This window comes from Priestia endophytica (genome assembly GCF_026790145.1).
GTDB classification, from domain to species: domain Bacteria; phylum Bacillota; class Bacilli; order Bacillales; family Bacillaceae_H; genus Bacillus_I; species Bacillus_I endophytica_A.
The window spans coordinates 76,397-133,570 of the sequence record NZ_JALAMS010000018.1 but is presented as its reverse complement, the minus strand read 5'-3'; the positions used below and the strand labels follow the sequence as shown (position 1 = coordinate 133,570).

At 35.8% G+C, this 57,174-nt stretch carries 62 protein-coding genes and 1 pseudogene (2 of these 63 only partly in view); 21 read left to right on the top strand and 42 right to left on the bottom strand.

What is annotated here, in order from left to right; translation table 11 throughout:
• Positions 1-161, bottom strand: the start of a protein-coding gene (locus MOC86_RS14470) for an LLM class flavin-dependent oxidoreductase (RefSeq protein WP_268584790.1). It extends 1,165 nt beyond the left edge of the window; 161 of the gene's 1,326 nt are visible here — the first part of the coding sequence; it begins with the start codon at positions 159-161; its stop codon lies off the left edge, out of view.
• Positions 162-554: 393 nt separating this feature from the next.
• Entirely contained in the window at positions 555-1,433 is an 879-nt protein-coding gene (locus MOC86_RS14465; RefSeq protein ID WP_268584789.1) for a LysR family transcriptional regulator, read from the bottom strand.
• A 44-nt stretch (positions 1,434-1,477) separates the two neighbouring features.
• Between MOC86_RS14465 and MOC86_RS14460 the strand changes: the two genes are divergently transcribed.
• The 4 genes from MOC86_RS14460 (at position 1,478) to MOC86_RS14445 (ending at position 3,609) form a co-directional block, all read left to right on the top strand.
• Positions 1,478-1,744, top strand: coding sequence for a putative sulfate exporter family transporter (locus MOC86_RS14460; RefSeq protein WP_326847732.1), 267 nt, complete (start codon positions 1,478-1,480; stop codon positions 1,742-1,744).
• A 6-nt stretch (positions 1,745-1,750) separates the two neighbouring features.
• On the top strand, positions 1,751-2,197 hold the full coding sequence (locus MOC86_RS14455; protein WP_268584788.1) for a putative sulfate exporter family transporter: 447 nt from the start codon (positions 1,751-1,753) through the stop codon (positions 2,195-2,197).
• A 437-nt stretch (positions 2,198-2,634) separates the two neighbouring features.
• Positions 2,635-3,318 (top strand): YIP1 family protein, encoded by a 684-nt coding sequence (locus MOC86_RS14450; RefSeq protein ID WP_268584787.1) that lies wholly within the window; start codon positions 2,635-2,637, stop codon positions 3,316-3,318.
• Positions 3,319-3,351: 33 nt separating this feature from the next.
• Positions 3,352-3,609 (top strand): hypothetical protein, encoded by a 258-nt coding sequence (locus MOC86_RS14445; RefSeq protein WP_268584786.1) that lies wholly within the window; start codon positions 3,352-3,354, stop codon positions 3,607-3,609.
• 386 nt (positions 3,610-3,995) lie between these two features.
• Here MOC86_RS14445 and MOC86_RS14440 read toward each other — a convergent pair whose 3' ends face one another.
• The 3 genes from MOC86_RS14440 to pruA form a co-directional block, all read right to left on the bottom strand.
• Positions 3,996-5,675, bottom strand: coding sequence for a sigma 54-interacting transcriptional regulator (locus MOC86_RS14440; RefSeq protein WP_268584785.1), 1,680 nt, complete (start codon positions 5,673-5,675; stop codon positions 3,996-3,998).
• A 371-nt stretch (positions 5,676-6,046) separates the two neighbouring features.
• The gene (locus MOC86_RS14435) at positions 6,047-6,961 is read right to left on the bottom strand and encodes a proline dehydrogenase (RefSeq protein WP_268584784.1); all 915 of its coding nucleotides are present in this window, start codon (positions 6,959-6,961) and stop codon (positions 6,047-6,049) included.
• A gap of 73 nt (positions 6,962-7,034) precedes the next feature.
• Positions 7,035-8,597: an L-glutamate gamma-semialdehyde dehydrogenase gene (gene pruA / locus MOC86_RS14430; RefSeq protein WP_268584783.1), complete on the bottom strand. Its 1,563-nt coding sequence runs from the start codon at positions 8,595-8,597 to the stop codon at positions 7,035-7,037.
• Between the two features lie 603 nt (positions 8,598-9,200).
• On the opposite strand from pruA, the gene MOC86_RS14425 reads away from it, so the two are divergent.
• The gene (locus MOC86_RS14425) at positions 9,201-10,592 is read left to right on the top strand and encodes an amino acid permease (protein ID WP_268584782.1); all 1,392 of its coding nucleotides are present in this window, start codon (positions 9,201-9,203) and stop codon (positions 10,590-10,592) included.
• 108 nt (positions 10,593-10,700) lie between these two features.
• Here the strand turns inward: MOC86_RS14425 and MOC86_RS14420 are convergent.
• The 3 genes and pseudogenes from MOC86_RS14420 to MOC86_RS14410 all read right to left on the bottom strand — a co-directional run bounded on the left by MOC86_RS14420 (position 10,701) and on the right by MOC86_RS14410 (position 12,030).
• Positions 10,701-11,179, bottom strand: a pseudogene (locus MOC86_RS14420) (site-2 protease family protein).
• Positions 11,180-11,315: 136 nt separating this feature from the next.
• Entirely contained in the window at positions 11,316-11,714 is a 399-nt protein-coding gene (locus MOC86_RS14415; RefSeq protein WP_268584781.1) for a hypothetical protein, read from the bottom strand.
• A 169-nt stretch (positions 11,715-11,883) separates the two neighbouring features.
• Positions 11,884-12,030, bottom strand: a complete 147-nt coding sequence (locus MOC86_RS14410; RefSeq protein ID WP_268584780.1) for a CsbD family protein — start codon at positions 12,028-12,030, stop codon at positions 11,884-11,886.
• A 146-nt stretch (positions 12,031-12,176) separates the two neighbouring features.
• Here MOC86_RS14410 and MOC86_RS14405 point away from each other — a divergent pair, with 146 nt between their 5' ends.
• Complete coding sequence (locus tag MOC86_RS14405) at positions 12,177-13,127, top strand: D-2-hydroxyacid dehydrogenase (protein WP_268584779.1); 951 nt, start codon at positions 12,177-12,179, stop codon at positions 13,125-13,127.
• A gap of 61 nt (positions 13,128-13,188) precedes the next feature.
• Here the strand turns inward: MOC86_RS14405 and MOC86_RS14400 are convergent, their stop codons facing one another.
• A complete protein-coding gene (locus MOC86_RS14400; RefSeq protein ID WP_268584778.1) occupies positions 13,189-13,413 on the bottom strand; it encodes a DUF3951 domain-containing protein in 225 nt (74 codons plus the stop codon).
• Positions 13,414-13,628: 215 nt separating this feature from the next.
• On the opposite strand from MOC86_RS14400, the gene coaA reads away from it, so the two are divergent.
• On the top strand, positions 13,629-14,564 hold the full coding sequence (gene coaA / locus MOC86_RS14395) for a type I pantothenate kinase (protein ID WP_268584777.1): 936 nt from the start codon (positions 13,629-13,631) through the stop codon (positions 14,562-14,564).
• Between the two features lie 30 nt (positions 14,565-14,594).
• Here coaA and MOC86_RS14390 read toward each other — a convergent pair whose 3' ends face one another.
• Positions 14,595-15,938: an MATE family efflux transporter gene (locus tag MOC86_RS14390; RefSeq protein ID WP_268584776.1), complete on the bottom strand. Its 1,344-nt coding sequence runs from the start codon at positions 15,936-15,938 to the stop codon at positions 14,595-14,597.
• A 108-nt stretch (positions 15,939-16,046) separates the two neighbouring features.
• Between MOC86_RS14390 and MOC86_RS14385 the strand changes: the two genes are divergently transcribed.
• Positions 16,047-16,709 carry an MBL fold metallo-hydrolase gene (locus MOC86_RS14385; RefSeq protein WP_268584775.1) on the top strand — a complete coding sequence of 221 codons (663 nt, stop codon included), beginning with the start codon at positions 16,047-16,049 and terminating at the stop codon, positions 16,707-16,709.
• Here MOC86_RS14385 and MOC86_RS14380 read toward each other — a convergent pair.
• From MOC86_RS14380 to MOC86_RS14370, 3 genes are read right to left on the bottom strand one after another with little or no spacing between them, the layout of a single operon-like run.
• Positions 16,706-17,098 carry a YvaD family protein gene (locus MOC86_RS14380; protein WP_268584774.1) on the bottom strand — a complete coding sequence of 131 codons (393 nt, stop codon included), beginning with the start codon at positions 17,096-17,098 and terminating at the stop codon, positions 16,706-16,708. The genes MOC86_RS14385 and MOC86_RS14380 overlap by 4 nt on opposite strands.
• Positions 17,095-17,454: a DMT family transporter gene (locus MOC86_RS14375; protein WP_268585080.1), complete on the bottom strand. Its 360-nt coding sequence runs from the start codon at positions 17,452-17,454 to the stop codon at positions 17,095-17,097. The genes MOC86_RS14380 and MOC86_RS14375 overlap by 4 nt, the downstream gene beginning before the upstream one ends.
• 12 nt (positions 17,455-17,466) lie before the next feature.
• On the bottom strand, positions 17,467-18,012 hold the full coding sequence (locus MOC86_RS14370) for a TetR/AcrR family transcriptional regulator (RefSeq protein WP_268584773.1): 546 nt from the start codon (positions 18,010-18,012) through the stop codon (positions 17,467-17,469).
• A 169-nt stretch (positions 18,013-18,181) separates the two neighbouring features.
• On the opposite strand from MOC86_RS14370, the gene MOC86_RS14365 reads away from it, so the two are divergent.
• The gene (locus tag MOC86_RS14365; RefSeq protein ID WP_019395326.1) at positions 18,182-18,586 is read left to right on the top strand and encodes a hypothetical protein; all 405 of its coding nucleotides are present in this window, start codon (positions 18,182-18,184) and stop codon (positions 18,584-18,586) included.
• Between the two features lie 141 nt (positions 18,587-18,727).
• Positions 18,728-19,180, top strand: coding sequence for a DUF523 domain-containing protein (locus tag MOC86_RS14360; protein ID WP_268585079.1), 453 nt, complete (start codon positions 18,728-18,730; stop codon positions 19,178-19,180).
• Here MOC86_RS14360 and MOC86_RS14355 read toward each other — a convergent pair.
• Entirely contained in the window at positions 19,175-19,567 is a 393-nt protein-coding gene (locus MOC86_RS14355) for a VOC family protein (protein ID WP_268584772.1), read from the bottom strand. The two genes, MOC86_RS14360 and MOC86_RS14355, sit on opposite strands and share 6 nt — an antisense overlap.
• Positions 19,568-19,711: 144 nt before the next feature.
• On the opposite strand from MOC86_RS14355, the gene MOC86_RS14350 reads away from it, so the two are divergent.
• The gene (locus MOC86_RS14350) at positions 19,712-19,915 is read left to right on the top strand and encodes an alpha/beta-type small acid-soluble spore protein (protein WP_268584771.1); all 204 of its coding nucleotides are present in this window, start codon (positions 19,712-19,714) and stop codon (positions 19,913-19,915) included.
• Positions 19,916-20,062: 147 nt separating this feature from the next.
• Positions 20,063-20,581, top strand: coding sequence for a GNAT family N-acetyltransferase (locus MOC86_RS14345; protein ID WP_268584770.1), 519 nt, complete (start codon positions 20,063-20,065; stop codon positions 20,579-20,581).
• Positions 20,582-20,625: 44 nt separating this feature from the next.
• Here MOC86_RS14345 and MOC86_RS14340 read toward each other — a convergent pair whose 3' ends face one another.
• From MOC86_RS14340 to MOC86_RS14330, 3 genes are all read right to left on the bottom strand, one after another.
• Entirely contained in the window at positions 20,626-21,519 is an 894-nt protein-coding gene (locus tag MOC86_RS14340; protein ID WP_268584769.1) for an NAD(P)/FAD-dependent oxidoreductase, read from the bottom strand.
• Positions 21,520-21,614: 95 nt separating this feature from the next.
• Positions 21,615-22,628 (bottom strand): FecCD family ABC transporter permease, encoded by a 1,014-nt coding sequence (locus tag MOC86_RS14335; protein WP_268584768.1) that lies wholly within the window; start codon positions 22,626-22,628, stop codon positions 21,615-21,617.
• The gene (locus MOC86_RS14330) at positions 22,625-23,632 is read right to left on the bottom strand and encodes a FecCD family ABC transporter permease (RefSeq protein WP_268584767.1); all 1,008 of its coding nucleotides are present in this window, start codon (positions 23,630-23,632) and stop codon (positions 22,625-22,627) included. Before MOC86_RS14330 ends, MOC86_RS14335 begins: the two co-directional genes overlap by 4 nt.
• A gap of 200 nt (positions 23,633-23,832) precedes the next feature.
• Here MOC86_RS14330 and MOC86_RS14325 point away from each other — a divergent pair, with 200 nt between their 5' ends.
• Positions 23,833-24,882 carry an NAD(P)/FAD-dependent oxidoreductase gene (locus tag MOC86_RS14325; protein ID WP_268584766.1) on the top strand — a complete coding sequence of 350 codons (1,050 nt, stop codon included), beginning with the start codon at positions 23,833-23,835 and terminating at the stop codon, positions 24,880-24,882.
• A gap of 55 nt (positions 24,883-24,937) precedes the next feature.
• Here MOC86_RS14325 and MOC86_RS14320 read toward each other — a convergent pair whose 3' ends face one another.
• The 3 genes from MOC86_RS14320 to MOC86_RS14310 all read right to left on the bottom strand — a co-directional run bounded on the left by MOC86_RS14320 (position 24,938) and on the right by MOC86_RS14310 (position 28,849).
• Positions 24,938-26,737 carry a right-handed parallel beta-helix repeat-containing protein gene (locus MOC86_RS14320; RefSeq protein ID WP_268584765.1) on the bottom strand — a complete coding sequence of 600 codons (1,800 nt, stop codon included), beginning with the start codon at positions 26,735-26,737 and terminating at the stop codon, positions 24,938-24,940.
• 65 nt (positions 26,738-26,802) lie between these two features.
• Positions 26,803-27,315: a YfiT family bacillithiol transferase gene (locus tag MOC86_RS14315; protein ID WP_268584764.1), complete on the bottom strand. Its 513-nt coding sequence runs from the start codon at positions 27,313-27,315 to the stop codon at positions 26,803-26,805.
• A gap of 70 nt (positions 27,316-27,385) precedes the next feature.
• Complete coding sequence (locus MOC86_RS14310) at positions 27,386-28,849, bottom strand: PLP-dependent aminotransferase family protein (protein WP_268584763.1); 1,464 nt, start codon at positions 28,847-28,849, stop codon at positions 27,386-27,388.
• Positions 28,850-28,974: 125 nt separating this feature from the next.
• On the opposite strand from MOC86_RS14310, the gene MOC86_RS14305 reads away from it, so the two are divergent.
• Together MOC86_RS14305 and MOC86_RS14300 are read left to right on the top strand one after the other, a co-directional pair.
• Positions 28,975-29,580 carry a LysE/ArgO family amino acid transporter gene (locus tag MOC86_RS14305; protein ID WP_268584762.1) on the top strand — a complete coding sequence of 202 codons (606 nt, stop codon included), beginning with the start codon at positions 28,975-28,977 and terminating at the stop codon, positions 29,578-29,580.
• Between the two features lie 69 nt (positions 29,581-29,649).
• The gene (locus tag MOC86_RS14300; RefSeq protein ID WP_268584761.1) at positions 29,650-30,048 is read left to right on the top strand and encodes a hypothetical protein; all 399 of its coding nucleotides are present in this window, start codon (positions 29,650-29,652) and stop codon (positions 30,046-30,048) included.
• 27 nt (positions 30,049-30,075) lie between these two features.
• Here MOC86_RS14300 and MOC86_RS14295 read toward each other — a convergent pair whose 3' ends face one another.
• From MOC86_RS14295 to MOC86_RS14285, 3 genes are all read right to left on the bottom strand, one after another.
• The gene (locus MOC86_RS14295) at positions 30,076-30,444 is read right to left on the bottom strand and encodes a VOC family protein (RefSeq protein WP_268584760.1); all 369 of its coding nucleotides are present in this window, start codon (positions 30,442-30,444) and stop codon (positions 30,076-30,078) included.
• Between the two features lie 75 nt (positions 30,445-30,519).
• On the bottom strand, positions 30,520-30,768 hold the full coding sequence (locus MOC86_RS14290) for a hypothetical protein (protein WP_268584759.1): 249 nt from the start codon (positions 30,766-30,768) through the stop codon (positions 30,520-30,522).
• Between the two features lie 112 nt (positions 30,769-30,880).
• Positions 30,881-31,471 carry a TetR/AcrR family transcriptional regulator gene (locus tag MOC86_RS14285; protein WP_268584758.1) on the bottom strand — a complete coding sequence of 197 codons (591 nt, stop codon included), beginning with the start codon at positions 31,469-31,471 and terminating at the stop codon, positions 30,881-30,883.
• 86 nt (positions 31,472-31,557) lie between these two features.
• Between MOC86_RS14285 and MOC86_RS14280 the strand changes: the two genes are divergently transcribed.
• Both MOC86_RS14280 and MOC86_RS14275 read left to right on the top strand, forming a co-directional pair.
• A complete protein-coding gene (locus tag MOC86_RS14280) occupies positions 31,558-32,112 on the top strand; it encodes a hypothetical protein (RefSeq protein ID WP_268584757.1) in 555 nt (184 codons plus the stop codon).
• Positions 32,109-33,224 carry a DUF418 domain-containing protein gene (locus MOC86_RS14275; protein ID WP_268584756.1) on the top strand — a complete coding sequence of 372 codons (1,116 nt, stop codon included), beginning with the start codon at positions 32,109-32,111 and terminating at the stop codon, positions 33,222-33,224. The genes MOC86_RS14280 and MOC86_RS14275 overlap by 4 nt, the downstream gene beginning before the upstream one ends.
• Positions 33,225-33,228: 4 nt before the next feature.
• On the opposite strand, the gene MOC86_RS14270 is transcribed toward MOC86_RS14275, so the two are convergent.
• A complete protein-coding gene (locus MOC86_RS14270) occupies positions 33,229-34,005 on the bottom strand; it encodes a class I SAM-dependent methyltransferase (protein ID WP_268584755.1) in 777 nt (258 codons plus the stop codon).
• A 197-nt stretch (positions 34,006-34,202) separates the two neighbouring features.
• On the opposite strand from MOC86_RS14270, the gene MOC86_RS14265 reads away from it, so the two are divergent.
• Positions 34,203-34,835, top strand: coding sequence for a DUF1796 family putative cysteine peptidase (locus MOC86_RS14265; RefSeq protein WP_268584754.1), 633 nt, complete (start codon positions 34,203-34,205; stop codon positions 34,833-34,835).
• A 439-nt stretch (positions 34,836-35,274) separates the two neighbouring features.
• Positions 35,275-35,442 carry a hypothetical protein gene (locus tag MOC86_RS14260; RefSeq protein ID WP_243511745.1) on the top strand — a complete coding sequence of 56 codons (168 nt, stop codon included), beginning with the start codon at positions 35,275-35,277 and terminating at the stop codon, positions 35,440-35,442.
• Positions 35,443-35,496: 54 nt separating this feature from the next.
• On the opposite strand, the gene MOC86_RS14255 is transcribed toward MOC86_RS14260, so the two are convergent.
• From MOC86_RS14255 to MOC86_RS14230, 6 genes are all read right to left on the bottom strand, one after another.
• Positions 35,497-36,114 (bottom strand): cell wall hydrolase, encoded by a 618-nt coding sequence (locus MOC86_RS14255; RefSeq protein ID WP_419146642.1) that lies wholly within the window; start codon positions 36,112-36,114, stop codon positions 35,497-35,499.
• 198 nt (positions 36,115-36,312) lie between these two features.
• Positions 36,313-36,837, bottom strand: a complete 525-nt coding sequence (locus MOC86_RS14250; protein WP_019395303.1) for a type 1 glutamine amidotransferase domain-containing protein — start codon at positions 36,835-36,837, stop codon at positions 36,313-36,315.
• A 99-nt stretch (positions 36,838-36,936) separates the two neighbouring features.
• On the bottom strand, positions 36,937-38,190 hold the full coding sequence (locus MOC86_RS14245; protein ID WP_268585078.1) for a M20 family metallo-hydrolase: 1,254 nt from the start codon (positions 38,188-38,190) through the stop codon (positions 36,937-36,939).
• Between the two features lie 217 nt (positions 38,191-38,407).
• Positions 38,408-38,581, bottom strand: a complete 174-nt coding sequence (locus MOC86_RS14240; RefSeq protein WP_268584752.1) for a hypothetical protein — start codon at positions 38,579-38,581, stop codon at positions 38,408-38,410.
• 444 nt (positions 38,582-39,025) lie between these two features.
• Positions 39,026-40,249, bottom strand: coding sequence for a DUF1343 domain-containing protein (locus MOC86_RS14235; protein ID WP_268584751.1), 1,224 nt, complete (start codon positions 40,247-40,249; stop codon positions 39,026-39,028).
• Positions 40,250-40,263: 14 nt separating this feature from the next.
• Positions 40,264-42,141 (bottom strand): glycoside hydrolase family 3 protein, encoded by a 1,878-nt coding sequence (locus tag MOC86_RS14230; RefSeq protein WP_268585077.1) that lies wholly within the window; start codon positions 42,139-42,141, stop codon positions 40,264-40,266.
• Between the two features lie 344 nt (positions 42,142-42,485).
• Here MOC86_RS14230 and MOC86_RS14225 point away from each other — a divergent pair, with 344 nt between their 5' ends.
• Entirely contained in the window at positions 42,486-42,980 is a 495-nt protein-coding gene (locus tag MOC86_RS14225) for a hypothetical protein (RefSeq protein WP_268584750.1), read from the top strand.
• A 216-nt stretch (positions 42,981-43,196) separates the two neighbouring features.
• On the opposite strand, the gene MOC86_RS14220 is transcribed toward MOC86_RS14225, so the two are convergent.
• The 7 genes from MOC86_RS14220 to MOC86_RS14190 form a co-directional block, all read right to left on the bottom strand.
• Positions 43,197-43,853, bottom strand: a complete 657-nt coding sequence (locus MOC86_RS14220; protein ID WP_268584749.1) for a CPBP family intramembrane glutamic endopeptidase — start codon at positions 43,851-43,853, stop codon at positions 43,197-43,199.
• Between the two features lie 18 nt (positions 43,854-43,871).
• A complete protein-coding gene (locus tag MOC86_RS14215; RefSeq protein ID WP_268584748.1) occupies positions 43,872-44,477 on the bottom strand; it encodes a TetR/AcrR family transcriptional regulator in 606 nt (201 codons plus the stop codon).
• A 78-nt stretch (positions 44,478-44,555) separates the two neighbouring features.
• Entirely contained in the window at positions 44,556-45,533 is a 978-nt protein-coding gene (locus MOC86_RS14210) for a macrolide 2'-phosphotransferase (protein ID WP_326847730.1), read from the bottom strand.
• A gap of 667 nt (positions 45,534-46,200) precedes the next feature.
• Positions 46,201-46,575: a DUF5367 domain-containing protein gene (locus tag MOC86_RS14205; protein ID WP_268584747.1), complete on the bottom strand. Its 375-nt coding sequence runs from the start codon at positions 46,573-46,575 to the stop codon at positions 46,201-46,203.
• 6 nt (positions 46,576-46,581) lie between these two features.
• Positions 46,582-47,211, bottom strand: a complete 630-nt coding sequence (locus tag MOC86_RS14200) for a TetR/AcrR family transcriptional regulator (RefSeq protein WP_268584746.1) — start codon at positions 47,209-47,211, stop codon at positions 46,582-46,584.
• Positions 47,212-47,963: 752 nt separating this feature from the next.
• A complete protein-coding gene (locus tag MOC86_RS14195; protein WP_268584745.1) occupies positions 47,964-48,245 on the bottom strand; it encodes an HPr family phosphocarrier protein in 282 nt (93 codons plus the stop codon).
• A 174-nt stretch (positions 48,246-48,419) separates the two neighbouring features.
• A complete protein-coding gene (locus MOC86_RS14190) occupies positions 48,420-49,406 on the bottom strand; it encodes an aldo/keto reductase (RefSeq protein ID WP_268584744.1) in 987 nt (328 codons plus the stop codon).
• A 208-nt stretch (positions 49,407-49,614) separates the two neighbouring features.
• Between MOC86_RS14190 and MOC86_RS14185 the strand changes: the two genes are divergently transcribed.
• Positions 49,615-50,532: an AraC family transcriptional regulator gene (locus tag MOC86_RS14185; RefSeq protein WP_268584743.1), complete on the top strand. Its 918-nt coding sequence runs from the start codon at positions 49,615-49,617 to the stop codon at positions 50,530-50,532.
• A 235-nt stretch (positions 50,533-50,767) separates the two neighbouring features.
• Here the strand turns inward: MOC86_RS14185 and fosB are convergent, their stop codons facing one another.
• The 5 genes from fosB to MOC86_RS14160 form a co-directional block, all read right to left on the bottom strand.
• The gene (gene fosB / locus MOC86_RS14180; RefSeq protein ID WP_268584742.1) at positions 50,768-51,184 is read right to left on the bottom strand and encodes a FosB/FosD family fosfomycin resistance bacillithiol transferase; all 417 of its coding nucleotides are present in this window, start codon (positions 51,182-51,184) and stop codon (positions 50,768-50,770) included.
• A gap of 524 nt (positions 51,185-51,708) precedes the next feature.
• Positions 51,709-52,893 (bottom strand): MFS transporter, encoded by a 1,185-nt coding sequence (locus tag MOC86_RS14175; RefSeq protein WP_268584741.1) that lies wholly within the window; start codon positions 52,891-52,893, stop codon positions 51,709-51,711.
• A gap of 363 nt (positions 52,894-53,256) precedes the next feature.
• Positions 53,257-55,101, bottom strand: a complete 1,845-nt coding sequence (locus MOC86_RS14170) for an ABC transporter ATP-binding protein (protein WP_268584740.1) — start codon at positions 55,099-55,101, stop codon at positions 53,257-53,259.
• On the bottom strand, positions 55,088-56,836 hold the full coding sequence (locus MOC86_RS14165; RefSeq protein ID WP_268584739.1) for an ABC transporter ATP-binding protein: 1,749 nt from the start codon (positions 56,834-56,836) through the stop codon (positions 55,088-55,090). Before MOC86_RS14165 ends, MOC86_RS14170 begins: the two co-directional genes overlap by 14 nt.
• Before the next feature lie 46 nt (positions 56,837-56,882).
• A protein-coding gene (locus MOC86_RS14160; protein WP_268584738.1) for a hypothetical protein crosses the window boundary here: on the bottom strand, positions 56,883-57,174 show its 3' portion. The gene runs 14 nt beyond the window's last position; only the last 292 of its 306 coding nucleotides appear in the window; its start codon lies off the right edge, out of view; the stop codon is at positions 56,883-56,885.

Genomic DNA, 57,174 nt, shown 5'->3' with positions numbered 1-57,174 from the left:
ATCATGTCTAATTTCCCTTTTTCAGCTGTCTGAGCTAAATCAATTAGATAAGGGAGATTCATTGCTCCATCCTCAATTGCTTTCGGATGTCTCCAAGATGCGATATGATGACCAGTACCAGCCAGAAACAGGCCAACTTTTATTTCTTTTTTGTTACTCATAACAACGATTTCCTCCTATAAAAAATTTAGTTTAATCCCTTTATAAACAGAAGTTAAAGGCCCTTATATGTTCAATTTTTCACCTTATATTTCATATACTCCCTTAGGTTATGTAGAAAATGAACAACTAATCATATTGAATTCGAGATATTTAGTCTTTTTTAAACCTTTATAGTATAAAGGTTTAAAAACCAAGTATTCTAATATGTTTTATCAACTTTAAGTTCTTCCTATAATTTATATGACAAACCCTCATCTGTCAAACAAAATCACTGCAAAAGTCTCTTGTTTCTTGAAAATGTCGCTTAATGATTGATTATACCGATAATGTTAGTCGGGTTCAACGCTTTAACACTATTTTTTCGAGGAATTTCGACAAATATAATAATCATTTTATTTTTTCGTTAGTTTCTTTAATAATGTTAGAAAAAGAGCCTTATTTTGGTTTTCATCTACAACAGGACTTTCTATATAAGAAAATTTGCGTTTAAAAACCGCTTCTTTCACAGGAAGAATCGCTATACTTTCCTCCTTTTTAAGAGCATATGTAGATAACATGGACATTCCCATTCCATTCAACACTGCTTCTTTAATTGCTTGGTTACTGCTCATTGTAATAAATGCACGTGCTTTTAAACCGTTAGAATCAAGCACATGTTTTAAATACTCTCTTGTGCCTGACCCCTCTTCTCGCGTAATCCATGTTTGATTTTGCAAATCTGACAAAGAGAGATTTTTTTGAGTCAGAAACAAACTGTTTTCCTCTACAATAATAGAAAGCTCGTCTTCTAAAAATGGTGAAATCTGAAGTTCAGTATGATTGACTCGTCCTTCAATAAGACCAATGTCAGCTTGAAAAAGTCGCACATGTTCAGCAATTTGCGCTGTATTATCAATAAGTACTTCAATTTCTACATGTGGATATAGCTGATGAAATTCACTGAGTAACTTTGGCACCACATACTCACCAATTGTAAAGCTTGCCCCGATCGTTAATTTTCCTTGAACAAAATGATGATGTTCATAAATTTCTTGTTTTGCTTGTTTATATAAATGAAGAATTTGTTTTGCTCTTTCATAAAGCATTTCTCCCGTAGGAGTTACCGTAACCATTTTAGATGTTCTTTTGAGAAGCGTTGTCTGAAACTCTTCTTCAAGATTTTTAATATGTAAACTTACGCTAGGTTGAGAAATCCGTAGTTTCTCGGCTGCTTTTGTAAAATTCCTTTCCTCGACTACATTAACAAATGTTTTCAAAGCATCATAATACATAACTTCCCTCCTATTATTAAAAAAATTAATTATTACTATCATTTATATGTATTTTACTTATCCTTTTTATTTACGTAAAGTTAATAATAGCTAAAGAAGGAGTATTTGTTACGGCTATCATTACAGCATTCTTCTATTTGTTAGCGAAACTTCCATATCTATCTGTTATGGGACGGCTCGTTATCGCCATTATGATTGGTATGCTGTTGAAAACGCTTATTTCTGTTCCCATTTCTCTAAATACCGGAATCTCTTTCTCCAACAAGAGATTGCTCAAGATAAAAACACAGCAACAAGCATTGCAGTTATAGCACTGCTTGGCACATTTTTCACAATTTTATACACTTCACGAAATTGCTCATGTTATAGCAACTTCCACTCCTTTTGGTCAAGAAGTTGTTGAAGCAGCTCTTATCGCTAAACTTTCTCGAGTCCTCATGCTTGTACCAATTGCCTTTATAGTAGGTTTATTTTTTAATAAGAACAAAGAAACACCCCACTGTACGACTATTACTTTTCCTTGGTTTATCATTAGATTTCTTATCATGAGTATTCTCAATACGTTGGGGCTTTTTACAGAAGAAACAAAATCCTATTTGCAAGCAATTGCTTACTTGCTCATTTCCATAGCTATGGGAGTTCTTGGGTTACAGGTCAGAATAGAAACCCTCATAAAAAACGGGAAGAGTGCTTTCTTTGCCTGTTTGTTCGGTTCTTTAGTTTTAGCTGTTTCTGGGTTTTTCATCGTTTTTTGGACTCATTAATCTGAATTTTATAGATCAAATTTAAAGCATGTAGGATAGAAAAGAAGGATCGTATACGATCCTTCTTTTCTTGACGCTTTTTCTATCCTCACAATGCCTTTTATACCTATAAACAATGCACGAAAAGAGAGCAAAAAGATTGTTTTTAGGAATATCACATAGTTCTTATTAACTAATATTGATATTCATCACTTTAAATCTTTCGTCATGATTCTTTTGTTCTCCAGAGAGCAAAAGAGCTTTTTTATATATTTAATTCCTTATTAACAGATCATAATACCTTTATCATATTTCATGCAATCACTATCCTTAATTGTATAAATATGACAAAGGTCTCTTGTGAAAGAGTTTCTTCCTTTGCTACGATTGTCTCTGTTGTCTTTTTTCATTTTTTTCTATTTAAGATAACATTTTGAATTTTTTAAAGGAGGAATATGATGAAAAACTACTGGCATCTTTTTTTTCGCCCTGCAGCTTTTTGGGAACAAAATAAAGAAATTAGAAGTAAATGGGCTATGTTTTTTTTATTACTAAATGCAGGTTTTACGATTGTTGGTTTTTATGGAGTTATTTTAACTCTCGGACTCGGTTTTGTTCTTTATGGATATATGAAGCTTGGTGATATTTCTGAGAGTAGCTTCTTTATCATTCCACTGTGCTTTCTTCTCCTGTTTTTAATTGGTACTCTTATTGCTTTTATCGCTTCATATATCGTAGGCTTTTTCACTAAGACAGTCTCGAAGTTGATAGGTGGAAAAGTACATATGCTACAAGCCCATCGCAAAGCTTATTTATTCGGCATGCTAACTTATTTACCAACTAATATTATATTGCTTATAGTAGCAATATTATCTACCGTTAATTTCCTCCAAAATCCAGAACAAGTTTATGTAGAACAAGATTTTACTTTTTCAAAAATCCTGATAGTTATATGGCTAATTTTAAATATCGTAACAAGTATATGGTCACTTGTTGTATGGAGTATCTCAATTGGAAAAGCGGAAGAAATGTCAGCATGGAAGGGACTTCTTGGAATTATTGTGATGGCAATTGGCTTATGGATCATCTTGATGGTTGCTATATTCATCCTTTCAATTGCTGTAATTCCTTTCTTCTCTTAAAAAACTAAGATAAAACATTAGGAGAAAGTACATATGCGAAACTATCTGCGCATTTTTTTCAAACAGCGCACAGCTTTTCACCATTATAAAACAAAGCTCAGCATCCCAGTAATGACTCTCCTTTTATTCAATGGCGGGTTAAGCTCTCTATTTTTAAGAGACTTCGATTATACTTCTTTAGGAGAAGCTTTTCTCTTTGTATTTGGGCTTGGTCTTGTTGTAGGACTTATTTACACTTTCGTTGGCAGCTTTTTTCATAAAACGGCTAGGTGGTCAAAGTGCAACGTATAAGGAACATGTACAAGCATTGTTAATTAGATTCTTCCCTTTTATTCCCTCCAATTTAGTGGCAATCATTGTTGTTTCCTTGACAGGTGTCCTTTATTTCTATCCAGCTGAATACATATTTTACTACGGCACTCCAACAGATGCACTTTTAATCTTTATTTCTACGATGCTAGGGTCGGTTTTAGCTTTATGAAATTTACTTAACTGGTTGATAAATATCAGCGAAATCAAAAAAGTCAGCAAATGGGTAGCTTTCTTTGTCCTTATTATTTTACCGATTATCTTCATTGTTGCATTCTTCATTATTTTTTACATTATCCAACTCACTATATAACTTCATCATACAAAAAAGAAAAAGCGACGTGATGTCGCTTTTCTTTTTAATATCGCTAGTTTAGTCCATATTCTTTTAACTTATTATATAATGTTCCTCGCGATATCCCTAATAAGTTCGCTGCTGCACTTTTATTGCCATACGTTTTCTTAAGTGCTTCCTCAATTAGAACAGCTTCATTTTTCGCTTCATTTTCCTCTACTTCCTGTTCCTCTTCTGACAAAGAAAAACCTTCTCTCATGTTATGTGGAAGGTAACTAACACTAACATGATCTCCGTCACAGAGTAAGATAAATCGCTCGATAACGTTTCTAAGTTCTTGGACGTTTCCAGGCCAGCTGTAAGTATGCAGCACTTCCATGACTTCTTTGGAAATTTCAGGTGCTTTTTTCTTATATTTTGTACTAAATTCTTGCATAAACTGCCCGACAAGTTCTTGAATATCTTCCTTGCGTTCACGAAGCGGTGGAATATAAATATTCATAACTGTTAAATGATAATAAAGACTTTCGTTAAACTCTCCATTTTGCATCATTTCTTCTAAGTTTTGGGATGTTGATGCAATAACACGCGTATTTTCTGAAAGGGTCACAGGTTCATTCTCCCCTACACGATAAAAAGCTTGATCATCCAAATAATTTAAGAACTTTTGCTGAACATCGAGCGGCATTTTATCAAGTTCTTCAATAAAAAGCGTTCCATTAGATGCCTGTTGAATCTTCCCTTCTTGAGTAACCTGTTCATCTTCAGTAAATGTTCTTTCTTGATATCCAAAAAGCTCAAACTCTAGAAAGTTTGGAGGAACAACTGAACAATTTAAGGTTATAAAAGGTCCTGTACGTTTTGAACCACCATAATGAATAGCTTGAGCAAGCATCTCTTTTCCAGATCCAGATTCCCCTGTTAAAAGAACAGGAATTTCTGCATATGCTACTTTTTGAGCTACTTTTAGCGCTTGATGAAGATCTGAATTTGTGCCAACAATGGACGAAAAAGGTTTAGGCTTCTGAATTAAGAGCGGAAGCGAAGAATCTAGCTCTTCATTTAACCGAACCATCTGCGTGATATCCTGCTCTGTTGCAATACCACCGATAATCTGATTCTGGCTTGTAATTGGGGACGCATTAATGAGGACATGATTATCGCTGTTCGGCCTATGGTAGGTTCCTCGAACAGGACGTCCTTCATTTAAAATTCGATGCAAGACGATAGAATCAGACTGAAAATGCTCACCTATCTTCTGGCCAATAATATCTTCTCGTCTAATCTTATATGTATTTTCAGCGGCTGTATTCCAACAAACAACGTTTCCATCTCGATCAACAGCTGTCACAGCATCATTAATTGTTTCAGCAAGCGTAAAAAAAGCATTTTCTAAATTCTCGTTTCTTCGTTCTAATGTTTTAATCCAAGAAGTTGCGGTTATGATGCCTTTTATTTTTCCTTCCCTGTTTGAAACAAGAACAGGGCGATTCCAGTCTTGATCGCTTAATGAAAGTTCTTCTTCTACATAAATAGGAGATGATGGCCAGTCTGTCTGTACAATCCATTGTTTTACTAATATATCATCACCCGGAAGGAAATGGCGTTCATTGCGAGAGATAACATAGTACTTCTCTCCTTCAACAACAACGAACGAATATTCTGCTAGTTTATTTTTTATCTCAGAAATGTTTTGATTTAAAGAAGTAATAAAGAAAGACGTGTGAAGATCATTTTGTTCAAATTCGAGCATATGAGATTCCTTTCATTCTATATTTTTCACCTAATATATATATATGTGATGCTATGCTTACTCTTGTTTTGAGCGTTTTTCTCTTACAATGTAGAGAACTCGCTTATTTTAATAATTCTAACATTACATAAGAAATGAAGAAAGTTTTGTAATTTTAGCATAACAAATAATTACGAAAGGAACCAATCTCTCTAATGAGAAAAGTGAATGTATTGAAGTAATACGAATGGAACAAGAATTTTTCGGGAGAAAATGAAGGTTATAAATGATGACTATATAATAGAAGGAAAAGGTATATGATTTAGAAGGGTGTTTTTTCGCTGTTGTTTTAATGTAGGCAATTCTATCGAAAAATGACACCCTTATTTTGTTTATTTTGAGAAGAATCCTTTAAGAGCAAATGCCACATTTTGTGGTCTTTCTGCTAGACGACGCATAAAGTAGCCAAACCAGTCTTTTCCAAAAGGAACATAAACGCGCACTTTATATCCTTCTTTAGCTAGACTTAGCTGAAGCTCTGAACGGAATCCATATAACATTTGAAATTCAAATTGTGTACGAGGAATGTTATACTTTTCGACCATCTCTTTCACTTTATCAATAATATTATGGTCGTGAGAAGCAATAGCTGTATAGCTCCCACTTAATAGATGTTCCTCAATAATACGCACATAGTTTTTATCAACATCTTCTTTGTTTTGAAAAGCAACTGTTGGAGATTCTTGATACGCTCCTTTTACAAGGCGTAACGGAACTCCTTTTAAATCTTTTACATCCTGCTCTGCTCTGAACAGATATGATTGAATAACAGTCCCAACATTATCATATGTTTCTCGCAGTTCTCGTAAAATATCAAGTGTCATTTGACAATGAGCATAGTCTTCCATATCAATTCGCACAAAGTTATTATACTGTTTCGCTGTGTCCAAAATGCGACGCATATTATCTAAACAAAAGCTTCGGTCAATGTCTAGTCCAAGCTGCGTCATTTTAACAGATAAGTTACAGTCTACCCCATTAGCGGCCATTGCCTCTAATGTTCGTACGTTATATTGAGTGGATTCTGTTGCCTCTTCTCTACTTGAGACGAATTCGCCTAAATGATCCAGTGTGCAAACTAACCCTTTTTCATTAAGTTCACGGACTTTTTTCATCGCCCCTTCGATTGTATCTCCAGCAACAACTTGCCCAGCACCGAATCGAAGTCCCCATTTTTTAGCTGCTTTATTTAGCACTCTATTTTGTGAAGCGTGAAGAAACACATTTTTCGATACATTTGCTAACATATGATTCTCTCCCCTCTCTATGTTCCTTACACTTTTTTAATAAGGGAGAGCAAAATGCTCTCCTTCTTCTTAATTAAAGAGTTACGCTCGTTGTTTTAGCTTGTAGGTGAAGAATTAAATAATCAGGGCCACCTGCTTTTGAATCGGTACCAGACATATTGAAACCGCCAAATGGATGGTAACCAACAATCGCTCCTGTACAACCTCTGTTAAAGTAAAGGTTCCCAACATGGAATTCCTCTTTCGCACGTTCAATATGGCTTTCTGTATTTGATAAAAGAGCTCCTGTTAAACCATAATCTGTGTTATTTGCAATCTCCATCATATGATCAAAGTCACGTGCTTTTGAGAATGCAACAACAGGGCCAAAGATTTCTTCTTGCATAAGACGCGCTTTTTCATCTACGTCTGCGAAGATTGTTGGTTCAATAAAGTAGCCTTCTGAATCGTCTCCTTTACCACCAATCATTAATCTTCCTTCTTCTTTTCCAATTTCAATATATTTTGAAATCTTATCAAATGAAGCTTGATCAATAACAGGACCCATATACGTATTTACGTCTTCTGGATTTCCTAATGTTAATGTTTTTGTTAACTCAACTGCTTTTTCTAATACTTCATCATACACATCTTGGTGTACAACTGCACGAGATCCAGCTGAACACTTTTGTCCAGAGAAGCCAAACGCTGAGTAAACAATAGAAGAAGCGGCTAAATCTAGATCTGCATCACGGTCAACAACAACAGTATCTTTTCCACCCATTTCAGCGATAACGCGTTTTAGCCAAATTTGGCCAGGATGTACTTTCGCAGCGCGCTCGTAAATACGGCAACCAACTTCACGAGATCCTGTGAAAGATACGAAGCGAGTTTTTGGATGATCTACAAGATAGTCACCTAGCTCTGCGCCACTTCCAGGAATATAGTTTAGAACACCATCCGGAAGGCCTGCTTCTTTCATTACTTCAATGAACTTCGCTGCAATAACAGGAGTGTTGTTTGCAGGTTTAAGAAGCACTGTATTCCCTGTTACAACCGCAGCAGCTGCTGTTCCAGCCATAATTGCAAATGGGAAGTTGAATGGAGAAATAACGATTCCAACTCCTAATGGTACATAGCCAAATGTGTTTTTCTCCCCTTCACGGCTTTCAACAGGAACACCGTCTTTTAGCTTCAGCATTTGACGGGCGTAAAACTCTAGGAAATCAATTGCCTCAGCTGTATCAGCGTCAGCTTCTTTCCATGGTTTACCTGCTTCTTTCACTAAATAAGCTGAAAATTCATGCTTGCGGTTACGAATGATAGAAGCGGCTTTAAACAGCACTTCTGCACGTTCTGCAGGATCAACTTTTTTCCATGTTTTAAAAGTTTCTAGTGCTACCTCCATTGCTTTTTCCGCTAGCTTTTGATCTGCTTTTGAAACACGACCAATGACTTCACTCTTATTTGCTGGATTAACAGAAATGATTTTGTCTTCTGTTTCAATTTCTTCCTTACCAATAACAAGTGGATAATCTTTTCCAAGAGATGATTGAACAAGTTTTAAAGCTTCTTGAAATTGTGCCTTATTTTCCTCTACCGTAAAATCTGTAAATGGCTCATGTTTGTACGCTTTGATTTCTGTATTTGTTGTCATTTTTATTCTCTCCTTTTAAACAGTCAATTTTGTAAAACCACTTTCATAACAAATTACGTGTAAAGCCATCTCTTTAAAAATATCTTTTGGAATCTATCTCCACCTTAGTTATCTGACTTTTTATAATTTATTAAATTTTCTATGCTTTATTATAAACATATTCGTTTTCGTTTGTATACACTTTTTTAACAAAAATGTTCAACTTTTTATTTTTGAACAAAAGTGTTTAATTACTTTTACAACAACTTCTCCCTTTTTCTAACATTCTTTTCTATAGAAAAAAGACATCTCCATGAAAAAAATGCCTTTTAAATCTAAAAATGTAAAATTTCGTGTTAGAAAGTCGAACAATATATTATACTTTTTCTTATTTCTTATATATACTTAAGAGCATCTACAAGTGAAACTGTATAAAAAATACTTTAATTTGCTAAAAACAGTAGACAATATTGTATAATTTAAATTATCATACAATTAAGAATTTTACATGAACACTATTTTTATTTATTTTTTTAGTAAAGGAGGAATATAGCTCGTTTCCTAACAAATCTACGACTTTGAAAGCGTTTTCTATTTTCGCTGTCGCAAAGGAGGAACTACATAATGAATACGGAACAACCGCAACTAAAAAAAGAATTAAAAATTCGTCATATTACAATGATCTCCTTAGGAGGAATAATCGGAGCTGGGCTTTTTATAGGAAGTGGAACTCTTATCGGTCAAACAGGACCAGGCTCTATCTTCTCTTACGCTTTTGCAGGTTTATTCGTTATTCTCATCATGAGAATGCTTGGTGAAATGTCTACAGCTAATCCGTCCAGCGGTTCTTTTGCTACTTATGCAAGACAAGCTTTAGGTCCTTGGGCAGGATACACGATTGGCTGGCTTTATTGGTTTTTCTGGGTAATCGTTATTGCTGTTGAAGCTATTGCAGGCTCAAATATTATTCAATATTGGTTTCCAGGCATTCCTTCTTGGACTATGAGTCTCATTCTTACTTTCTTATTAACCCTTACAAACGTGTACTCCGTTAAGTCATTTGGAGAATTTGAGTACTGGTTTTCTCTTATAAAAGTAGTTAGTCTTGCTTTATTTTTAATTCTTGGTGGAGCAATCATTTTAGGTCTTATCCCAGGCGTTGAATCACCAGGAACAACAAACCTTGTAGACCGAGGCGGCTTTCTTCCAAATGGAATAAGCTCTGTTTTTTTAGGTGTTGCACTTGTAATGTTCTCGTTCATGGGAACTGAGATTGTGGCAACAGCAGCTGGAGAATCAGCAGATCCGGAAAAAGCAATCACAATTGCTACAAGAACGGTTATCTACCGTATCCTCATTTTCTACCTTGGATCAATGATGATTCTTGTTACAATTCTACCTTGGGACTCTCCAACTCTGCTTAAGAGCCCATTCGTTTCTATTTTAGAAATGGTAAACGTTCCAGGAGCAGCCCAAATTATGAACTTTATTGTATTAACAGCTGTCCTTTCCTGCTTGAATTCAGGTCTCTATACAAGCTCACGCATGCTGTTTTCAATGGCTCAAAAAGGTGATGCACCTCGCATGTTCTTGAAAGTGAACAAAAAAGGAATTCCATTTAATGCTATTATAGGTTGTACAATTGTTTCCTACATTAGCGTTGGTTTTAACTATCTTTCACCAGATAAAATCTTTTTGTTCTTAGTGAATGCTTCTGGTGGAGTTGCGCTACTTGTTTATCTTGTTATTGCCTTTTCACAGTTAAGACTGCGCCGTATGTATGAGAAAACAAATCCTGAAGCGCTTAAAATTAAAATGTGGTTTTTCCCTTACTTAACGTATATTACAATCGCCGCAATGGCTAGCATTTTCTTTGCAATGGCATTCATTGATTCACTTCGCTCACAGTTTTATCTCACAACATTGATTGCTTTATGTGTTGTAGGCTCTTATTTCTTAATTAAAAAGAAAGATGTACCAAACGTTGCAACGTCTACAAAAGAAGAAATTTCATAATAAAAAAGCTCCTTACTTTCATGTAAGGAGCTTTTTCATTATCTCTTCATCATTTTATCTCACGCTGAGAAATTCCTTCATGTTTTATTTATTACGCAAAACTTAGACTCAGTCTGGATTACAGGCAATCTTTCCGTAGCGAAGTGCATCATAGATCACTCGCCCATCACTTGACGTTGTTTCTGAAAACTTAATAGGCAAAAGAGAGAATGCAATATAGTAGACAGAAAAATAAACAAACTGATAAGAAAATAGAGAAGGTTCTACTGTACTATACATGACTAATCCATTTGTAATCAAAATAGAAAATAGGTTAGCAATTGATCCTCCTGCATATACAAGAGCATGTGTAAATCGGTTATCAATCTTTAATTCTTCATAAACACAAAAGGAATCTAAAAAATAAATAGACTTAATTTTAAATTTCCCCTTCTTAAAAATCGTTCTACCACGACCAATTGTAAAATCTACTCTTCCTCCAAAAAGAATAGCAACGACTGAATGTCCTAGTTGATGAGTAACAGCAACAAGTGGAAGGACAATTAAAAAGGAAAAAAAAACTTTGGTAAATCTTCAAACCCAAACATGATGGTCCCTCCTGTTAACTTAATGGAAGGAAGCTTTATAAAAAGTTTCCTTTTCTCTCCTACATTCCACCTTTTTTTCCTTTTTTCTTTATGCAGAAAAGAAAAAAAGAACACAAGGATGTGTTCTTTACATGTGCTATGCTATATTTTTAGCCTTGCTCCGTAAGTCAGCAGCAAGTGTTTCTAGTTTTTGAATAAGAGTGGAGCTTGTTTCATTTGCCTTTTGAAACTTTGTTGTAAGCTGAGTCTGATGCTCTATGTAAACGTCTTTTTGATGTCCAAGCCAAGAACTCGCATGCACACCACAAGCATTTACGTTTTCTTGAGCTCCTTCATTGAAGTTGTTAACAGCTCTTCTTACCGTGTTTGCATAGCTTTCAAGGACAAGAGCTTGTGCTAAATATTTTGCTTTTAGAAACTCTCGCTCAATTGCTTCTCCTACTGTATCACTCACATGATGTAGCGCATCTCCTACTTTATGTGCAGCATCGCTAATCTCATGTGTAAGATGCTCTAATCCTTGCTGTCTTGCCATATCTTATCCTTCCTTCCATACAACTCTATCTTTCCATTATAAAGAGATAAAGTAAGATATTGGATAGTAAAAAAGACTCTTTTTCCTCTTCACCTCTATCTAAAGACCTATACCTCTGTTAAATCATTTTCACATAAAATAAGCTCTTCTCTTCAGAGAAGAGCTTATTTTAGCGATCTTTTACTTTTCCAATTTCTTTTTGAACATCGCCTTTTAATTTATCTTTTTTACCTTCATTCTGCATATGACGATCATTCGTGGCATTTCCGACTTGATCTTTTGTTTCTCCTTTTACTTTATTCACTGCACTTTTCACTTTTTCACTAAGTCCGTTGTTTTACTCATCTACATCACCTTCTCCTTCTTAAATTGTTACTTTTTCTTTTCCCCCTCTAAAAAAAATCAAACATATTATAAATTCTGATTGAAAAGAGCTTTATGATAGACTATCTCTAAGGAGGAATGAATATGAAAACAATGCTTATCGTACACGATGTCGAAGAATACCGTTCCGCAATTGAAGAAGTTGCCGAAGGATTCCATGTAATTATTGAAAAAGACCAAAGCAAATGGAAAAACTACGTGGAAAAAGCAGAAGTTATGCTCGGTTGGAGAAAAGAGATGAATGTTGAAGAATTTAAGAACCTTCGCTTTTTACAAAGCTGGAGCGCTGGTGTTGATACACTTCCACTTCCACAACTTAAAGAAAAGAAGGTTTTACTTTCTACAGCAAGCGGCGTTCACGCTTATCCTATTTCAGAAACTATTTTTGGACTTCTTTTATCTTTAACAAGAAAAATTCATACATATGTAAGAAATCAGCTTGAGAAAAAGTGGCATAATAGTGGATTGAGCTTAGAACTTCACGAGAAAACGATTGGCATCATTGGAATGGGCGCCATTGGTAAAGAAACGGCTAAAATCGCGAAAGCTTTTAATATGAAAACGCTAGGTCTTCGCCACTCAAGTAAAGAAGAAAAGTATATTGATGAAATGTATACAACAAAAGATCTCTCTTCTTTCTTGCCTCACTGTGATTATGTTGTGATTACACTTCCTCTCACTGAAGATACGCACGGAATGTTCGGTGAAGAGCAGTTTAAACAAATGAAAAACTCCGCATTTCTTGTGAATATTGGCAGAGGTGAGCTTGTTCATGAAAGAGAACTTATTCACGCTTTACAAAACGCGGAAATTGCAGGAGCTGGACTTGATGTTTTTGAACAAGAACCACTCGAAGAAAACAGTCCGCTTTGGGAGCTCCCAAACGTGATTGTGACTCCACATACTTCTGGCGCTACTGAATATTATGCGAAGAGAGTTGTAGAAGAGATTTTTCTTCCGAATGTAAAAGACTATCTCAGTGGAAAAACACCTTCTATTAATACAGTGGACTATGAAAAAGGCTACTAATTTCACAAAGAGGCGCTGTATTTCATCAAAAGTCTCTCTAAGCTTTTGATGGAATACACCTCTAATAGCGAACTTTTTTTAATTTTTCTCCATTATCATTATCTTCTTCCCTATTATTTTCTTCTTCATGAAATTCGACAGTATTTTGTCCTGTAATATAATCAAATGGCGTATAGTGGCTTTTAGAAACCGTACGTTTTAAAATAAAAAATTTGTAGCATGCAACCAAAATAATCAAAATAAAAACCATTGTAAAAGTAAGAAACACCAGAGATAAAAAAAGCAACGAGCTTCCCCTCCTCTGTTTTTATACGTTTTCTTCACTTTGTTGGTTTCAATAAAATCGACTAAATAAAAATTATGGATGAACAAAAAAGGAAGATAAATACTAGAAAGATTCATTGAATTTTGTATACGTTTTCTTTCTCCTCTATTCATCTTCTTTTTTATGTGCTATAGTTTTTATAATTACATTATTAGTAGTAGAGAAGGGATTAAATCATGAATGGAACATACTCTCCATACATAACGTTCACGGAAAAGGAATGGTCTAAGCTTCGTTCTGTTACACCTTTTCCATTAACAAATGAAGAAGTCGAAAACTTCCGAGGCATTAATGATAAACTATCCGTCCGTGAAGTATCAAACATTTACTTACCGCTTTCTCGTCTTTTAAATCTTTATGTAAAAGCTTCTCAAATGCTTTTCAAAGGTACACACGACTTTCTTGGTAAACAAGGTAGTAAAGTACCTTACATTATCGGAATTGCCGGAAGTGTCGGCGTTGGGAAAAGCACAACAGCACGCGTTATTCAGGCGCTTTTGTCTCGCTGGCCTGAACATCCGCGCGTTGATCTTGTAACAACGGATGGCTTTTTATATCCTAAACATGTATTAGAAGAAAAAGGACTCATGCACCGCAAAGGTTTTCCTGAAAGCTATGATACAAAATATTTAATTGATTTTTTAACAGCTGTAAAATCTGGAGACCCACATGTGAATGCGCCCCTTTATTCACATGTGCTGTATGATAGAGTTCCAGATGAATATACTCATATTTCACAGCCTGACATTTTAATTTTGGAAGGCATTAACGTTCTCCAACAAATGCAAAATTTTGAGACTCCTCAGCTCTCCGTGTCTGATTTCTTTGATTTCTCGATTTATGTAGATGCTGATGAATCTGATATTTTCCGTTGGTATGTAGAACGTTTTAAAATCTTTTGTCAAACATCTTTTCAAAACCCAGATTCTTATTTTCATCGCTATGCAGGCCTTTCTGAAAAAGAAGCAACAAACATAGCAACAAACATTTGGAAAGATATTAACCAAAAGAACCTTCATGAGAATATTCTTCCAACCCGCTATCGGGCAGATCTTATCCTTCGTAAAGGACAAGATCATGGAGTAGAAAAAATCCGCATGAAGCAACTATAAAAAAGAGAGCCACTAAGAGTGGCTCTCTTTTCACATTTTCTTCTTTTTAAAAAGTTCTTTTTCTTTCCATTTTCCGTATCTGTAATAGAAATAGACAACGATACTGCTAATTAAAAAGCTAATGCCCATTCCAAGACCAATGCCCATCTCTCCAAAAAAAGACGATAAACCATATGTTAGTGGATAGCGTAGCACCCAAAGGGAAACAACATTTAAAAGTAAAATTTGAATCATAGCTCCCGAAGCCCGGACAACTCCGTTTAAAATAAAATTAATCCCAAGGAGCGGATAAAAAAAGGCGATAATTTGGAGGTACTCTCCGCCAAACTTAATAGCACTCTCGTCATTTGTAAAAAGACTAACAGCTTCATGAGCAAAGAAGAAAATGATAACAGAAACAACAAGCATGATGACCAAGTTGTATAAAACGCCATACCGAGCAATTTTATGCACTCGATCCCACTTTGAAACGCCTATGTTTTGACCAGCCATACTGCTAACAGCTGTACCAAGAGCCATTGCTGGAAGCATTAGCAACGAATCCAGACGCTGTGCTGCCCCAAAACCAGCTACAGTATGCTCTCCAAAACTTGTCACAACGCTCATAATGGCCATTACTCCTGAAGAAATCACCATCATTTGCAGTCCTGCAGGAATGCCAAGTTTTAAAATAAGCAGTATTTCTTCCTTTTGAGGTAAACTTGGCTTTGTGAATGGAGCAAGCTTTTTCCTAATCATTAAAGCTAGTCCATACAGAAAAGCAAACGCTTGTGAAATAAGGGTTGCATATGCAGCTCCTTCTATTCCAAAATGAAACTGTATAATAAACAACGGCACAAGCACTGTATTAAGAAGAACCGCAATACATACAAACTTTAATGGTGTTCGGCTATCTCCTAATGCTCGTAAAACGGTTGCGATAAAATTATAGCCAAACAAAAAGAGAATACCAACAAAGTTAATCTTTAAGTATAACGTAGCTTCATCAACCATTGATGGCGGCGTTCCTAGCATCATTAAAATTGGATGAGCTAAGAAATAACCAACAACTCCAAGCACAAATGCTAAACATGTAAGCGTAACAACAAAGGCATTTAAATAGTTTTTTAAGCCTTCTTCATTTCCTTTCCCTTTTTGCTGAGATAAAATGGTTAATGAAGCATTATTTACACCTATGACAAATGATAAGATCGTAAAAATCACGGTACCTGATACTGCAACAGCTCCAAGCGCCTGAGCCCCTAGCAAATTACCAACCCACAAACTATCAATAAACTGATAAGACGTCTGAAGCAAGTTTGTTAGTAAAATGGGGGTTGAGAACCATAACATTTGCTTAAATATATTTCCCTCTGTAAAGTCATACCGTGCCATATTCATCCTCCCCCTTTTTATTGTCTTTCCCTATTATGCCAAAAAGAAGAAGGTAATTCATGCTATTTGACTTCACATTTTTTAATACATTTAAAAAGGAGCGTAAAGATGATTCATTCATTAAAAGTTGGGCGAGCAAACGTGTTCGTCATTCAAGAAGAAAAAACAATTATCGTTGATACAGGGGCCCCTAAGAAAAGCACTTTTTTACTTCAATCTCTCTACAAACTTGGCGTAACGAAAAACAGCGTATCCCTTATTCTTTTAACACATGATCATCTTGATCATTTTGGTAATATCAATGAGATAAAGAGCGTATTTAATGCACCCGTAGCCATTCACAGAAAAGATGTAGGCACCTTAGAAAAAGGACAAGACTCCTATTTAAAGCCGACCCGAAAACGGGGAGCCCTTATCAAACCATTTTTGCACGGTAAAATTAAAGGAACATCGCCTGATATTATGATAGATACTACGCTTTCACTTAAGCCTTTTGGTGTAAATGGAAAAGTTGTTCATACTCCTGGTCATACAGACGGTTTCCTCTCTGTTATTTTAAAAAATAAGGAAATGATTATAGGGGATTTTTTAATGGATGGACACATTGGTGGCCTTTTTCTTCCTCATAAACCGAGACACCATTACTTTGCTCATAATATGGATGCTGTTCAAAAAAGTATTCAACGTTTGATTCATGAGAAACCAAGTAAAATCTATGTTGGCCACGGTGGTCCTCTAACTTTTCAAGACATTCAAAAGCAGGAATTTTAACTTCTTCTCCTTAAAATGAACATGCTTTTGAGGAAGAAACATGGATAAATGAGCAAAAACAAATTCACTCCCCACCACATGATGTCAAAGTCTTTTCTTACACTCCAAAAGCTAAGTGCCATAAGTCCTGCACAAAAAGTAAGAAGAAGAGAACAAAAAGCAAAAGCTTCCCATTTCCTATTGTTTCTTCTATATAGAGCTAAGCTTATAAACCCCGTAATTGAAATAAGGATATCTAGTGGAAAGAACGACCAATTCCATGCTACAAGAATGGGATTCTCGTAATCTTTGAATGCATAGTGAAGAGGAATCAAATTAAAAAACGCGAGCAACCAATAAAGAACAAAACCGATATCTGTAACGAGAAAAAAATAAGGAAGAGATCTCATCTGTTTTCCACAACTTTCTCATCTTTATAAGCTTCATGCTCGCTTGATGTGATGTTTAGCGTTATGACTCCAATCAAAATAAAAAGAATAGCGATAACTTTTACTATGCTTATTTCTTCTTTAAAATATAGAAAGCCGACCCCTGTAATAAGGACAATCCCCATTCCAGACCAAATAGCATAAGCAATTGAAATTTCTATGTTTTTTAAGGCAAGTGTTAAAAAAGTAAGACTTCCTCCATAAAATAAGAGCATAAGGAGGCTAAGCCCCCATTTCTCTAACCCATTTGTTAGTTTCATTGTTACAGTTCCTGCGAGCTCCAAAATAATCGCTATACTTAAATATATCCAATGCAACATTCTCTCCTCCTAAGCTTTAATTCCGTTCATTAAAATCTCCACAATCTGTTGAAGAAGCTCCCCTAGCGTAAGATTATGTTCGTGCAAGGAAGTATAAGCATTATTAAAAGCTCCAATGTACATTTCAATAAAAAGCGGAATCGATATGTCCTTAAGAATTCCTTCATCTTTTGCTTGTTCTAATAAATGTGTTATGATGTTCCACTCTTCTTTTAAAAATAGATGAACTTTTTCCCATTGATCATAGTGATACCTTTTTAGTTCAAGAAGGAGTCTTGCATCCATTGCTTCCCCTTCTGCTGGAACGCAAACAAGTAACAGTTTGATTTTCTCTATGAGAGGAAGTGTTGTATCTAACGCTATTTTCTCCTCCTTTACTTTTATTTCCGCCAAAAAGCAGTCCACAATCTTATTGATAAGATGGTTTTTAGAAGGAAAATGTTCATATAACGTTCGCTTGCTTACAGATAGTTCAGTAGCAAGCTCATTCATTGTAAATTTTACTCCTTTTAATTTTAAAAGTTTTGTTGCTTCCTCCATTATTCTATTTTCCATATTTTCCACCTCCTAAAACTAATGGTACCATAAAAGTTTTTTTAGTACCATTCGTTTTTTCCACTCTTTTCCTAATTAAACACTGCACAATCTTCTGAATATTAAAAGGGTTTTTAGACGCCGTGTCGAATGAGATAAGGGAAGAAATATTTATAAGGAGGAATCTTAGTTGACAGAAAATGGCGAAGTGAAAGATTGTAAAGTGAAGGCGTTGCGTAACAAGCTCGCTAAGCTTATGTCTCTCTCTGCAGATGCTTTATACTACTTGAAAATTTCGTATAATCATCTCTATCCATCCGCTGTATCTATTTCAAGCAGACAAGTTGCTCTCGAACTATTAAGTAGAGCATATCGACTTAAGGAAACAATAGAAGATACATATTATTACTTCCTTTCTGAAAAGAACAAAAGGTTGCTTGAAGCGTTTATTCAAAAATTTGAAATGTTTGATCATGAGTTTTTGGATTCATTTGCAGTTGAGGATACAATGCATCATACTCGTCAATATCATAAAGAACTTGAAGATCTTTATATGACCTTATCACACGAAATCTATGCTGAAGCTTCTGTATAATGGATTTTAACTGTTACCTATACGTCCTCTTTTAGCCTTTCTTATTTTTCGCTATACCTTCCAACTTTTTTGGAAATCCTCTTGTTTTTTCCATCTCATTTTATACTTTGACTACCAGAGGAGAAAGTGCAGGTGTTGTTCTTGATTTTAGTTAGTTCATGTTTAGCAGGTATAGAGTGCCGGTATGACGGCACTCATCGTTTAAAAGAGAAAATACGTTCTTTAGTAGAAGAAAAAAAAGCGGTTACCGTCTGTCCTGAACTCCTAGGTGGATTTTCCACACCCCGACAATCTGCAGAAATTGTTGGTGGAACTGGTAAAGACGTTTTGGCTGGAGACGCAAAAGTTATTGAAAAGTCAGGAAGAGATGTGACAGATCTCTATGTAAAAGGTGCTTATAAAACACTAGAAATGGCCTTAAAACTCCAGGTAACTCATGTTGTCTTAAAACAGTTTAGTCCATCATGTGGAAGCAAATCTATATACAACGGAACGTTCACCGGCGAGAGAATACAAGGAGAAGGTGTAACAAGTGCTCTATTAAGCAAAGCGGGTATTATCGTGCTAAGTGAAGAAGATCTTTACTACTTATAAAACTTCTTCATAAAGCTCAAGCGGTAATCCATCCGGATCTTTGAAAAAAGTAAATCGTTTATTTGTAATTTCATCCACTCTTACAGGTTCCGTTTGAACGCCATGTTTGTTTAAATGTTTTATACAAGTTTGTAAGTTTTCCACTTCAAAAGCAAGATGACGTAATCCTCTTGCCTCAGGATAGTTTGGACGCTCTGGCGCATTCTGAAAAGAGAACAGTTCAATTCTATCCTTTTTTCCTATTGCTAAGTCTAATTTAAAAGAGTCTCTCTCCTCCCGATAGCTTTCATGAATCATTTCACATCCTAACACATTCATATAAAAATCCTTAGATTTTTCATAGTCTGAGCAAATAATGGCTGCATGATGAATTCCTTTAATATTCATATGTTTCCTCTCTCTTTTTTTCTTTCATTATAACGATAAATCTCCTATCCTACATTGAGATTTATCATAATCCACAAAAAAAAATTTTCTTTTATACATATTTCTAAAAAATGGTGAAATTATATAAAAAAGGAGGTGATCTTTATGGCTAACAATCGTTCAAATGATTTACTTCGTGATGAAGCAAGACTTGCTATTGAACAAATGAAACATGAAATTGCTTCTGAATTTGGTGTAACACTAGGTGCTGATACTACTTCTCGCGCTAACGGTTCAGTTGGTGGAGAAATTACAAAACGCTTAATTCAAATGGCTGAACAAAAATTAGGCGGATCAACTTACCACTAGAGGGACGTTTTTTATCCCTCTTTTTCTTCTTAGAACATCTAAAATAGTTTTCATTTACCTTCCCCCTTATATTTAGACAAGAGCTTAATACTTTTTTGTTCTGTTGGTTCTCGTTATTTCGCGAATGAACAAGCTGGAGGAAATGTTATGATTGAAACAGAGCGCTTGCAGCTCGTCTCATTTAAAAGTTCCTATGCTCAAGCAGTTTTGAAAGGTCGCTCACATTTAGAAAAACTTTTTCCTTATGCTATCTCTCCTCAGTGGCCAAATGCAAACTACTCTCTTCTTCTTCCTATCATTGCTCTAGATGTTCTTAATCATCCTTTTAAACAACAGTGGAATAGATTCATTGTACACAAGAAACAAAGGCTGCTTGTTGGACAAATAAGCTGTTACGAGTATCCTGGTCAAAAGGGTTATGTTGAGATTGGGTACGGAGTTGTTACAGACTACAGAGGATATGGGTATGGAAGTGAGGTTGTAAAAGCATTTATTTCATGGCTCTTTTCACAGGAAAATATATATAAAATAGTTGCTGAATGTGTGATAGAAAATAAAGCATCAGCAAGAGTGCTTGAAAAATGCGGGTTCTGTAATACTAGCAACAGTGGTGAACGAACATACTGGGAGCTTATCAGACAAAAAAGAAACGTAAAATCATTCTAACAACAAAACCGTACTTTTCATCTTCTGAAAAGTACGGTTTTTGATTAGCTGTTTTGTTTTTTTAAGCGTTTATGAATCCAAATAGCCGCCTGTACTCCATCTCCTAAAGCAATAGCTACCTGCTGAGAATGAGCAACTAAATCCCCAATTGCCCACACGTTTTCTATATTTGTTTCTTTCGTACGTGGATCAACAATAACATGTCCCTTTTTTTCATGTTCAACTCCCAGCATAAGGGCGAGCTCATTATGAATTTTATTTCCAACAAAAGCTAAAAAAGCGCGTTCCATTTCTATTTTCTCTCCTGACTTTAAAAGAGCTGATTTGATTATTCCATTTTCTTCTTTAATAGATGCTACACTACCAGAGAGAATAGAAATGTTATGTTCGTGGAGAGTTTTTTGCATTTCTAGATCGAGTTCTTTACCATGATTAATATATGTAATGGGTTGATCAAAGTATGCAAGTTCTAATGAGAGTGAAGCTCCAGCCTTTCCAGCCCCTAATACGGCTGTTTTCTTTCCAATAATTTCGTACCCATCACAATCTGGACAAACATATATACTTTTTCCTAGGCAAGCTTTTAAAGAAGAAACAGGCGGAAAATGATCGCGAAGCCCTGTCGCTAATAGGAGTGTTTTTCCAACAAAAGTGTTTTTCTCTGTGCGTACTTCAAAGATTTGTTTTTTTACAACAGAAACAGCTTTTTCCTCTTCAAAAGCAACTCCGTATGATAAGGCTTGCTTTCGACCTAGCTTCCTTAACGTTTCACCGCTTACTCCTTGTGGCCACCCTAATAAATTATGATATCCTTTGCATAATGTTGAACGACCTTCACTTGTATCAAGAACAAGAATTTTATAGCGATATCTTCCAAGCTGAATGGCAGCTTGAAGACCAGCAATTCCCCCACCTACAATGATACAGTCATATACCATTATATTATCCCTCCTCTATTGTTTATTAACGTTCATTAATAGGGAACAAATTATACATAAAAAAGACTTCTGCTATATACAGAAGCCTTTTTTACTTATTTTTTTTGCTTTAGAAGTAAATAAACAAAATATGGAGCACCAATCAGTGCAGAGACAATTCCTGCTGGGAGACCGTTTGGCTCGATAATATTTCGACCAATTGTATCGGCTACAAAAAGTAGCCATCCTCCTAAGACAATTGCAAGTGGAATAAACATTCTACTTCTTGGTCCAACGAGCGTTTTCGCAATATGTGGAGCCATAAGGCCAATAAATGAAATTCCCCCTGTAACAGAGACAGCTGATGCAGCTAGTGCTACAGAAGCTAACAGCAGAATAACTCTCTCTTTTTCAATTCTCAGTCCTACTCCTATTGCAACTGATTCACTTAATGTTAAAACATCAAGTTTGTTTGCTTTGTACATTGTAAATGGAATAAGAATAATAACCCATGGAAGCAGCGCTAAAACAAAAGGCCAATCTGTTCCCCAAATGTTACCGTTAATCCATTTAGCAATAAAGTCTACTTTTTCCCGTCCTGCAGATGAAATAAGCACAATCATCAGCCCTGAAAGAGCAAATGAAAAACCAACTCCAACGAGCACAAGCCGAACAGGCTGTAAGCCAGACGAACGATCATAAGAGAAAAAGTAAATAAGCAATACGGTTACAAGCGCTCCGATGAAAGCAGCTAGTGGAAGCATATAAATAAATGAGCCAGCTTCAATTGGTAAAAATAAAAAGAAAAGAGCTACAGCTACACCTGCGCCTGAATTAATACCAATAATACCAGGTTCCGCTAAATCATTCCTTGTAATCGTTTGTAAAATAGAGCCTGATAACGCAAGAGCCATTCCCGCTAAAATAGTTATGCAAATGCGTGGAAGTCTAATAGAAAATAAGATAAATTCTTCTTTAAATGTTCCATCTCCTAAAAATACAGGAAGAAGACGATTGTACGACAGAGAAGAAGAACCTATACCAAGACAAATAAAAATAGTAATCAAAAGAACAAGCACAAACAAGCTAAACAAAAAGCGCTGCTTTTTTTGCAAAGATGGTGAAATCATAAGTACTTCCCTCCTCCTTTACGAACAATAAATAGAAAGAAGGGTAATCCTATTACAGTTACAACAGCAGTTACAGGCGTTTCATAAGGAGCACTAATCGTCCGCCCAATCAAATCGGCAAGGACAAGGAAAGCAGCTCCCACAACAGCTGATATTGGCAAAATAAACCTGTAATCTGTCCCAACAATCGTTCGAACGATGTGAGGAACCATAAGGCCAATGAACACCATGTTCCCTACTAGTGATACAGCTGCACCTGCTAATAAAATAATGACGATAAAAAGAAGCGCTTTAATAAGCCCAATCTTTTGCCCTAATCCAACAGCTACCTCTTCACTAAGGCTTAAAATCGTAAGCTGTTTAGATAGTAGAAGAGAAAGAAGAATACCAATTATCACAACGGGAGCCATAAATTTTATCTGTGTCCACGTTGTTCCAATCATTCCTCCTGAAGTCCACATTGAGACATCTTTTGATGTTTTAAAATAAAGGCTTACTCCTTCTGCAACAGCATATAGGAAAGCAGAAACGGCAGCACCTGCTAAAACAATACGAAGAGGTGAAAAACGACCTCCTTTAACAGAGCCGATTCCAAATACAATAATAGACCCGACAGCAGCTCCAATAAAGCAAGCAATCATTGTTCCCATATAGCTTGCGCCCGGAATAAAAGCAACGGCTATCGCAAGGGCTGCGTTCGCTCCTGCTGTTAATCCTAAAAGGCCAGGATCTGCGAGCGGGTTTCTCGTTAACCCTTGCATAATCGCTCCTGCCACAGCAAGGGCACTTCCAACAAGAACAGCTGCTACTTCGCGCGGCAACCTAATTTCACGAAGCATTGTAATTTGCTCACTTTTTACATCTGAAGTAAAAGCAAGCCAAACGTCCTTAATGGTCGTTTCTGCTGCTCCAAATACACAGCCTGCTATAAATATGCCAATTAAAATGATAATACAAACAATCATTTTATATGTAAAAGCAATACGTCCCCTTTTCTTATTCATGATATCCTCTCATATCTTTTTTATTTTATGTATGACAACAACTAAAAAAAGCTCTTTTAATTGATAACCTTTATCAATGTTATACTTGTTCTTTTTCCTTGTCAATATGATTTAGGATTGTAAAAAAAGCAAAAAAGGTGTACTATTTAATTGATAATGATAATCAATACTATTGGTTTTTTAAAAGGAGTGCACAACATATGGGTGAAAAAGAACTCTTTGACGTAACAATTATTGGAGGCGGACCAGCTGGGCTTTACTCAGCTTTTTATAGCGGACTTCGCGAAATGAAAACAAAAATTATTGAATACCAGCCAGTATTAGGTGGAAAAGTGCATGTCTATCCAGAAAAAATGATTTGGGACATTGGTGGACTTACTCCTGTTCCTGGAGCGAAATTAATTGAGCAACTTATTGAACAAGGATTAACGTTTGATCCTACTGTTGTGCTGTCTGAAAAAATTATTTCTATTTCAAAGAATGAAGAAGGATTTTTTGTGCTAAAAGCAGCTTCAGGAAACGAGCATATTTCAAAAACAGTAATCGTTGCCGTTGGAGGCGGTATTTTAAATCCTCAGAAATTAGACATTCAAGGCGCAGAGCGTTTTGAAGTTTCAAATTTAAACTATACTGTAAAGTCTCTGCAGCGTTTCAAAGATAAAACCGTTATTATTTCTGGAGGCGGAAATTCAGCTGTAGACTGGGCAAATGAGCTTGAGCCAATTGCTAAAAAAGTGTATGTTACATACCGAAAAGAATCACTAACAGGACATGAAGCACAAGTTAAACAACTACTAAACAGCTCTGCTCAGTGCTTTTTCAATACATCTATTACAAAGCTCATTGCTTCAGATACACAAGATACAGTTGAACACGTTGAGTTAACTGACCATAAAACAGGTGAAATAACTACTGTTTCCATTGACGAAGTTATCATTAATCATGGCTATGAACGAGATCAAGCTCTCCTCAAAAATAGCGATCTTAATGTTGATATTGCAAAAGACTACTTTATTTCAGGAACTTCAAACAGCGAATCTTCTATTGAAGGACTTTATGCTGCTGGAGATATTCTCCATCATGAGGGAAAACTGCATTTAATTGCTGGAGCATTTCAAGATGCAGCAAACGCTGTTAACAAAGCAAAATTGTTTATTGAACCAACCGCTCATAAAAGTGCAATGGTATCTTCTCATAATGAAATATTTAAAAAACGAAACAAAGAACTTGTAAAACAACTTGTAAAATAGGTTTTTCATTTAAAAAAGGTGAAAAAGAGCTCTTCTTGCTTTTTCACCTTTTTTCTTATTCTTGTTTTTTTTCGTTTCGATAAATATGACTTTCTTCAGTTGCACGGAAGTCGCCTTCTTTGTGATGATGAATTTCACATTGACTTACTGTTGCTTCTCCTTCATCAACAGCAAAAATACCAAATTTGTTCGCGTTGTGAAGAAAAGATTTTTTTAGAGATAAAAAGCCCTTTGTTGCAACCCCTGCATTTGAACCTTGTTGATTATAAATCTCACAATGAATTACTTCACACGTTCCTTCCCTTTCAACGAACAACCCATGCTGTGCACCGTCATAGATAGCGCTATGCTCCATTGAAAGGTAGCTTCCTTCCCTTACAACAACGCCATCCCATTCATGAGCACAAATTTTCGAGTGTGAAACAAGTACTTTCGACCATTCGTTAACGAGAACTCCTTCTTGCTCTCCATCGTAAATATGACAATCTTCTATTGTAACTACAGATCTTTTTTCAACTTGAACATTTGCCGCTTCATTTTTATAAATATGACATTTTTTTAAATGTACATTCGCTGATCTTGTTGCCCATATGCCATTTTCCCGACTTTCATAGCTTTCAGAATGTGAAAGCGTAACATGGCTGTTCAACCTTGAATGAATATTTGAATAACCGTTTTTAAATAAGCGACAACGATAGAAAAAAGCCGAGCTTTCTTCCTTAATCCAAAGACCATTTTGTTCACTATTGTAAACAGAGCATTCACTTGCCGTTATGCTTCCTTTTTCTCTTATTTTAATATTTGCATAGTGATTATGATGAATATCACATCTCTCAAGCGTGCCTTCTCCCTTTTTTTCAAGGAGAAGTCCGTTTTGTTTACTATCATAAATTTGCGAATCACTCATACTTATATGGCCCTTCTCCGAAACCGAAACATTATGACCTTTATTGCTATAAACAGAGGATTCTTTTAAAAACGCTTCACCTCGCTGCGTAATAAAAATTCCTTCATATACGCTATGATGAATACGGCAACGAGTGGCACGAAATGTACTATCTGATAGAACCGCAATATTAGAATGAAGATGTTCGTAAATATCACTGTGCTCAATCCAAACATGACCGTTGTTTTCTACGACAATTCCCCGGGTTTTTCCTTCAAAAATTTTGGATGAATAAATATCCCCTCTAGCTTCATCTGTTACAACAAGATTTGTATTCTCATTCTGAAAAATTTTAGAGGAGCGAATAGATACAATGCTTTCTTCACTCGCATACACACCTGTTTGCTTGCTTCCCCAAATACGGCAGTTTTCAAAGGAAGGATGTGCCCCATTATCTGCAACAACATTTGAACCCTTATTGTGATAAATAGAACAATTCTCAAATCGACTTTTTGCATTGCTTGTCAGATGTGCTCCAACTCCATTACAGAAATAAAGCTGACAGTTTTTAAAAAATGGGTTTGCTTCTATTCCAGCAACTTTTATACCGTAAGCTGTTTCAGATATGAAATGACAATTTTCAAAAACACTCTCTCCAGCTAAGACCACAACTCCAAAATCGCTTTGTTTCTTTTCTGTACCGCGGTAAAAGGTTATATTTTGGATTTTTGCTTTTTTCGCATAGACAGACGCAACTGGCGTTAAAATATTACAAACAATTACTTCAGAGGGATGTCCATGTCCAACAAGGGAGATTTCTTTGTCAATCTTAAGAGGGACATTTTCATAATATATACCAGGTTCAATGATAATTTTGGTTCCATTGTCTGCATTGGCAATTGCCTCACTAACAGACCTAAAAGAATCAGAAGATGTCTTGGACACCAAAAGAACGTTTTCGTTAATCATGAAAGCCACCTCACAACTCATCAATTTTTAATTACATTCTACTTTTTTGATCTTATTTTACACTCTTATTTCTCTCCAACTATATTCACGTGTGCAAGGTGGTGATTTCCATGCCATGCATATAGAGCAAGAGCTTCGTATAATGTTAGCGTTTCTTCTGTTTCAGGATGTCTAAACGTTCGCCCGTAATCTTCTTTAGTCATCCTTTCTAGAAGGGTTACCCAGCGTCTATGAAGTGCTTGTAGAAGAAGCAAAGATTCATGCACTTCTGCTTTATAATCTGAAAGTTCTGCCCACTTTCCTTCATCATACGGACGAATTGTCGGATTTTCTTCTGTTAACGCTAGCTTAAATCGGATAAAACTGTTCATGTGACTGTCTGCCACATGATGCACAACTTGGCGAATCGTCCAACCACCATCACGATATGCTTTATCAAGTGCTCTTTCTTCAAGAGATTCAACAGCTTTTGTTAGTCGCTCTGGCAAGTTTTTTATTTCATCTATGTAAGATTTCTTATCTTCTTGAGTGAACGCACTTGGCTTAACAAATGTTCCAATTGGATAACGTCTTTTCATTTCCTTTCCCTCCCAATGCTTATACGTAAACGTCTTCATCGATAAAATTTATTTTTATGTTCTCGCTGTATTACAGCTTATTTTCCTTTTTCTGGATCGGTACTTCTTTTTCAATAAGCTCTGCTAGTATTCTAAGTCCCTTCTCCATTTCTTCTAATGAAGCATAAGAATATGAAAGACGCAGCGATGTCCGATCTAATCTGTCGTATATATGTCCAGGGGTAATTAAAATACCTTTTTCGACTCCTTTTTTAAATAACTTATCAAAGTTCAAACGAAAGTGAAACACAATCCATATATAAAATCCGCCTTTTGGTATGGTCCATGTAGCAAGATGTGAAAAATAGCATTCTAGAAGAAATTTCATAAAATCCCTTCTTTTTTTTAACACCTTTCGTACATATGCGCTATGTTCTTCATATTGTTCGCTTAACATCCACCTTCTAGCAACATATTGTGAAACTGTACTTGATCCATAGTCTGTTTGCATCTTTGTATCTGCTAAACGTTCAATAACTCCCTCTTGTCCAACAACCCATCCTATCCTTAGCCCTGGACTTACTAACTTGGACATCGTTCCTAAATAAAGAACTTGTCCACTTTTATCATAGCTCTTAAGCGGAAGAGGAGGCTTTTCATCAATCCATAAATCTTCATATGCTGAATCTTCAATTATAGGAAGCCCCATGCGAATGCTGTTTTCAACAAGTGCTTTTCTTTCGTCTTCACCCATTAAAGCTCCTGTTGGATTATGAAACGTTGGGTTCACATAAAACAGGGAAAGATCAAAACGATTTTTTAACTGTTCCACTTTTTCAATTGATAGAGGTTTGTTCATGCTTCTTTCGATTCCAATTAATTTGATTCCAGCAGACTGAAGCGCATTTACTGAATATAAATAAGAAGGACGTTCTACTAAAATACGGGCTGATCTTTCTAATAAGCTAAGTGACAGAAGTTGGATAGCTTGAAGGGCTCCTGAAACGATTAAAATAGAAGACGGTGTTGTATAAATTCCTTTTTCTCGCAATCGTTTGCTAATCGCTTCTCTTAACTGCAAATCCCCTTTAGGCTCAGAGTAGCCGAGATGAAAGTCTGTTTCATCTGCGGAACTCATTAACTGTTGAAAAAGCTTTTTCGGAAGTAAATCCGCGCTTAATTCTCCTGTTCCTAACCGAATCAGATCTTTTTCAAATTCATATTGATTAATCTTCTGAATAAAAGGCTGATTTGGATAGTGACTCCCTTTTTCAATATATGCGGTCCAATTTGGCAAAGGTGATTGCTTCTCCCATTTTCCATATGTGACCTTTGTTCCTCCCCCATACTCTCCTTCGACATATCCTTCCGCTATTAGATTTTGAAGAGCGGAGACAATTGTACTCCTATTCACATTAAACCGAGAGGCAAGATCCCGCTGTGAAGGGATTTTTGTATCATATCCCCATTCTCCTCTTTCAATTTTCTCTTTCATATAGTCTGTAATTTGCTTATATAGCGGTTTCTCTTCATAACGATTTGGCTTCCAATCCAAAAATCCACCACCTCCTTTCTTTATTTTAGCATTTGGTTGGGTTAATGCCCTCTTAAATGGATGGGGACAAGAGCTTTTTCTTTTACTATTCTATAGAAAGACCATAAAGAAAAGGTGAGAAAATGATGATTGAAGCATTTATTCATGGAGTTTTTTTAGCTTTAGGGCTTATTTTGCCACTTGGAGTTCAAAATGTATTTATTTTTAATCAAGGAGGAAGTCAACCCTCTTTAAAAAAAGCTTTCCCTTCTGTCATTACTGCTTCAGTATGTGATACAGTCCTTATTTTAACTTCTGTTTTGGGCCTTTCCATCTTGTTATTGCAAGTCCCTTTTTTAAAAACTGTGCTTTATAGCTGTGGAATTATCTTTTTAACTTATATGGGATGGACAATTTGGCAAACAAAGCAGCAAGAGAGCGAAAAAACAGAGGCTTTATCTTCAAAAAAACAGATAAGCTTTGCCCTTTCCGTTTCTCTTCTTAACCCTCATGCTCTTTTAGATACAGTTGGAGTTATTGGTTCTAACTCGCTTCTTTATAGCGGAGAAAATAAAATCTGGTTTACGCTTGCTGCTATTTTAGTTTCATGGGTATGGTTTTTCTTTCTGGCTGTTGCAGGTCGTTTTGTCCAAACCATTGATTCCTCTGGAAAAACCGTCTACCTATTAAATAAAAGTGCCGCACTTATCATTTGGGGGATTGTTATTTATATGATTATATATTCTTTCTAAGCGTAGGACGTTTAGTTTTCTCTGATTGTGGTATTTTTTATGTAACACTGAAAATGAAGGAGAGATATCATGGCTACAACTGAACTAACAAATGAACAAGAGCAACAGCTTAATGAAGGCATTTCACATCTTTCATTTACAGATGAACAACAAAGCGTCATCAATGCAAAAAAACAAACACCACTTGAGCACAAAGAAAGTCATGGAACAATACAGCCAGCAACAAATCTCTCTGTTGATAAAAAAGAACTGTTAGAAGCGGTCAGCAATACTGCAAAACAGCTGCCAGATGCGTTAAGTTCTGCTTTTGGTCAAGATTCTTTTATTAAAACAGTTGAAGAACACTTTGAGGAATATGAAACAGTTGGAGATGTTCTTTCAGCAGCCGTTAAAAAACAGCATGTTTCAGATGATGAGAAAGAACAAGCTTTAGTTCTAGACTATATTGCTTTTTCATTACCTCTTTAGAATATGAGCGCAGGAGATTTCCTGCGCTTATTCATATTCTAGAAATTCAAGGCGGTTACCGAAAGGGTCACGAACGAAAAAACGCGTTCTTCCTGCAATTGGACGATCTTCCTTTATCTCAATTCCCTGCTCCTTGAGATGATTTCTTAACTCTTCTATATTTTGAATAACGAACGCAGGATGAGCTTTAACTGGCGGTGTGAACGGATCTTCAATGCCAATATGAATTTCCTGTGTTCCTATCACAAACCAGCATCCCCCACTACTTTTAACACTTGACGGCTTTGGAATTTCCTTCAAACCTAAAACTCCATTGTAAAAGCGCCTTGCTTTTTCTTCACACCCTTTTGGCCCTGTAAGTTGAACGTGGTCAATACGAGAAAATGAAAATAGCATATGTACCCTTCTTTCTTTTTCAGCTCTCTTTATTGTAATCAAAAAGAAGAAGCACGCCTAGAGTAAAGTACACGATTAATCATCATCTTTTTTCTTTTTCTTCTCGTCACTATCATCACTGTCACCTTGGTAATCGTCCATATTTAATTCTTTGTTCTCTTTCTTCTCGTTTTCTTTTTCCTGTTTTGATTCTTCCCCTTTTCCGTCTTTTTGTTCATTTTCTTCTTTCCGGTTTGATGTAGAAGGATCCCCTTTACTAGGAGCACATGCTTGTAAAGTTAAAGTTGAGAAAACAAACACAAGTAAGAAAAGCCATTTTTTCATTTTCCATCTCTCCAAATCAATGTATTTATGAAATAGCCTTCCCTACTGAAGCAGAAATACTAATTCTTCTTAATTTAAACATCAAAAAAGCCCTAGAAATTTAGGGCTTCTGTTATTTACAGAGAGACTTTAAATGCTGCTCAATAATACTCTCAAGCTTCTCTGTTGAAAATTCTGTTTTCTGTAAGACGGCATGAAGAGCAAGTCCATCAAGAAGAGCAAAAAGTCGCTCAACTTCATATTCTTCATCAAGGTTGTCCCTTAACAGTTTTAGTTTTTTTAGAGCATCAATAACACTTGCTGCTCCAAACTTGATTCCTTTATACACTTCGTCACTCGCTTCTTTCAACGAATCGTCTGACAAAGATTTAATAATAAAGGCCATCCATACCTCCATTTCGACTTCTTTTTCTTTTGTAGTTGGTAGAAACTGCAGGAGAAATTCTTTCATTACTCTAAAAGGTTCTCCTTCAAAAGACATAGAGTGAATTCGTTCATTCACTCGCTCTGATACTAAGTTCATTGCAAATGTCAGCAAACTAGCTTGAGAAGGAAAATAATGACGAATCGAACCAACAGAAAAGCCGGATTGTTTCGCAATGTTGCGAATCGAAGCTTGCTCCATTCCTTTTGTTCGGATTACTTCCCATGCTGCTGCTGCGATTTTTTCACGTTGTTTTTGATGATCGACGATTTTTGGCATAACTTTATTATAACATATTTACTTTTTTAATACACATGTGCTATATTGTTTTTAACACAACTGTATTAAAAAAGGGAGACAGGTATATGATTGGATTTTTCATTGTCTTATGTGAGATTAGCTTTTGGATATTTATCTTAGGAGGTCTTTTCCTAAGATATAAATGGAGGAAAAAAAAGCTAAGTATTATCGTTCTTTCCTGTACACCGCTTATTGACCTTTTATTACTTATTTTCACTTACATTGATTTAAAAAATGGCGCTATCGCTACTTCTCTACATGGATTAGCAGCTGTTTACATTGGCGTAAGTCTTATTTATGGTCATAGTATGATTCAGTGGGCTGATAAACAGTTTTCTTATCGATTTATGAAAAAGCAAAAGCCTGAAAAGAGACGCCTTTATGGAAAAGAGCATGCTTCATTTGAAAGACATGGTTTTTACAAGCATGCTGCTTCATTTCTCGTTAGCTCTCTTTTTATCCTTTCCCTCATCTTTTTTATAGGAAATAACAGTCAAACAGCCGGGCTTGCTTCTCTCCTAAAATATTGGGGAATCATCCTGCTCATTGATTTCTTTATTAGCTTTAGCTACACCGTTTGGCCACGTCAAAAACCTCGTTCGAAGAGGATATCTCAATGAAGCGATTAGAATCTCTTGATATACTGCGTGGGTTAGCCATTATTGGAACGCTCGGCACAAATATTTGGCTCTTTTCCTCGTTTGGAGATACGAGCGTACTTTTTGGAAATGATGAAGAGTTTTGGAAGACAGCAAACGGCATTCTTCAAGCATTTGTGCTCTTCCTTGTAAACGGAAAGTTTCTTGGGATGCTTACACTCCTTTTCGGTGCTGGTTTAGAACTAAAACGAAAAAGAGCACTGAAACGAGGTGAACGCTGGCCTGGACTTTATCTTTGGTCTTGCTTTCTACTTTTAATAGAAGGCTACGTTCATTATCTTCTTGTTATGGAATATGACATTTTGATGAGCTATGCCGTAACAGCGATCATTGTCTCATTTGTTGTCACAAAAAGTGATCGCACACTCAAAAGAGTAATGATTAGCGCAGGAAGCCTTCACTTTTTAATGGTAGTCTCTGTCTTCCTCCTTACATTACTTTCTCCGCCCCTTTCTGATGAAGTTAATCTAAATTTATATAGAGATGGTAGCTGGATTGATCAAATTATGTATCGTTTTGATTCTTTTTGGATTTACCGATCTGAGTCTATTTTCATTATTCCTCTTAACGTTTTTCTTTTTCTGCTTGGCAGAAAGCTTTTATGTCTTGGAGTTTTTGCTTTTGACGACAGTGGAAGAAGATGGAGAAAGAAGCTATTAAAGATTGGAATAGGAGCACTTCCGCTTAACTTTCTTCTTATAGTGCAAGGCGAGCTTTTTATGTTTCCTGTGCGTTATTTATTTGCTCCACTTCTTTCATTAGGCTATATTAGCCTTGTAATCATGTTATATGAAAGAAAGAAAAATCTTTTTTTCTTCAAAAGACTTTCCGAGATTGGGCGAACTGCTTTAAGCTGCTACATTTTACAAAATATACTTTCCTCTTATATATTTTATGGCTGGGGACTTGGTTTAGGTGGTAGAAATAACGCCTTTCTTACCGTTTCAGTTCTCCTTACCATTTCATGCCTCCTCGCTCTCTTCTCTAATGTCTGGCTTAGATTCTTTCCTAGAGGGCCTTTTGAATCTTGGTGGAGATGGCTTTCATACTTGCCTACTAAAAAAACGAACTAGAAATCTAGTTCGTTTTTTTAGTAGCCGTTAATAAGAGGGCTTCTCCTTTAAATGAATGAAGCTTCTCCTGTTCTATCACAATAGAGAAATAGCGTTTAATATCCGCGGAAGCATTCTTCATTTTGTCTTCTAATTCCTCCACTTTTTCAGGCGCTAACTTCATCATGTTGCACCATGTATAAAACTGAAACTCTTTCGGAAAAAGAGTAGCACTTTCTATTTTTAGCCCCTTTTTCTCAATAAGAGAAACCCACTCACTCTTTTTATAAGCTCGAACATGGCTCGGATCACGGAATTTTTCAATGTTATTATAAAACTTATCATACGCTTCTTGCTCAGGTGCCACATTATCAATAAGGACAAACACCCCTCCTGGAGTAAGCACTCGCTGTACTTCAGAAATAAAAGCTTCAACATTGGAAAAATGGTGTGGTGCAATACGACAAGTAACAGCAGTGAACGTGCTATCTTCAAAAGGAAGGTTCTCAGCATCTCCACAAACAAACGAAACATTTCTATGTCCATTTTTATTTAAAAATGATTCTGCTTTTTGAAGCATTTCTTCTGTAAGATCAAGAGCTACTACTTTTTTAAAAAGAGGGGCGAGTTTATTCACAACATGTCCTCCCCCTGTTGCAATATCAAGAAGGTAAGAACAGTCTTGTCTTTTTATAATTTGTTCCACTTCATTTAAATCTTGCCCTTTTGCATGTGTTGGACTTTTAATATATTGTTCAGCATTTTCCCCAAACTGTCTTCGCACAACATCTTTATTGTCCATAAACTTCTCTCCATTCTTTCACCAAGTTATAATCTGAATCTTCTATAAAGAACGGGGTTCTTTAGTCACTAGAGTTTCATCATCTCTTTTAATCCTATGCGCCCTCTCCACCATAAATTTCTTCGTTCTTTTGAAAAGTGCCCTAAGGATAAGGACAGGCGCCGTTTTCACTCCTCTTTTTCTTCATATTATAAAACATGGCTACTTTAAAAGATATTCAAAAACCTTATGACGCTGCATTTAGTTTAGGGCATAATTGTTTTCCTGCAATCTACTTACGTAATCATAATCTACGCCCTTTTGCAGGGGTGCTAGATTGGATGATTAGCTTTTCATTAAGTGAGGTGAACAAGCTTTTAGAAAATCGTTTTGCTAACTTTCTCAAGAAAGAAAATCTAACGTTTGAATCTTATTTTGCAAACGGTCTAACTCTTAAAATTCGTGACAACCTTTATAATATTGATTCAGTACACGACTTTTTAGCGAAAAACAATACACCAACATCTTGGCCAGAATATGATGAAGTATATGCCAAATACAAGCGACGTGCTGAACGTTTCCTAGATACGCTTGAGAAAAGTGACGATCTTCTCTTTGTAAGACTTGGAGGCACATATGAAGACGCAAGACGACTTGAAAGCGTTCTTGCAAGTTTAGTGAAGGGAAACTTCAAAGTACTGTTAGTCATAAATGGAGAGGTAGAAGATTTTACAGAATTACAGTGGAATTTGGCTCATACTTGCGTTCTTCAGTATCCTATTTTTGATATGGATACGCTTCGTGATGAAGTAAAATGGACGAAACTTTTTGATGGAATGTCATTAAAATAATTTTTTGAAAAAAGGTTTAAGTGTCATTATAGCGGGTATAAAAATAATGAACATCGATATATCTGATATTTCCCCCTAAAAAATATTAGATATTGCGCCCTCTCCAAGTTTTCTTGGAGATTTTTTTTTTCAAAAAAAAAGAAGTCTTTCAAGTTGAAAGGCTTCTTATCTTCTATTTCAGGGGATGGGAGTCACAAAACAAAGGGGTTTATATTGTGACTATTACCTTTTCTATTATAAAAGCTAATTAGAGACTTTTTCCACTTTTTATAATTTCGTTTTTCTTACAAAAGTTTATCACCATCTTTGGTGTGACTTCTCTTCTACTTTTGTCCGTCTTTTAAATTTTTTTCAAAGACGGACAAAAAATGACGAATAAGTGCGAATTCTGTATTAGAAAAATACGGTGGTTTTTCCACCATGAATAGGAGGAATTTTTATGATTCATCTTCTTTGGGCAGCTATTGCTATTATAGTTGCGACAGTTGCTTTTCAACTGTTTTTTATTTTTCCGAAATCGTCGTCCTCCATTCAAAAATGGGTGTTGCGTTTGATTGGTGTAGGCATGATTTCTGGACTTTTGGTTGTTTGTCATTTGATTATATAAAAAAAAACGAATCCCGCGGTGGAATTCGTTTTTTATGTATAAGAGCCAATAAGTTCAGTATGCAAAATTGTGTTTACCAATTGTTCGGATAACTTTTCTAGAGAAAATCCACGTATTTGTTGAATCGACAGGGTTGTAATAATAAGTCGCTCCATAAGAAGGATCCCATCCCTTGTAAGCAGCCTTCACTGCCTGATAAGCAGTTGCATTTGGTGAAAGATAATATTGTCCATCATTCACAGCTGTAAATGCATTTTGTTGGGTAATCACAGATGCGACACTGCTTGGAAATTCTGGAGAATGAACTCTGTTTATCACTACAGCCGCAACAGCAACTTGTCCCTCAAAAGATTCTCCTCGTGCCTCACCATATACAACATGCGCTATTTTTTCTACGTCTTCTAACTTTTGCAATGTCAATGGACCTGCAACTCCATCTATCCCAAGTCCAAAGTCTCGTTGAAAATTACTTACAGCGTTTCTCGTAATCTCTCCATTGTATCCCGTTGGTGTTGTATTAAAGTAGCCAAGTAAACTAAGTTTACGCTGAAGCTGCATAATATCAGCGTTTGTATCTATACTTGCAGCGCTTACTGTATTATCCGCTCCTAGAGGACTTGCGAACAAACTTAGCCCCATAGAAAGAGGAATAATCTTCTTTAGATGTCTCACCATCTCTCCTCCTTACAACTTAATTTTGAATTTGGAAGTCTTCTTGTCTATTAAAACACAGTTTTATGTAAAGCAACACTTTAAAATGTAAAGAAATCTAAAAAAGGTAAATTCTACTCATAAAAAAAAGCTACCTTATATAGAGCAAGGCATTCACTCATTTTGACCCATAAAAAAAGAAAGGGTTTCCCCTTTCTTTTATTTGGCTGCTAAAACGTCAGCAAATTCTTTTACATATGGAGGTAGATCAGGAGGTCTGCGGCTTGATACAATATGACCATCTGTTACAACAGGTTGATCATGCCAAACAGCTCCGGCATTTTCCATATCATCTTTAATACCTGGTGTACTTGTTACATTTACACCTTGTAAAATTTTAGCTGAAATAAGGACCCATCCAGCATGACAAATTTGACCGATTGGCTTTTTCGCTTCATCCATTTCTTTAATAATAGTAATAACTTCTTCATAGCGACGGAGCTTATCAGGAGCCCACCCTCCAGGAACTAACACAGCATCGTAGTCAGACGAGGCAACCTCTTTGAAGCTGTAGTCAGACTGAATAGGAACACCATATTTTCCTATGTACGTTTTATTGCTTTCCTCTCCTACAACATGAACGATTGCTCCTTCTTCACGCAGACGAAGAATTGGATACCAAAGTTCTAAATCTTCAAATTCATCACTAACAAGGGCAATTACTTTCTTATTTTGTAATCTCACATTTCCCACCTCCAGGCTTTAGTATAACATTGTCTTTTCCAATAGAAAAAGAAGAACGCACAAAAAGAGCTGGCTTTACTACATCCAGCTCTCTATAGATTAAAGCTTTTCCAATACTTTTTCAGTTGTATGATAAAGAAGCTCTGTTCCCAATGCAATATCTTCATATGAAGAATACTCTTTTGGATTATGACTTATCCCATCTTTAGAACGAACAAAAATCATTCCGTAATCACAAACATAAGACATAACTAATGCATCATGAAAAGGCCCGCTCATAAGTTCTGGTGGAGAAATATTCATAAGCGCGGCCCCCTCTTTCATACAATCTTTAATCCATTTGGCACAGTAGCGAGGCTCTGAGTTTGTATCTTCTTTAATTGTATAAGTTAAGCCTTGTTCTGCACAAATGTCTCCAATTGCTTTACGAAGATCTTGCTCATAAGTATTTCGTCTTTCCATGTCCATATCGCGTAAATCAATGGTAAACCGTACTTTTTCAGCAATAATGTTGCGGGAGTTTGGAAATACTTCAATATTTCCTACTGTACCTACTGTAGGGTTTTCGATATTTTGAGAAGCTATGTTGTTAAGCGTTGTAATAATGGCAGCTGCTCCAACTAGCGCATCTTGTCTCATTGACATTGGGACGCTTCCTGCATGTCCTGCAAACCCTGCCAATTCAACAGTTAGCCATAACGGTCCAGATATGCCGGTTACAATTCCTACTCCCTGTCCTTTTTCTTCAAGAACAGGGCCTTGTTCAATATGAAGTTCTAAATATGCCGCTATTTCTTCATTCTTATACTCCCACTTTAAAAATTGATTAGGGTCACACCCAAACTCAATGAGTGCCTCTTTTCTTGTTGTGCCATGTTGATCTTTCCGCTCTAGTTCGTCTTCTTCTAATCTTCCATGCATTCCCCGCACACCAAACAAGCCTTTATTGAACCGTGATCCTTCTTCATCACAAAAAGCAACAACTTCAATTGAAACAGGGGGGACAATGCCTTTTTCATGTAGCGTTTGGGCAACCTCCAATCCACCAATAACGCCAATAACTCCATCAAACCTTCCCCCATATGGCTGGGAATCAATGTGTGAGCCAATTCTAAGAATAGGGGCGCTTTTATCCCGACCTTCTAAGCGGCCAACGAGATTTCCGAAATCATCAATATGAGTCTTCAAGCCCCCTTCTTCCATCCATGATTGAACAAGTTCAACAGCTTGTCTGTCTTCCTTTGATAGAGCTAAGCGACAAACCCCAGTTTCCTCAATTTTTCCTATAGCTGATAGTTCTTTTATTCTGCTTTCTACCCTTTTATGATTAATAATAGAAGATGTAAGAATAATAACCCCTCCTAAATGATAAGATTATTAAAAAATATAGCATAGCTTCTCTTCATCCACATTAGACATAATGTTAAATAGAAGAAACTAAGCGAGTACACTGTCTCTTCACTATTCTTCATATGAAAGAGACCGTTTTTCCTATGTAGGCAAAATTCTTCCGTCTCTGAAGTCACTCTTTTTTTATAAAAAAGAGCCTATGCAAATGCATAGACTCTTCCTATGATTCATGGCGCCATTTCACTGCCCATAATATAAGAGATACAATAAGAACAAGACTAACTCCGCTTGCTAAAAAAGCAATAGGGATAAAGCCTTCTTTTATAAAATTGATAGCGCTTGCAAATAAAAACCCCACAAACACACTAAGTAGGACAAGCTGCTGCACTTTCATTGCTAACTCCCCCCCCTTTATACAGCTCTTTTTCCTTAGCTTATGATATTTTTAGGTTATTGTAAACCTAAAGAAATATACATACTCCTGTTTTCTAACATATTGATCGCCTAACTTTTTTTAATTAAAATATTTTATTTATTAATGAAATATGCTAGAATAACAATTGGGGACAAACAAAGGGATTTACATAAACAATGTTATTTTTCGTATAAAAAGCATGTATAAGCTTAACATTACGTTAAATTTATACATGCTTTTTACAGTTCTCTTCACTCTATGGATTTAACAAACTAAACTTTTTTTATTTATTTTACTTCAACAAAATGCTATACTAGAAAAGAAGCTAATGTTTGTTTCACATTAACAATCGCCCATTGTAGACGAATGGGCTCCTTTGTCCAGTAAAAATCTCTCCTCTTGAAGAGGAGAGATTTTTCTATTTTAATAAAGTAAATATTGCTTTCTTACCTTTTTGAAATCTTTCGTATCCCTCTGCCACTTTGCTATAATATCCTCTACATCTGTTCCCTTTTCCAACTCTTCTCTTACCCAGCTGTTTCCGATTAATAAATCAAAGTTTCCACTCTTATTAAACGAGAACTCTTCTCCGTACAAATCATGAATCGTTTTAACAATGTGCAAACCTGTTTCAACTGATTTATATTTCTCTCTATCTGTTACATAAACTTGAACACCATGACTAAGCTGTCCACTGTGCTTTGAAAAAGAAGGCGTAAATGAAGCAGCTCTGAATTTCACTCCATCTAAATGTAGATTATTTAACTTCTCACTGAGCTCTGTTCCATTAATAAACGGAGCTCCTAACAGTTCAAATGGCTTTGTTGTTCCTCTTCCTTCCGACACGTTCGTTCCTTCAATAAGACCTGTGCCTGGATAAACAAACGCCGTTTCTAGAGTTGGCATATTAGGGGAAGGCATTACAAAGGGAAGGTTTGTTTCATCATAGTCGAAAGATCGCTTCCATTTTTTCATTTTAACAACTGTCAAATCTGCACCAATCCCAAATTCTTCGTTAAAAAGTTGAGCAAGCTCTCCAACTGTCATGCCATGTCGAAGTGGAATAGGATATTTCCCAACAAATGAGGAGTACTTTTCTTCAAGAACAGGTCCTTCCACAACTTCTCCCCCAAGTGGGTTTGGTCTATCTAGCACAACAAACGGAATTCCTTTTTCTTTCGCAGCTTCCATTGCATAAGCCATTGTATAAATGTAAGTGTAGAAACGTGCACCAACATCTTGAATATCAAAAACAAGAATATCTACGTTTTTCAACATTTCAGGTGTTGGCTTTCTTGTGTCTCCGTAAAGACTGTAAACAGGTAATCCTGTTTTTTCATCAATATAATAGTCAACTTTATCTCCAGCTTGAGCATCTCCTCTTACACCATGCTCAGGGCCATAAAGAGCAGTTAGCTCAATATCCGGGTCTTCAGCAAATAAATCAACGCTGCTCCTTAATTCTGAATCCACTCCTGTTGGGTTTGTAATAAGGCCGACTCGCTTTCCTTTTAAAAGGTCTTTATGCTCACGAAAAAGGGTTTCAACACCAAGCTCAACTTTCTTTTGGCGCGGCTTTGCTTCGGCTGTATTCCATGATGAAAAAACAAGTAGAAAAAGGGCTAACAACGTCAGTTTCTTTCTCATCTTTTCTCCTCCCCTTATTTAAGCTTGATTCCATGGCCATACGGATAAAGGGTTTCTCCTTTAGCTGTTACAGAAGGGATGGCAACAGGCAATTTCCCTTTTGGTTTTGCTTCACCAAAGATAACGTGAGTTCCTGCTGAAATGTTAGGCTGTTGAAATCTTCCGTTACTATAGCCTTTAAAACCATATAGAGCTAAAACAGCATGAGCTTCTTCAAAGTTAGCAACATCATATGGGTTTCTCAGACTCATGAGCACGAAAGGCTTCTCACTCTTTTGCGTATACATCATAGCTGCACGAGGAAAAGAAACTGCCCATGCTGAAGGTTCATTAATTTCGTCCTCAATAACTCCATCGTTTACAACGGGATCGTTTTGTATAACATATGAACCTGTCAAAACATAGTCTGCTTCATCTATTTTTCTTTTCATCTCTTCGTTAAACACCTTTTTCTCAAATGGAACAACGTCAACTTCAACATTTTTTATTTTCTTTTCACTAATCATATTTTGAACTGTTTTCCTTACCGCTTCCCCTTGATAATCATATGGAGTAAATACAACGATTCTTTCCCCTTTTTTCGGGTTTAATGGCAACGTTTTTTGCTCATTTTTCACAACTGTTACCGCTTCTTGGGCCATCTTCATTTCTTGCTTCTTATGTTTTTTATTTCCTACCACCTTCAGTGCATTTTTAACTTTCTTGTCCTCTGAAATATTTTTTTCCTCATACAATCCTCTTTTTATTTTTAAATCAAGAATTCTTTCAACGGAATCATCAATTTCTTCTTCCTTAATTTCACCTTTTTCAACAGCTTCAACAACTGCATTGTAAACATTCGCTAAATTTTTTTCTTCTTCAAGCGATGTAACAGAAGCAGGCATAAGCGCAATATCAACCCCTGCATTAATGGCCATAATAACGGCTTCCTCTTGCCCGAAATTATCAGCAATTGCTTTCATATTCAGCGCATCTGTCACAATAATGCCGTCATAATTCATTTCTTGTCGAAGTAAATCATTTAATACTTTTTTCGATAGTGTGGCAGGAACAATAATGTCTTCTCCATCTTTTTTGCTCTTATAGACGGTATCATCGAAGGCTGGGAACTGTACATGAGCGGTCATAATCATATCTGTACCATTTTCAATTGCTTTTTTAAAAGGTGCTAGCTCCACTTGACGCAAGCGTTCTTTAGAATGATTAACAACAGGCAAACCATAATGACTATCAACTGCCGTATCTCCATGACCAGGAAAATGTTTGATAGTTGTCGCTACTTTTTCCTCTTGCAAGCCTTTCATTGTTTGAACACCGAGGGTTGAAACAAGTTTTTCGTTAGAGCTAAAAGAGCGGACACCAATAACAGGATTGTTTGGATTATTATTCACATCAAGGACAGGACTAAAGTTCACATTAATCCCAAGCGCATGGAGTTCACGTCCAATGATTTCTCCTGTTTGATGCGCATTTTTCTCGCTTCTTGTTGCTCCTAATGCCATATTTCCTGGAAGATTTGTTCCTGACTGAAGTCTTGTCACAATTCCTCCTTCTTGATCAATTGCTACAAAAAGGGGCACATCTTTGCTGCTCTTTTTTAATCCGTTCACAAGCCTTGTTGTTTGCTCTGTATCTACAACATTTTCTGCAAATAAAATAACCCCACCAAGATGGTATTTGTCAATAAGACTTCCTACTTCTTCGTTCATCTCAGTAAAGCCTGTTGCTTTCTCTGCTCCTTGTTCTTTCCAATTTCTAAAGTCTGGCATAATCATTTGCCCTACTTTTTCTTCAACCGTCATATCTTGCATAATCTCTTTCGCCGTTCTCTCTTTCGCTTTTTCTTCTTTTTTAGCTTCTCCACTACACCCAAACGTTGTAAGCGTTAACATACCTACGATGAAGACACTAATTACCTTTCTTTTTTTCAAGGCTGTTCCCCCTCTTTTTCGGTTTTCGTTCTCACATCATCACTGAGTAGTTTGGCAAGTTCTGCTACTTTTATAAAGAAAAAACTGTTAAATAAAATTTACCATATATAAGGTATAGATGTATATACCGCTTTATTCCTACAACGATAAACTTCACAACACTTTTTGCTATCTTTTCTTTTTTAAAATCCAAAGGCTGCGATGCAAAAATTATCTAAACTAAATTGTTCACAAAATGTTCACTTATGAAGAGTATCCCTCTCTCGCTATAATAGCAAAGGATTGAAAAGAAAGGATGATCAACATTGCCAACAACAAAAAAGGAAAACTTTTATTTCGGAATGATGATGTGTATTGGAATGGTTATCGGTATGACTTTTTATAACCTCGTTATAAATGACCTAATTGGTACTATCTCATTACAAGGAATGCTGCTCCAACTTATTTTAGGGTTCATAATTGCTTTTATTTTAGAACTATTTATCGTCGGACCTATCGCCCATAAAGTGGCTTTCTCATTACCATATGACAAATCAAACAAGCTTTTTATCATTTTATCTCTTGCCTTTTGTATGGTCATTGGCATGGTACTGTCAATGTCTATTTATGGAGTAGCAATGGCCCATTTTGCCAATGCATTAGGAGAAGGTTCATTCCTTAAACACTATTTTTTAACAGTAGGTAAAAATTTCATTTTTGCTCTTCCGCTTCAGCTTATCATTATCGGACCTTTAGTTCGCTTTTCATTTGCTAAGTTTGTGAAAGGACAGAAAGCGATTCAAACGGATGGGGTAAGCTAGAATAAGTGTTAGATAATGTATTGCAAACTAATAGCCCCTTGTTCTTCAAGGGGCTCTGTTATTAATCGTTTTTTATTAATGATCTCTAAAGCATTTCTCTGCAAAATCAACAGCGGATGATAGAAAAAAAAGTTTTGAAGCTGCATATCCAACTTTATGGACCGTTACTTCCTCTGTTTGTTCGTAATCTTTTGCTATCTTTTCAAATCATTCTTCTTACATTGTTGGGGGTACATATATATTAAGGAAAGTTAGGACAGTCAAGTTTCCTACATCTACAATAAAATGCGAAAGGAGCACCAATCTTAAACTCTTAGTTTTAAAATACGTAAGGGACCAAACAATCCCCATAACCGTTAAGTAAATATAAAGGTGATAAGATGTACTTGCAATTGAAAATACTCCCCACATAAACGGATGGCTTAGTACAAAAAAGATTGTTGTATACAAAACGCTTATCCACTTTGGAAACCAGTCAACTGCAGCATCTAATAATATACCTCTCCAATATAGCTCTTCAAACCAAGGATTGATTAAAGCAAATAAGATCCAAAGAACGATCAATATAACTGAATCAAATAATTTGTAATTCATGATTAATATAGAGAGCGGAAACATGCCAAGAAGCAAAGACAAGATAATAGGAAATAGGGAGATGTGGGGTTTCTTTAACCAGTCTTTAATATGTTTGTTTTCTTTAAAAAATACAATACAAAATCCAAGAGAACTCCAATACATAATCGCTAAAGGAATCCATGCCCATCCGTCTATAAATTTTGAGAAAACAGTAGCTGTGATAAATCCAAGTAAGATAACAATGATCGGGGATAATAAAATAAGTACTCTTTTTCTCTTACTAATCTCTAATCTCATGGCGAGAGCTCCTTTACGTTATGGAGTTTTCTTAAATATATTCATAATAAGGTTGGCTTCTGGCATTGGACATACTTCCCATTGAATCTTATTTATGGCTAACCCTTGGATAAAGGCATAGTACGTAACAGCTAACTGTACTGGATCTCCCTGCTTAATTTCGCCTCCTTTTTGTCCTTCCACAATTAGTGGGATAGTAGCCATAACAGGCGAAACAGCACGCTCTCCTGTTAAAATTTCTTTTACTTCTTCTGATACAATATCTGAAGTGCTAGCTTGAATCATAATGAGAAAAAGAAGAACTTCTTCACCGTTGTCGATACTTTTCATAATTTGTTCTGTCATCCAACGTAACTTTTCTAAAGGAGTTCCCACTTGTTCATTAGCACAATAAATGACATCAAGAGAACTATCTAACGCTTTTTGTACTAATGTCATGAAGATCTCTTCTTTTGACTTAAAGTAATGGTAAACAAGTCCATGACTAAGTTCGGCTTCTTTTGCAATATCGCTAATTTTTGCTGCTACCATACCTCTTCGCGCAAATACTCGCAAAGCTGCTTGTAATATTTGAGCTCTTCTTTCATCCCGGATTTGTTTATTTTGTTGATCTTGTCTAGGCATTATTAACTCTCCTTTTTCGATTGACTAATCAGTCAATACTGGAACCGTTTGTATCTTATTCTATAATTTTACTAATTGTCAATATTTTTTACTAATAAGTTTATATCGTTTATTCCTAGACACTTTCCTTTCCCTTCCACTTAGTCCACTTATTTCGATTTGATGAAGAGAACTAAGCATTTGTCTAGCCATTTCTTTATACTCTTGCAGTCCAGAGATTTCGGCAAACTCAGCAACTGAAATTGCCCTGGTTGTTTCCAATTCTAAAATATGTTCTTTCATAAGCGGCCACGTCTTCCCGCCTGCCTTTTCATAAGCCATAATAGCTTTTTCTAACCCTTTTTCTCCAGCAAATAAATAGTGAACAATGAAATCACGCGATACATCTGTAACCGCTACTTCAGTCCAATCAATTAAGCCAGTAACTTCTGATTGACGATTAATTAAAATATGTCCTGGATGAACATCTCCATGACTAAGTCCAGTATGCTTTGGCCATATATTATCGTTATTCACCCATTTCATCCAACGATTCCATAAATCTTCCCGAACCTCATATTCACTCTTTATTTTATGCATTCTCGTTTTCATTAATTCTCTTGCCTCATATGCTGTATAAATTTGAATACCAGTATTTTTCACTAAACTTATTGGCAGTTGATGTATTTCCGCTAACGTACGTCCGAACGATTCATGGTATGCTAATGGAATGTCTTCTATATTTAGAACCCATTCATAATTTTGAATTTCAGGGTTAATAGTTCCAGCAGGCACTCCGTCTAGCGACTTATACGCTACAACCTCATCAGTGAAAATCTCCCAATATGGTGCTTGAATTGTTGTATGTTGATTAACAGCATCTAATACCGTCTTCTCTTGATCCGCTTTTGCCATAGAATCCGGTCTGCGCGGAATTCGCAAAATCCATTTTTGTCCTTGCTCATCTTCTACATGTGCAACCTGAAAATCAAGACCTGATTCATTTAATTTTATCGTTTTTTCGTTTATATTTAAGCCTTTTCGTTTTGCTAATGCTTTAATCTCTACTTTATTCATATAAATTCCTCCATACCTTTTTAAGTTTTTCCGCTGCTCTTTCTATTCTCTTCAGCCCGAATTCTTATAATCAATAACACAACTTACTGGTTATGAACGGATATAGATTGGGTTTTTAAACATGAAAAAAGCTGCAGAATCCTCTGTCTGCAGCTTGAAGTAAACATTTCTTACCTATGTTTTACATTTCACAACACAGTAAGAAATCCAATTCATATATCATTGGATAGAAAAGAGCACATTTTTAAACATAACAAAAGAAAGACAAATAAATCCTCCTTGTTGTTAATGTCGCATATTACAATTTTCGTTGAAGATGATTAAAAATGAGCAGACTTATCCTGTTTACTCTGCAATTATTAAACAGAGTCCTTGAACATATTCAATTATTTGTTCAAAGCATGAATACGTAGTCTCATAGAAGCTGTCATTTTTAATAATCCTCCTTGTTTTAGAATAATTTCATTTTATATTACAAAATAACGATTTTCAATCTCTTTATTTTGATGAAGGGTTGTTTTATCTAACTTCCCATAATGTATCAATATAACTTTTGCTGAATTTTTTAGTTTCATCTTTCTCACCTGTTTATATTCTTTAAAACGCTTATACAAATAGAAGCTGTTAGAAGAAATCAACATTCCAACAGCTCTGACACCTTTTATCTTTATTCGTTTGTTTTTCTCCCTATTGTAAATCCTGAAAGAAGAATGAAAGAATAAGCTAATAAAAGCCAAGAACCGAAAATTCTATCCATTCTACTATCCAAATTTATAAAGATATCTGAGAAATAAATTAAGGATACAACATCAAGTAACATACCTGGTAAGGCGATTAAAATGGCTGCTTTTAATCGATTATATGAATCTAACTTTTTGTATCTATAAATGGGTAAAGTAAGAATTAATATTAAAGGAATAACTAAAGTATATGAAGCGACTAACAATACGGGGGTTTCTAGCGAGAAGAAAAAATGTCCTAAAAACCTAAATAAAGCTGTAGCTCCTAACCAAACTAAAAATCCCCAAGTTAGAAAAAACATATTCTCTCACTCTCCTTTTGAGATTTGATCCTCTGTTCTAGACGATTGAACATATTCTACTTGCTTTATAAAAAGTGATTCAAGATTTTTAAATACACGCTCCGCATCAAAATCTTCGATTATTAAAGATTGTATAGCCAAACCATCTATTAACGCATTCATGAGGATGCTCCATACTTCTATTGAGAGGCCATAAAATTCATCTGCTCCTAGTAATGCTTCCATCTGTTGTTGAAGAGATTTATTTTCGTATTTCAACAATTCACTAATAAGTTCTTTAACTTTATCATTGTGTAGCCCTGTTACAATTAATGATAAAAATAAAGGATGATAGAAAGAACCTTTAGTATTTCTGTTATAAGCTGATTTCATGGCAGCTTGAATCCAGTCTAATCCTTGTTTCTTAGCCGCTTTTTTCTTTTCCTCTAATTCTTCCCATGATGTTTCACACATAGCTTTTACAATCTCAATCATAAGCTGTTCTTTTGTTTTAAAATGGTAATATACAGTCCCTTGTGTTACACCTGCACCTTCTGCTACTGCTTTTAAAGTCAATTTATTTATCCCATTTTCTACTATGCATTTCTTTGCAGATTGGATTAGATCATTTTTTGTAATCACATTCGGCTCGGCCATATGAACCTCTCCTTTATTTAATTGTTAGTCCAATAACTAGTATAGAAGATAAGCAATAACAAGAAATTCTTCTATTTTGTATATCCTTACACTGCTCTGCAACCCCTCCACTATCAAGCATTTCTTTCTTCTTAGGATGTGCTCTCTCTAAAAAGGATAAATATCAAGATTTTCAAGAAACACCTTAGTTAGTTATATAACTAACTTAAGTGCATAAGTAAGAAACGGATGAATATCGTATACACGAGTATCGTTTCTTATCAAACGTTCGTTATGCTATATTTCTGTATTTCTTAAAGATAATAGCCTAGATCCAGAGCCCCTACATTAAGAGATCCATTCTCATTTACCATATTTTAATTAAAATATGGTAACTAATGTATTGTCAACATATTTTTGAATATATGTAATATATATACATACGGAAATACGTTAGTTTTGATCTAAGGAAAAAGCTAATTGTTGTTTATCCTATGTCATAATAGAAGAAAAGCCTGAAAAAAACTGTCCATAAGTTATCTTTCAGGCTTGCTATATGAAAAATTTTCATCCTAGTAATTGTAGCAACATTCTTCATCATCATTTTAGTAAAGAAGAGAATATTCCCTTTGGTTAATTGAAGAGAGTAGTGAAACGAAAATCCAGCAAGTTACCATCTAAGAGAAGATCTACTTTTTTAATCTCCCTTTCTATTGTTCTCACTATTTTCTACATTAATAAGCTTTTCATCAGTTAGAGTTTTACTTGATTTTTTAACTTCTATGCATAGGGGTTTGTGAGTTATTATTCAAAAGAAATTCTTCTAAAATTCCGTTTGCCTCCCATTCATCTCCCCCATTCACCATTAAGGTAACTTCATCTCCCTCTTTAATAACTAAATCCATGATTTCCATAAGATCTTTTCCATTTGCTGTTTTTCCATGCTTAGAAAGCATTATTTCACTTTTAAAGGATGAAGCTTTACGCACAAATATTGCTGTATGTCTAGCTTGAAGTCCACGAGGAAGCTGAACAGTAAGCTTTTTCATTAACATCTTCTCTCACCTTATTTCCATAGCTATATTTATCACTTTCATTTATATAAGCTAGAAAGATAGAGGATTAGTGTATTTTGTTTTTGGTCTCTTTACTAAATAAAACGCAAAAGCCTCTCCATAAACTCCGTAACTCCTCTTTCACTTTCTATTCATTATGATCTTAATTCCAACTTAAAGTCCTGTTCTCTTCTCTAGCTCTTCTGGATAACGGTCTCCCATCAACGTAATTTTTGAAGTTGCTGAATTTATATCATCCAGCTCTTCAGATGTTAGTTTAATGTTAGAAGAATTTAAGTTTTCTTCTAGTCGATTTAACTTCGTTGTCCCTGGAATAGGCACAATCCATGTTTTTTGAGCAAGTAACCAAGCAAGAGCGATTTGAGCCATTGTAGCTCCCTTTCGCTCGGCAACTTTTTGAAGTAACTGGATTAACACTTCGTTTGCTTGGAGAGCCTCTGAAGTAAAGCGAGGAAGAATGCTACGGAAATCGTCACCTTCAAATGTTGAATTAGCGTTAAAGCGTCCTGTTAAATACCCTTTCCCTAATGGACTGAACGGAACAAACCCTATTCCAAGCTCTTCTAAGGAAGGTAATAACTCTTCTTCAGGGCGTCTCCACCACAAGGAATATTCACTTTGAACAGCAGCAAGCGGATGAACAGCATGAGCGCGGCGAATCGTCTTCACTCCAGCCTCTGATAATCCCCAATGTTTAACTTTTCCTTCTTGAATTAAATCTTTCAAGGCACCTGCTACCTCTTCAATCGGAACATCTGGATCCACTCGATGCTGATAATATAAATCAATAGCTTCTACTCTAAGGCGTTTTAACGAATCTTCTACCGCTTTCTTAATATGTTCTGGCCGACTATTCATTCCAACCTGTTTTCCATTTTGAATATGGAATCCAAACTTTGTAGCAATAGCAACTCTATTTCTAAAAGGCAGGAGAGCTTCTCCTACAAGCTCTTCATTTGTACATGGTCCATATACTTCAGCAGTATCAAAGAAAGTAACACCGTGTTCAAAAGCTTCTCGAATAACCGAAATCATTTCCTTTTTATCTGAAGGAGGTCCATATCCATAGCTCATCCCCATACAACCGAGTCCAATAGACGAAACTTCTAGACCACTATTTCCTAATGTACGCTTTCTCATGATTCATCTTCCTTTCTCCATTTATGATTGTTACTTTGAACTTTCACACGATTTATTTGTTTTCGTATTCTTATTATGAAATAAACAAGGGAAAAACCGTTATCACATTCATCGCAAATATTTGCCTAATCCTCTCACAGCTATTTATACAATGAACAAATATACTTTATAATAAAGCTAGTAAGAATGAAGGAATAAGGAGAATGCTATGTTTGAACACGTATATAAACAAAATGATGAGCTTGCAAGAATTATTAAGCGTTATTCAAAGCAAGACGGTGTTTATCAGACCTCTATCCCATCACTATTTTTCATTAACGAATCCAATATTACTGAGCCGCTTCATGTTGTTTACAAGCCCTCTTTTTGCATTATTGTTCAAGGTGAAAAAGAAGTGGTTCTAGCACAAGAACGCTTTAAATACGGTCCTGCTGATTACCTTGTGTCATCTGTTGACTTACCTGTGACAGGGCAAGTTATAAAAGCTTCTTCACATGCTCCATATTTGGCTCTCAAACTTGAATTTACACCAAATCAAATCTTAGATGTTTTGAATAGCTGCGAAAATCAAGTTCGACATAGGAAAGATTCAAAGCGAGCTTTATTTGTTAGTCAAACAGAACCATCTCTACTAGATGCGGTTACAAGGCTAGTTCGTCTATTAGACAGTCCAGAAGACATTCCAATGCTTGCTCCCCTATTCATGAAGGAAATTCTGTATAAGATTTTAAAAGGTGAGCATGGTGCTACACTCGAACAAATCGCAATAGAAGGCAGTGACACTTACAAAATCAGAGATGTTATTGAACATATTATCCATCACTATGATGCCCCTCTGCGCATTCAAGATCTCGCTGAAAGAGCAAATATGAGCGTTTCGTCATTTCACCGTCATTTTAAAGAAGTCACAGCGATGAGTCCTATTCAGTTTCAAAAACAGTTGAGACTGCAGGAAGCCCGGCGCCTATTATTAGCAGAGTCATCAGATGCTGGTGAAGTAGCCTTCCGAGTCGGCTATGAAAGTCCCTCACAGTTCAGTCGGGAATATTCTCGCATGTTTGGATTTCCACCAAGAGAAGATATGAAACGTATACGGGAAAGAAGTGCTCAAAAAATAAACGCATGAGTCTCTTATGCAATAAAGTCTTCCATCAAAGAACATTAGATCACTAAAAAAGCCTTACTTCCCGTTTTCATGGAAGTAAGGCTTTTCGTTTTTACATAGGAGAACATTATTCTCTATTATTTTATATCTTAGAATTATAGTTCTTAATATAGCGCAATATAGTTGTTCTCTTTCTAAAGAAGAAATGGAATAATTCTTTGTTTCTTAAATGATTTTCACTAGAAAAGTTAGCAATTTAAATATAAAACTCCATGTGTGTTTTATCTTCTTTATAATACTCTAAACGATCTTGTAAACCCCCTGTATGAAATTCAAATTTATGGCCATCAGGATCTGTAAAGTATATAGATTTCTTGTCTCTCTCGTCTCTTTCTCTCCCAGGTAAAATATTAACATTATTTTTGATTAGTATCTTTTTAAAACCTTCAAATTCTTTGCCATTCACTGTAAACGCAATGTGAGTATAAGAATATTGAATTTCATTTCTTGGAATATCTTCCTCTGCATTTAAAGCTATCCATAAACCATTTAAATCGAAATAAGCTAGCTTTCTTCCTTTAACAAGTAATTTAGCTTGAAGCACGTTTTTATAAAAGTTTATAGATGCTTCTAAATCTGAAACTGAAAAACAAATATGGTTGATACTTAACACTTCTTATCCCCTCCTTATAATGGATATATTATACAATAGAAAACTAAAACGTCTTCCCGCCCTACCCCTGAATCTCACAAAGGTACGGATTGGATGGCCAAAATATAAACGTATAGTTTGGGGTACTTCTCTCTAGTTGTAGAAAGTTTTAAGTAGCACATTATTGGGCATGTTTATAAGAATAATGTTATAGAAAAATAGATTATAACCATTAATATTAGATGACGTCTATTTCATTCAGAGAGTTAACCCTTCTCAACATTTACATACTACAAAATCAGGATAAAATACCCTACATAAAAAAGATTCCTCTTTCAATGTTTGAGAGAGGAATCTTTTCACATATTACGCCTTCTAGTTTGATATAGTATATTCCCTTGGTAAGTAATTTCATACTAACCCTAAGACATTTTATAAACTAATTAATGGTTTTTTTCTTCCTAACAGTGTAATTTATCTTACAATTGTTACATCCCCTTTATTAAAACCCAATTTAAGATGATTAATGCATCATACGCCAATTCTTAGCCTTCATAAAGATAAAGAGAGAAAAAACCACTCCCATAGTAGAAAATCCAAATAATAAGTAGCGAACGGAAATATCTAATGTCATTAAAAAGGAAAACAACGTCTGAGAAATAGGGTCGAAGGCTGTTTGAGCTAAGAAAACAATCCCCATGACTCTTCCCATCATTTTTGGATCTGTGTGCTCTTGAATCATCACATCTGTTGGTATAAAGGTCATGAAGCCTAGGAAACCAATTAAACTTACCATTGGAATGAAGCCCCATATAGAAGGGATTTGACTGAACACACATAAGAATGGCGCTTGTTATTAATGAATATAATGTTAACTTCCCACGATTTTTACGAAGGGTAACGATCAGTAAAATCACTGTAGCTACGAGAGAACCTATTGAAAAACTGGCCTCTAAAAAGCTTAAGTGAAGAGCTGTCCCTCCCTCTTCTTTCGCTAATAGAGGTAAGCTTAGAAAAAGAGGTCCAAAAATGAAGAAATTAATGACAATGATAATTCCGATTCCTACTATATATAAGGGTGAAGCCCGAACGTAGTTATACCCTTCTTGAAGTTCTCTAAAAACTGTACTTTTTTCCCCAGTTGACAAAGGTTTTTCATCCTTAATTATAGCGGGAAAAACAAGTAATGAATAAATGCACATACTAATCATGCTTATGGTAAAAGTAACAGAAAAGGAATAGTAGTTAATTAAAGCTCCCGCAAGAACTGGACCTATTAAAAAAACTAATTCTTGAGAACTATGGATCATTGTATTTGCGCCTTGAAGCTCCTTTTTCTCTACTAGCACTGGTATTAATGAAGACAAAGCAGGGAAAAATAGTCCATCCAAACAACCAAGTAGAAACGAAACAACTAAGAGGATAGAAAATGTAAGGTTTCCATCAAGATAAGCATAAAGGAGAACCCCTATAATAATGGTTTTGGCTATTCCTGTGCTAAAAAGGATTTTAGACTTTTGGATGCGATCGGCCATTACTCCCCCTACTATCATTGTGAACATACGTGGCAACGAAGCTATGGCTAAAAGAAGTCCCATATATTGCGGTTGTTTTAACTGATCAACTACATACCAAGATATAGTAAGGAGAAACATGGAATAACCTAACACTGAAAAAAGTTCAGCACCTAAAAGAAACATAAATTTTTTATTTTTTGACAAAGTATACATTTATAAATCTCCTTGTAGAAACACGTTATTTTCAGATTCTTTCCTATAAAATAATTAAGTTAAGTTAACTAAACTATATTTATGTTATCTTTTATTCTCCTGTCAATATTTAATTATTTAATCTATCATTCCTCTCGTATATGATTGTTCATGCTATATGTACTTACCGATTATTTTAAGGTCAGCAAGTTTTTTGATAGAATACCTTTCTCAATGCGTTCATATTTAATTTTGACCAGTGGAAGCTAGTTCATGGTCCATTATAAAAAAAGCTAGACAATAACTGTCTAGCTCCTCTACTTTATCTTCTTTCAGCTGTCCGTCTGATTAATACCAGTTTTTTAGGTTCTCAATTATTTCATCTTACATAACCTGACTATGTTGGTTATTGTAAAGGTTAGCATAAAATCCATCCTTCTCTAATAACTGTTCATGTGATCCCTGTTCCATAATCTTGCCGTCATTAATAACGAGAATAGCATCTGCATCTTTAATTGTACTAAGTCGATGAGCAATTACAAAGCTTGTTCTTCCCTTCATTAGAGTTTTCATGGCTTCTTGAATATGAAGCTCTGTCCTTGTATCAACACTGCTTGTTGCCTCATCTAATATAAGGATAGAAGGATTCGCAAGCAGGGCTCGAGCAATTGTTAACAGCTGTCTTTGTCCTTGACTTAAATTACTTCCTTCCGCGCTTAGGGGGGTGTTATATCCATTAGGCAGCTTTCTTATAAAAGAATCTGCATTAGCAAGCCTTGCAGCGTCTTCTACTTCCTTGTCTGTTGCATCTAGACGACCATACCGAATATTTTCCAAGATCGTCCCAGAGAACACATAAGCATCTTGCAAGACAAGACCAATTTGTTTTCTTATCTCTTTCTTGTCTAATGTATATATGTCTTTTCCATCGATTAAAATCTCTCCTGATTGAATATCATAAAAACGGGTTAATAGATTAATAATCGTTGTTTTCCCTGCCCCTGTTGGACCGACTAGAGCAATCTTTTGACCAGGTCTAGCGTGTAGCGACAGATTTTTTAATATGGCTACATCCTCATTGTAACTGAAATGCACATTGTTAAGCTTAACGTCCCCTTTAAATTCCGAATGAGAGCCTGCATTACTTTTTTCCCCATCCTCAGACTTCATATCTAGTATTTCAAATACGCGTTCAGCTCCTGCAATAGCGGATTGAAGCATATTATATTGGTTAGCGAGCTGGTTAAGCGGCTGACTAAATTGATTGGAATAGTTAAGAAAACTAACAATAATACCAATTGTAATCATCTCGTGATAAGCAAAGATTCCACCGCTTACCGCGATAATTAAGAAACTTAAGTTGCGCATTGTATTCATAATAGGCCCCATTGAGCCAGAAAGACTTTGAGCTTTAACACCAACTGATCTTAGGTTCTCATTCATATCTTGAAATTCTTCAATAACTTTATCTTCTCTTCCAAATCCTTTAACAACTCTTAATCCTGAAATACTTTCCTGCACAAACCCGTTCACTTCTCCTAAACTTTTTTGCTGCTCTGAAAAATAGCGACGCGTATATTTGGTAATTTTCTTTGTAATGAATACAGTGATTGGTACAGTAAGCATTGTAACAAGTGTCATCCAAAGACTTAAACTAAGCATCATTATGACGCTACCAACTAACATAAAGATGCTCGAAATAAGTTGAATGACTGTTTGATTAAGGGTATTCGACACATTTGTAATATCATTTGTGGTTCGGCTCATTAGTTCGCCATGTGTCTTCTGATCAAAAAATTTAACTGGTAATGCTTGATATTTCTCAAATAAATCTTGCCTCATTTCCTGCACTGTTTCTTGTGATAAATTTGCAGCCGTATATTGTTGAAGCCATGTAAATACTGCTCCAAGGACATAGATTCCTAACAAGACAAAACTCATTTTCACAAGCCCGTTCCATCGGTGTGGAACAATATAGTTATCAATCATTTTACCGATAAGATATGGACCGAGAAGCAGCAAAAGGGAAGTTATCGCAGTGTAGATGATAACTGACAACAAACTACGGCGTTGCTTTTTTAAATACTGCCATATTCTACGTAATGTCCCTTTTACATCCTTAGATTTTTCACCTTTAACTGTGCCTGGTCGTGGACCTTTACCAGGCTGAAACCCCATTTGTGCTAGGTTAGTAACGTCTTTGGATCCCCCATGATTATTTGCGCTCATAAGACACCTCCCTTTCACCAAACTGAGAGCGATAGATATCTTGATAAACAGTACAATTCTCTAATAGCTCTTGATGTGTACCGCTTCCTACAATTGTTCCCTCATCCATTACAAGAATCTTTTCAGCATCTATACAAGATGAGATTCGCTGTGCAATGATGAATGTTATATTATCCTTTATTAATCCTTTTAAAGCATTGCGCAATTTTCTTTCTGTTTCAGAATCCAAAGCACTTGTACTATCATCCATAATTAAAATAGAAGGCTTAATTAGCAGTGTTCTAGCAATAGAAATACGTTGCTTTTGGCCTCCAGATAAATTAACACCTTTTTGGCCGACCTTTGTGTCATAACCATGAGGTAGTTTAGAGATAAAATCGTGCACTTGAGCTATTTTAGCAACCTCTATAATGTCTTCTTCTTTTGCATCTACTTTACCAAGTGAAATATTATCTCTTATAGATCCCGTAAATAAAAAAGAATCTTGAAGAACCATTCCAATATTGTGCCGAAGTTCTGCAAGCGGAATATTTCGAGTATCTCTCCCATCGATAATAACAGAGCCTGATGTCACATCATACAGCCTTGGAATTAACTGCACAAGCGTTGATTTTCCAGCCCCTGTAGATCCGATAATAGCAACAGTCTCTCCTCGAGAAGCCTCAAAGTTGATATCTCGTAATATTGAGTCCTCTGCTGTTTTGCTTTTATTGTACGAAAAGTTTACATGTTTAAATGAGATATGTTCGCCTAGGAGTAAAGATCTTTTCTCACTTTTAGCGTCTACAATACTAGGTTCAGTAGACAAAACGTCCTGGATACGTTGAGCTGATACATTCGCACGAGACACGTCCATCAATCTGCCGCTTACCATAATTAACGAAGAAAGAGCTTGGGCCACATAGTTAACAAAAGCAACTAAGTCTCCTACTTTAAAAGAGTCTCTCCAAACAAGAGGACCACTATATAAGAGAATGCCAACAAGACAAACGTTCATAATGAGCGTCATAATAGGAGTATTCAAGGCAATAAAACGTGAAGCTTTTATAGAGCTTTGTGTGTAATCTTTATTAACATTTTGAAATCTCTTTGTTTCATAACCTGATCGCACAAAAGCTTTTACAACGCGAATGCCTGCTAGATTTTCTTGTATTCTCGTATTTACCATATCTAGTTTTTGTTGAACTTTTGAAAACAGCGGATAAGAAAAACGCATAAGGACAATCAGAACACCAATAAGAACAACAAGAGTCCCAAGCAAAATAAGACCAAGCCGAAGGTTCATCAATAACGCCATAATGACGCTACCAATGAGTAAACATGGTGCTCGGACAAGACCTTGAAGCGCAACTTGCACTAATGTTTGAACTTGCACAACGTCATTTGTCATGCGTGTAATTAAAGATCCTGATTTAAACTTATCTATATCCTGAAATGAGAAGGTTTGTACTTTCTTATACAGTGCTTCTCGAATATCTCCCCCAATATTTTGCGATGCACGACTTGCAAAGATGTTACATCCGACCCCCGCTATTAAGGAAAGCAATGCTACTAAAACCATGAGTATTCCTGTATGTTCGATAACATTGAAATCTCGCTCTACTACTCCATTGTTTACAATATAAGCGGCTAACCTTGGCTGTAGTAAATCAAAGAACACTTCAAACAACATAAAAAGAGGGCCGAGAATAACGAATTTCCAATAAGGTTTTATGTATCCTTTTAGTCCACTCATTTCCATTCGTCTCCTTGAGCTAGAATTTATTTTTTCAATAAAATCATTATTTTTCTTCTTTCTCTGTTTTCTCTCTAGAGAGTTCTCTCTCCTCGGTTTCATGGAGCTCAAAATGTTTCGTAAATTCATCAATAACTAACTCAATCGCTTTCAACTCACCAAGAATAACTTGCTTAATTTCTGTATATTCTGGTGAATCAAGCTGTTGTTTTAATGTTGTTCGTTTTATATGTAGTCTTTCTAAAAAATCTAATGCTCGACCTCTTCGAAATGTTTTAGCACCATGATGATTCCCTCTTTTATGACCTCCCCGATGCTTTTCACTTTTCATATGATCC

Bases quoted from the DNA above. Each gene is read 5' to 3' on its own strand.
- MOC86_RS14435 (WP_268584784.1), bottom strand. From the start codon at position 6,961: ATGTTAGCAAATGTATCGAAAAATGTGTTTCTTCACGCTTCACAAAAT.
- MOC86_RS14195 (WP_268584745.1), bottom strand. From the start codon at position 48,245: ATGTTAATGAAAAAGCTTACTGTTCAGCTTCCTCGTGGACTTCAAGCT.
- MOC86_RS14320 (WP_268584765.1), bottom strand. From the start codon at position 26,737: ATGATTAACGAAAACGTTCTTTTGGTGTCCAAGACATCTTCTGATTCT.
- MOC86_RS14440 (WP_268584785.1), bottom strand. From the start codon at position 5,675: ATGCTCGAATTTGAACAAAATGATCTTCACACGTCTTTCTTTATTACT.
- MOC86_RS14175 (WP_268584741.1), bottom strand. From the start codon at position 52,893: ATGTATACTTTGTCAAAAAATAAAAAATTTATGTTTCTTTTAGGTGCT.
- MOC86_RS14350 (WP_268584771.1), top strand. From the start codon at position 19,712: ATGGCTAACAATCGTTCAAATGATTTACTTCGTGATGAAGCAAGACTT.
- MOC86_RS14170 (WP_268584740.1), bottom strand. From the start codon at position 55,101: ATGAGCGCAAATAATCATGGGGGATCCAAAGACGTTACTAACCTAGCA.
- MOC86_RS14295 (WP_268584760.1), bottom strand. From the start codon at position 30,444: ATGCTATTTTCATTTTCTCGTATTGACCACGTTCAACTTACAGGGCCA.
- MOC86_RS14235 (WP_268584751.1), bottom strand. From the start codon at position 40,249: ATGAGAAAGAAACTGACGTTGTTAGCCCTTTTTCTACTTGTTTTTTCA.
- MOC86_RS14285 (WP_268584758.1), bottom strand. From the start codon at position 31,471: ATGCCAAAAATCGTCGATCATCAAAAACAACGTGAAAAAATCGCAGCA.
- MOC86_RS14190 (WP_268584744.1), bottom strand. From the start codon at position 49,406: ATGAGAAAGCGTACATTAGGAAATAGTGGTCTAGAAGTTTCGTCTATT.
- MOC86_RS14205 (WP_268584747.1), bottom strand. From the start codon at position 46,575: ATGTTTTTTCTAACTTGGGGATTTTTAGTTTGGTTAGGAGCTACAGCT.
- pruA (WP_268584783.1), bottom strand. From the start codon at position 8,597: ATGACAACAAATACAGAAATCAAAGCGTACAAACATGAGCCATTTACA.
- MOC86_RS14335 (WP_268584768.1), bottom strand. From the start codon at position 22,628: ATGATTTCACCATCTTTGCAAAAAAAGCAGCGCTTTTTGTTTAGCTTG.
- MOC86_RS14260 (WP_243511745.1), top strand. From the start codon at position 35,275: ATGATTCATCTTCTTTGGGCAGCTATTGCTATTATAGTTGCGACAGTT.
- MOC86_RS14370 (WP_268584773.1), bottom strand. From the start codon at position 18,012: ATGGAAAATAGAATAATGGAGGAAGCAACAAAACTTTTAAAATTAAAA.
- MOC86_RS14230 (WP_268585077.1), bottom strand. From the start codon at position 42,141: ATGTTAACGCTTACAACGTTTGGGTGTAGTGGAGAAGCTAAAAAAGAA.
- MOC86_RS14340 (WP_268584769.1), bottom strand. From the start codon at position 21,519: ATGGTATATGACTGTATCATTGTAGGTGGGGGAATTGCTGGTCTTCAA.
- MOC86_RS14355 (WP_268584772.1), bottom strand. From the start codon at position 19,567: ATGAATATTAAAGGAATTCATCATGCAGCCATTATTTGCTCAGACTAT.
- MOC86_RS14215 (WP_268584748.1), bottom strand. From the start codon at position 44,477: ATGCCTAGACAAGATCAACAAAATAAACAAATCCGGGATGAAAGAAGA.
- MOC86_RS14465 (WP_268584789.1), bottom strand. From the start codon at position 1,433: ATGTATTATGATGCTTTGAAAACATTTGTTAATGTAGTCGAGGAAAGG.
- MOC86_RS14405 (WP_268584779.1), top strand. From the start codon at position 12,177: ATGAATATGAAAACAATGCTTATCGTACACGATGTCGAAGAATACCGT.
- MOC86_RS14200 (WP_268584746.1), bottom strand. From the start codon at position 47,211: ATGGCCGAGCCGAATGTGATTACAAAAAATGATCTAATCCAATCTGCA.
- MOC86_RS14445 (WP_268584786.1), top strand. From the start codon at position 3,352: ATGCGAAACTATCTGCGCATTTTTTTCAAACAGCGCACAGCTTTTCAC.
- MOC86_RS14280 (WP_268584757.1), top strand. From the start codon at position 31,558: ATGATTGGATTTTTCATTGTCTTATGTGAGATTAGCTTTTGGATATTT.
- MOC86_RS14330 (WP_268584767.1), bottom strand. From the start codon at position 23,632: ATGAATAAGAAAAGGGGACGTATTGCTTTTACATATAAAATGATTGTT.
- MOC86_RS14185 (WP_268584743.1), top strand. From the start codon at position 49,615: ATGTTTGAACACGTATATAAACAAAATGATGAGCTTGCAAGAATTATT.
- coaA (WP_268584777.1), top strand. From the start codon at position 13,629: ATGAATGGAACATACTCTCCATACATAACGTTCACGGAAAAGGAATGG.
- MOC86_RS14220 (WP_268584749.1), bottom strand. From the start codon at position 43,853: ATGAGATTAGAGATTAGTAAGAGAAAAAGAGTACTTATTTTATTATCC.
- MOC86_RS14265 (WP_268584754.1), top strand. From the start codon at position 34,203: ATGGCTACTTTAAAAGATATTCAAAAACCTTATGACGCTGCATTTAGT.
- MOC86_RS14275 (WP_268584756.1), top strand. From the start codon at position 32,109: ATGAAGCGATTAGAATCTCTTGATATACTGCGTGGGTTAGCCATTATT.
- MOC86_RS14345 (WP_268584770.1), top strand. From the start codon at position 20,063: ATGATTGAAACAGAGCGCTTGCAGCTCGTCTCATTTAAAAGTTCCTAT.
- MOC86_RS14425 (WP_268584782.1), top strand. From the start codon at position 9,201: ATGAATACGGAACAACCGCAACTAAAAAAAGAATTAAAAATTCGTCAT.
- MOC86_RS14290 (WP_268584759.1), bottom strand. From the start codon at position 30,768: ATGAAAAAATGGCTTTTCTTACTTGTGTTTGTTTTCTCAACTTTAACT.
- MOC86_RS14305 (WP_268584762.1), top strand. From the start codon at position 28,975: ATGATTGAAGCATTTATTCATGGAGTTTTTTTAGCTTTAGGGCTTATT.
- MOC86_RS14300 (WP_268584761.1), top strand. From the start codon at position 29,650: ATGGCTACAACTGAACTAACAAATGAACAAGAGCAACAGCTTAATGAA.
- MOC86_RS14165 (WP_268584739.1), bottom strand. From the start codon at position 56,836: ATGAGTGGACTAAAAGGATACATAAAACCTTATTGGAAATTCGTTATT.
- MOC86_RS14390 (WP_268584776.1), bottom strand. From the start codon at position 15,938: ATGGCACGGTATGACTTTACAGAGGGAAATATATTTAAGCAAATGTTA.
- MOC86_RS14210 (WP_326847730.1), bottom strand. From the start codon at position 45,533: ATGAATAAAGTAGAGATTAAAGCATTAGCAAAACGAAAAGGCTTAAAT.
- MOC86_RS14380 (WP_268584774.1), bottom strand. From the start codon at position 17,098: ATGAGATCTCTTCCTTATTTTTTTCTCGTTACAGATATCGGTTTTGTT.
- MOC86_RS14315 (WP_268584764.1), bottom strand. From the start codon at position 27,315: ATGAAAAGACGTTATCCAATTGGAACATTTGTTAAGCCAAGTGCGTTC.
- MOC86_RS14415 (WP_268584781.1), bottom strand. From the start codon at position 11,714: ATGGCAAGACAGCAAGGATTAGAGCATCTTACACATGAGATTAGCGAT.
- MOC86_RS14240 (WP_268584752.1), bottom strand. From the start codon at position 38,581: ATGAAAGTGCAGCAGCTTGTCCTACTTAGTGTGTTTGTGGGGTTTTTA.
- MOC86_RS14325 (WP_268584766.1), top strand. From the start codon at position 23,833: ATGGGTGAAAAAGAACTCTTTGACGTAACAATTATTGGAGGCGGACCA.
- MOC86_RS14450 (WP_268584787.1), top strand. From the start codon at position 2,635: ATGAAAAACTACTGGCATCTTTTTTTTCGCCCTGCAGCTTTTTGGGAA.
- MOC86_RS14270 (WP_268584755.1), bottom strand. From the start codon at position 34,005: ATGGACAATAAAGATGTTGTGCGAAGACAGTTTGGGGAAAATGCTGAA.
- MOC86_RS14385 (WP_268584775.1), top strand. From the start codon at position 16,047: ATGATTCATTCATTAAAAGTTGGGCGAGCAAACGTGTTCGTCATTCAA.